50 protein-coding genes are annotated in these 57,671 nt (G+C 51.2%); 25 read left to right on the top strand and 25 right to left on the bottom strand.

The annotated features are described in order from the left end of the window. Nucleotides 1–80 precede the first annotated feature (80 nt). The 5 genes from B3355_RS02915 to rfaD are packed head-to-tail and all read right to left on the bottom strand — an operon-like array spanning nt 81 to nt 5,675. Nucleotides 81–1,610 carry a hypothetical protein gene (locus B3355_RS02915; RefSeq protein WP_292780008.1) on the bottom strand — a complete coding sequence of 510 codons (1,530 nt, stop codon included), beginning with the start codon at nt 1,608–1,610 and terminating at the stop codon, nt 81–83. Further along, the gene (gene waaF, locus B3355_RS02920; protein WP_292780010.1) at nt 1,607–2,632 is read right to left on the bottom strand and encodes a lipopolysaccharide heptosyltransferase II; all 1,026 of its coding nucleotides are present in this window, start codon (nt 2,630–2,632) and stop codon (nt 1,607–1,609) included. The genes B3355_RS02915 and waaF overlap by 4 nt, the downstream gene beginning before the upstream one ends. Next, nucleotides 2,629–4,101 (bottom strand): D-glycero-beta-D-manno-heptose-7-phosphate kinase, encoded by a 1,473-nt coding sequence (gene rfaE1 / locus B3355_RS02925; protein ID WP_292780012.1) that lies wholly within the window; start codon nt 4,099–4,101, stop codon nt 2,629–2,631. The genes waaF and rfaE1 overlap by 4 nt, the downstream gene beginning before the upstream one ends. Beyond that, nucleotides 4,101–4,661: a D-sedoheptulose-7-phosphate isomerase gene (locus B3355_RS02930; protein WP_019882790.1), complete on the bottom strand. Its 561-nt coding sequence runs from the start codon at nt 4,659–4,661 to the stop codon at nt 4,101–4,103. Before B3355_RS02930 ends, rfaE1 begins: the two co-directional genes overlap by 1 nt. A 24-nt stretch (nt 4,662–4,685) precedes the next feature. Further along, entirely contained in the window at nt 4,686–5,675 is a 990-nt protein-coding gene (gene rfaD / locus B3355_RS02935) for an ADP-glyceromanno-heptose 6-epimerase (RefSeq protein WP_024929149.1), read from the bottom strand. 283 nt (nt 5,676–5,958) lie between these two features. Here rfaD and B3355_RS02940 point away from each other — a divergent pair, with 283 nt between their 5' ends. Continuing rightward, complete coding sequence (locus tag B3355_RS02940) at nt 5,959–6,516, top strand: PEP-CTERM sorting domain-containing protein (protein WP_292780017.1); 558 nt, start codon at nt 5,959–5,961, stop codon at nt 6,514–6,516. A 76-nt stretch (nt 6,517–6,592) separates the two neighbouring features. Here B3355_RS02940 and hemH read toward each other — a convergent pair whose 3' ends face one another. The 3 genes from hemH to hrcA all read right to left on the bottom strand — a co-directional run bounded on the left by hemH (nt 6,593) and on the right by hrcA (nt 9,170). Beyond that, entirely contained in the window at nt 6,593–7,699 is a 1,107-nt protein-coding gene (hemH, locus tag B3355_RS02945) for a ferrochelatase (protein WP_292780019.1), read from the bottom strand. 102 nt (nt 7,700–7,801) lie between these two features. After that, the gene (locus tag B3355_RS02950; RefSeq protein ID WP_292780021.1) at nt 7,802–8,035 is read right to left on the bottom strand and encodes a glycine zipper 2TM domain-containing protein; all 234 of its coding nucleotides are present in this window, start codon (nt 8,033–8,035) and stop codon (nt 7,802–7,804) included. A 118-nt stretch (nt 8,036–8,153) separates the two neighbouring features. Then, nucleotides 8,154–9,170 carry a heat-inducible transcriptional repressor HrcA gene (hrcA, locus tag B3355_RS02955; protein ID WP_019882784.1) on the bottom strand — a complete coding sequence of 339 codons (1,017 nt, stop codon included), beginning with the start codon at nt 9,168–9,170 and terminating at the stop codon, nt 8,154–8,156. A gap of 103 nt (nt 9,171–9,273) precedes the next feature. Between hrcA and B3355_RS02960 the strand changes: the two genes are divergently transcribed. The 3 genes from B3355_RS02960 to B3355_RS02970 all read left to right on the top strand — a co-directional run bounded on the left by B3355_RS02960 (nt 9,274) and on the right by B3355_RS02970 (nt 12,241). After that, a complete protein-coding gene (locus B3355_RS02960; RefSeq protein ID WP_292780023.1) occupies nt 9,274–10,143 on the top strand; it encodes an NAD(+) kinase in 870 nt (289 codons plus the stop codon). A 21-nt stretch (nt 10,144–10,164) separates the two neighbouring features. Continuing rightward, complete coding sequence (recN, locus tag B3355_RS02965) at nt 10,165–11,826, top strand: DNA repair protein RecN (protein WP_292780025.1); 1,662 nt, start codon at nt 10,165–10,167, stop codon at nt 11,824–11,826. A 235-nt stretch (nt 11,827–12,061) separates the two neighbouring features. Beyond that, nucleotides 12,062–12,241 (top strand): hypothetical protein, encoded by a 180-nt coding sequence (locus B3355_RS02970; RefSeq protein ID WP_019882781.1) that lies wholly within the window; start codon nt 12,062–12,064, stop codon nt 12,239–12,241. 51 nt (nt 12,242–12,292) lie between these two features. On the opposite strand, the gene B3355_RS02975 is transcribed toward B3355_RS02970, so the two are convergent. Together B3355_RS02975 and fur are read right to left on the bottom strand one after the other, a co-directional pair. After that, a complete protein-coding gene (locus B3355_RS02975; protein ID WP_292780027.1) occupies nt 12,293–12,820 on the bottom strand; it encodes a DNA-deoxyinosine glycosylase in 528 nt (175 codons plus the stop codon). A 56-nt stretch (nt 12,821–12,876) separates the two neighbouring features. Continuing rightward, nucleotides 12,877–13,296, bottom strand: a complete 420-nt coding sequence (gene fur / locus B3355_RS02980; protein ID WP_019882779.1) for a ferric iron uptake transcriptional regulator — start codon at nt 13,294–13,296, stop codon at nt 12,877–12,879. A gap of 130 nt (nt 13,297–13,426) precedes the next feature. Here fur and B3355_RS02985 point away from each other — a divergent pair, with 130 nt between their 5' ends. The 6 genes from B3355_RS02985 (at nt 13,427) to B3355_RS03010 (ending at nt 22,097) form a co-directional block, all read left to right on the top strand. Next, on the top strand, nt 13,427–15,613 hold the full coding sequence (locus B3355_RS02985; RefSeq protein WP_292780028.1) for a L,D-transpeptidase Cds6 family protein: 2,187 nt from the start codon (nt 13,427–13,429) through the stop codon (nt 15,611–15,613). A gap of 32 nt (nt 15,614–15,645) precedes the next feature. Beyond that, on the top strand, nt 15,646–16,452 hold the full coding sequence (dapB, locus tag B3355_RS02990; RefSeq protein WP_292780030.1) for a 4-hydroxy-tetrahydrodipicolinate reductase: 807 nt from the start codon (nt 15,646–15,648) through the stop codon (nt 16,450–16,452). A gap of 232 nt (nt 16,453–16,684) precedes the next feature. Beyond that, nucleotides 16,685–17,824 (top strand): glutamine-hydrolyzing carbamoyl-phosphate synthase small subunit, encoded by a 1,140-nt coding sequence (carA, locus tag B3355_RS02995; RefSeq protein WP_024929139.1) that lies wholly within the window; start codon nt 16,685–16,687, stop codon nt 17,822–17,824. Further along, entirely contained in the window at nt 17,824–21,039 is a 3,216-nt protein-coding gene (gene carB, locus B3355_RS03000; protein ID WP_047517332.1) for a carbamoyl-phosphate synthase large subunit, read from the top strand. Before carA ends, carB begins: the two co-directional genes overlap by 1 nt. A 107-nt stretch (nt 21,040–21,146) precedes the next feature. Beyond that, complete coding sequence (gene greA, locus B3355_RS03005) at nt 21,147–21,629, top strand: transcription elongation factor GreA (RefSeq protein WP_019882774.1); 483 nt, start codon at nt 21,147–21,149, stop codon at nt 21,627–21,629. 12 nt (nt 21,630–21,641) lie between these two features. After that, nucleotides 21,642–22,097 carry a DUF4149 domain-containing protein gene (locus B3355_RS03010; protein WP_024929137.1) on the top strand — a complete coding sequence of 152 codons (456 nt, stop codon included), beginning with the start codon at nt 21,642–21,644 and terminating at the stop codon, nt 22,095–22,097. Nucleotides 22,098–22,176: 79 nt separating this feature from the next. On the opposite strand, the gene yhbY is transcribed toward B3355_RS03010, so the two are convergent. After that, nucleotides 22,177–22,485, bottom strand: coding sequence for a ribosome assembly RNA-binding protein YhbY (yhbY, locus tag B3355_RS03015; protein ID WP_292780038.1), 309 nt, complete (start codon nt 22,483–22,485; stop codon nt 22,177–22,179). Between the two features lie 55 nt (nt 22,486–22,540). Between yhbY and rlmE the strand changes: the two genes are divergently transcribed. The 5 genes from rlmE (at nt 22,541) to B3355_RS03040 (ending at nt 28,044) form a co-directional block, all read left to right on the top strand. Beyond that, complete coding sequence (rlmE, locus tag B3355_RS03020) at nt 22,541–23,161, top strand: 23S rRNA (uridine(2552)-2'-O)-methyltransferase RlmE (protein ID WP_292780040.1); 621 nt, start codon at nt 22,541–22,543, stop codon at nt 23,159–23,161. 147 nt (nt 23,162–23,308) lie between these two features. Beyond that, entirely contained in the window at nt 23,309–25,219 is a 1,911-nt protein-coding gene (gene ftsH, locus B3355_RS03025) for an ATP-dependent zinc metalloprotease FtsH (RefSeq protein WP_019882768.1), read from the top strand. A gap of 93 nt (nt 25,220–25,312) precedes the next feature. Continuing rightward, a complete protein-coding gene (gene folP / locus B3355_RS03030; protein ID WP_292780043.1) occupies nt 25,313–26,137 on the top strand; it encodes a dihydropteroate synthase in 825 nt (274 codons plus the stop codon). Nucleotides 26,138–26,177: 40 nt separating this feature from the next. Beyond that, entirely contained in the window at nt 26,178–27,530 is a 1,353-nt protein-coding gene (gene glmM / locus B3355_RS03035) for a phosphoglucosamine mutase (protein WP_292780045.1), read from the top strand. A gap of 16 nt (nt 27,531–27,546) precedes the next feature. Then, complete coding sequence (locus tag B3355_RS03040) at nt 27,547–28,044, top strand: hypothetical protein (RefSeq protein ID WP_292780047.1); 498 nt, start codon at nt 27,547–27,549, stop codon at nt 28,042–28,044. Between the two features lie 44 nt (nt 28,045–28,088). Here B3355_RS03040 and B3355_RS03045 read toward each other — a convergent pair whose 3' ends face one another. The 5 genes from B3355_RS03045 to B3355_RS03065 all read right to left on the bottom strand — a co-directional run bounded on the left by B3355_RS03045 (nt 28,089) and on the right by B3355_RS03065 (nt 35,767). Further along, entirely contained in the window at nt 28,089–28,964 is an 876-nt protein-coding gene (locus B3355_RS03045; RefSeq protein WP_292780049.1) for a mechanosensitive ion channel family protein, read from the bottom strand. A gap of 26 nt (nt 28,965–28,990) precedes the next feature. After that, nucleotides 28,991–30,940: an alpha-amylase family protein gene (locus B3355_RS03050; protein ID WP_292780051.1), complete on the bottom strand. Its 1,950-nt coding sequence runs from the start codon at nt 30,938–30,940 to the stop codon at nt 28,991–28,993. Nucleotides 30,941–30,942: 2 nt separating this feature from the next. Beyond that, nucleotides 30,943–33,150, bottom strand: coding sequence for an HAD-IIB family hydrolase (locus B3355_RS03055; RefSeq protein ID WP_292780053.1), 2,208 nt, complete (start codon nt 33,148–33,150; stop codon nt 30,943–30,945). 272 nt (nt 33,151–33,422) lie between these two features. Further along, the gene (locus B3355_RS03060) at nt 33,423–33,977 is read right to left on the bottom strand and encodes a flavin reductase family protein (RefSeq protein ID WP_292780056.1); all 555 of its coding nucleotides are present in this window, start codon (nt 33,975–33,977) and stop codon (nt 33,423–33,425) included. A gap of 8 nt (nt 33,978–33,985) precedes the next feature. Then, nucleotides 33,986–35,767, bottom strand: coding sequence for a glutamine--tRNA ligase/YqeY domain fusion protein (locus tag B3355_RS03065; RefSeq protein WP_292780057.1), 1,782 nt, complete (start codon nt 35,765–35,767; stop codon nt 33,986–33,988). 167 nt (nt 35,768–35,934) lie between these two features. Between B3355_RS03065 and B3355_RS03070 the strand changes: the two genes are divergently transcribed. The 3 genes from B3355_RS03070 to B3355_RS03080 are packed head-to-tail and all read left to right on the top strand — an operon-like array spanning nt 35,935 to nt 38,598. Next, entirely contained in the window at nt 35,935–36,924 is a 990-nt protein-coding gene (locus B3355_RS03070; protein WP_292780058.1) for a biotin--[acetyl-CoA-carboxylase] ligase, read from the top strand. Next, a complete protein-coding gene (locus B3355_RS03075) occupies nt 36,921–37,715 on the top strand; it encodes a type III pantothenate kinase (RefSeq protein ID WP_292780061.1) in 795 nt (264 codons plus the stop codon). The genes B3355_RS03070 and B3355_RS03075 overlap by 4 nt, the downstream gene beginning before the upstream one ends. A gap of 13 nt (nt 37,716–37,728) precedes the next feature. Continuing rightward, nucleotides 37,729–38,598, top strand: coding sequence for an SPOR domain-containing protein (locus B3355_RS03080; protein ID WP_292780063.1), 870 nt, complete (start codon nt 37,729–37,731; stop codon nt 38,596–38,598). A gap of 70 nt (nt 38,599–38,668) precedes the next feature. On the opposite strand, the gene B3355_RS03085 is transcribed toward B3355_RS03080, so the two are convergent. The 3 genes from B3355_RS03085 to B3355_RS03095 form a co-directional block, all read right to left on the bottom strand. Beyond that, the gene (locus B3355_RS03085; RefSeq protein ID WP_292780065.1) at nt 38,669–39,217 is read right to left on the bottom strand and encodes a hypothetical protein; all 549 of its coding nucleotides are present in this window, start codon (nt 39,215–39,217) and stop codon (nt 38,669–38,671) included. Between the two features lie 101 nt (nt 39,218–39,318). Then, nucleotides 39,319–41,085, bottom strand: a complete 1,767-nt coding sequence (gene lpdA, locus B3355_RS03090) for a dihydrolipoyl dehydrogenase (protein ID WP_292780067.1) — start codon at nt 41,083–41,085, stop codon at nt 39,319–39,321. Nucleotides 41,086–41,161: 76 nt separating this feature from the next. Then, nucleotides 41,162–41,635 (bottom strand): hypothetical protein, encoded by a 474-nt coding sequence (locus B3355_RS03095; protein WP_019882749.1) that lies wholly within the window; start codon nt 41,633–41,635, stop codon nt 41,162–41,164. Nucleotides 41,636–41,850: 215 nt separating this feature from the next. Here B3355_RS03095 and B3355_RS03100 point away from each other — a divergent pair, with 215 nt between their 5' ends. Genes B3355_RS03100 through B3355_RS03115 form a run of 4 tightly spaced genes read left to right on the top strand, consistent with a single transcriptional unit; the run spans nt 41,851 to nt 47,566 of the window. Next, the gene (locus B3355_RS03100) at nt 41,851–43,419 is read left to right on the top strand and encodes a hypothetical protein (RefSeq protein ID WP_292780070.1); all 1,569 of its coding nucleotides are present in this window, start codon (nt 41,851–41,853) and stop codon (nt 43,417–43,419) included. Nucleotides 43,420–43,461: 42 nt separating this feature from the next. Continuing rightward, entirely contained in the window at nt 43,462–46,023 is a 2,562-nt protein-coding gene (locus B3355_RS03105; protein WP_292780072.1) for a glycosyltransferase, read from the top strand. After that, the gene (locus B3355_RS03110; protein WP_292780171.1) at nt 46,002–47,135 is read left to right on the top strand and encodes a PA0069 family radical SAM protein; all 1,134 of its coding nucleotides are present in this window, start codon (nt 46,002–46,004) and stop codon (nt 47,133–47,135) included. Before B3355_RS03105 ends, B3355_RS03110 begins: the two co-directional genes overlap by 22 nt. A gap of 5 nt (nt 47,136–47,140) precedes the next feature. Beyond that, nucleotides 47,141–47,566, top strand: coding sequence for a gamma-glutamylcyclotransferase family protein (locus tag B3355_RS03115; protein WP_292780074.1), 426 nt, complete (start codon nt 47,141–47,143; stop codon nt 47,564–47,566). 43 nt (nt 47,567–47,609) lie between these two features. Here B3355_RS03115 and aceF read toward each other — a convergent pair whose 3' ends face one another. Both aceF and aceE read right to left on the bottom strand, forming a co-directional pair. Continuing rightward, on the bottom strand, nt 47,610–48,953 hold the full coding sequence (gene aceF, locus B3355_RS03120; protein ID WP_019882742.1) for a dihydrolipoyllysine-residue acetyltransferase: 1,344 nt from the start codon (nt 48,951–48,953) through the stop codon (nt 47,610–47,612). Nucleotides 48,954–48,980: 27 nt separating this feature from the next. After that, on the bottom strand, nt 48,981–51,650 hold the full coding sequence (gene aceE, locus B3355_RS03125) for a pyruvate dehydrogenase (acetyl-transferring), homodimeric type (protein ID WP_047517372.1): 2,670 nt from the start codon (nt 51,648–51,650) through the stop codon (nt 48,981–48,983). 300 nt (nt 51,651–51,950) lie between these two features. On the opposite strand from aceE, the gene B3355_RS03130 reads away from it, so the two are divergent. Continuing rightward, nucleotides 51,951–53,408 (top strand): M17 family metallopeptidase, encoded by a 1,458-nt coding sequence (locus B3355_RS03130; protein ID WP_292780077.1) that lies wholly within the window; start codon nt 51,951–51,953, stop codon nt 53,406–53,408. A 4-nt stretch (nt 53,409–53,412) separates the two neighbouring features. Here the strand turns inward: B3355_RS03130 and B3355_RS03135 are convergent, their stop codons facing one another. Genes B3355_RS03135 through B3355_RS03145 form a run of 3 tightly spaced genes read right to left on the bottom strand, consistent with a single transcriptional unit; the run spans nt 53,413 to nt 55,475 of the window. Continuing rightward, nucleotides 53,413–54,639, bottom strand: coding sequence for an NAD(P)/FAD-dependent oxidoreductase (locus tag B3355_RS03135; RefSeq protein WP_292780079.1), 1,227 nt, complete (start codon nt 54,637–54,639; stop codon nt 53,413–53,415). A 47-nt stretch (nt 54,640–54,686) separates the two neighbouring features. Next, the gene (locus tag B3355_RS03140; RefSeq protein WP_292780081.1) at nt 54,687–55,118 is read right to left on the bottom strand and encodes a TIGR01244 family sulfur transferase; all 432 of its coding nucleotides are present in this window, start codon (nt 55,116–55,118) and stop codon (nt 54,687–54,689) included. Nucleotides 55,119–55,127: 9 nt separating this feature from the next. Beyond that, nucleotides 55,128–55,475 (bottom strand): ArsR/SmtB family transcription factor, encoded by a 348-nt coding sequence (locus B3355_RS03145; protein WP_019882737.1) that lies wholly within the window; start codon nt 55,473–55,475, stop codon nt 55,128–55,130. Between the two features lie 218 nt (nt 55,476–55,693). On the opposite strand from B3355_RS03145, the gene B3355_RS03150 reads away from it, so the two are divergent. Together B3355_RS03150 and B3355_RS03155 are read left to right on the top strand one after the other, a co-directional pair. Next, nucleotides 55,694–56,359, top strand: coding sequence for a Crp/Fnr family transcriptional regulator (locus B3355_RS03150; RefSeq protein WP_029146667.1), 666 nt, complete (start codon nt 55,694–55,696; stop codon nt 56,357–56,359). Between the two features lie 125 nt (nt 56,360–56,484). Continuing rightward, nucleotides 56,485–57,078 carry a glycine zipper 2TM domain-containing protein gene (locus tag B3355_RS03155; protein ID WP_292780085.1) on the top strand — a complete coding sequence of 198 codons (594 nt, stop codon included), beginning with the start codon at nt 56,485–56,487 and terminating at the stop codon, nt 57,076–57,078. 47 nt (nt 57,079–57,125) lie between these two features. Here the strand turns inward: B3355_RS03155 and B3355_RS03160 are convergent, their stop codons facing one another. After that, on the bottom strand, nt 57,126–57,671 hold the full coding sequence (locus B3355_RS03160; RefSeq protein WP_292780087.1) for a Smr/MutS family protein: 546 nt from the start codon (nt 57,669–57,671) through the stop codon (nt 57,126–57,128).

Consider the following 57,671-nt stretch of genomic DNA (forward strand, 5'->3'; position numbering starts at 1 on the left):
ATCATATGCGATGAGAAGAATTATTGTTTTAATTATGAGATAAATGTTTTATTACGAATTTTAACTTATTTGTGATGGTTTTAATCAGCGTCCCTGCTGAAAATTAACACTTTTGATTTTTTTCGCCAGCCATATAGCGTTTTTACCAGGCTGAAATGATGCTGCGTTAAAATTTGCTGTGCCTGTTGTTCATAGGCTATATCAGCCTCGTGTTTGCTAATCGTGATCATATAGTAGTCATACTTTTCAATTTCTTGATCAGAGACCAGTTGCGGGAATAAGCTGTAACCCAGCAACCTGTTAAGGTAAGGTTGCTTTGCATAAAACCTGGCATTTTCCGTATCGTAGAACACCGGTTTATGCTGTGTATTAACGCTTTGAATGTAATTGACTGCCTGCCTATCGAGGTCGATTGCATTACGATCGTACAGTGAATATATGAGCAAGCAGGCCAGCAGCCAAGCGAGCACCATGCTTACCCATTTTGGCCAGCGGTTTTGTAATTCAGTGATGGCAAAAGCAGCGAGGGTTAGGACAATAATGCCGGAGGCGATGACATAGCGGCTGGAGAGTACAAACACATTGAGAATGATCACCAGGCTGACCGTGAAGCTGATCAATAATGTTGCAACCACCAGGTGCCTGGTGTGTTCTGACAGTTTGAACCACCAGGTAGGTTTAGGCCAAAGGACAAGAAGCAATGCCGGTAAACCAGCTACTTTCAAGGTTTTAAAGGATGCGATAAGAATCAGGCTGGCCCACAAACTGAACACACTATAATCATCGAGGTCGTCGCCTAGTACCTGTTTGCCGATAATGTCTGCTTTCTGATTAATGAAAGAAATACGCTCACTGAATAAATTGGCCAGTTGCGTAATAATTTCTTGCAGACGCCCAAGTTGCTGTATATGTAAGACACCCGCAAGAATAGCAATGCCAAGAATGGTTGCCGTTATTAAAGCGATGGTGTTAGCTTGTAACCATAGTTTGACACGTTGAGGCCAGGCAATGGCCTGATGCAGTAGCAAGAACAGGGGTAAAGCCAGCAAGTAGGCGGAGGCTTCTATCCGGAATAAAACTGCGATAGCCATTGTGCATTGGAACATCAAGATGTCATGCCAGCGTCGGTGCTTGAGTGTGCGCAGCCAATATACCAATCCCCAGGTATAAGCCGCCCAAAAACCTTCATCTCTGAGTAGCATGCCTAATACATCGCCGATGATGTATTGCGTTGAGAACAGTAACAAAAGTCCCCAATGCAAGGTGCGCATTTTTGCCCCTGCTTCTAGCAACAGGCGTTGAAAGCCTGCCACAAACAGCACAAAACATGCGATGTTCAAACCAATGGCGGCAGCGTGGATATCGATACCGCTCAGTGTGTGTATCAGCGCCAGCAGGCCTGGATAAAAAATCCAGGTAAACAGGCTAAAGGCTTGTTGAAATTCACCAGCGGCGATGAGTCTGGCTTGCTCAAAGTAAAGTAGCGAGTCATTGTTCACCCAGCCGTGCTGGTTATACATGATCTTGCAGGCAATGAGGAATGCAGCCAGCAGATAAAAGCCTAGCCACTGCCTGGGCGTGATTTTTCCTAAAGAAAGCCTGAGGTTCACTTTATCATCTCCAAATATGTGCGCGTCAGCTTGGCTTGGATGGTATCAGGTTGGATCTGCCGCAGGCAGTTGAGATGCCCCAGCGGGCACACGCGTTCAAAACATGGACTGCATGACAGCCCTAAATATTCCACCACCGCTTGCGGATGCATGGGCGGGGTGTGTTTGGGGTCAGACGAGCCATAAATGGCGATCAGCTTTTTATCCAGCGCTGCTGCGACATGCATAAGGCCTGAGTCGTTGCTGATCATGGTATGGCACAGTGACATTAAATCAATGGCTTCACCAAGTTTGGTGCTGCCAGCCAGATCCACGCAGCGTTGTTGGGTGAGTTGCTGGATGTTGGCTGTGACCGGTTTATCTTTTTCTGAGCCAAACAGCCATACTTGCCAGCCTTGGTTCAGGGCATGGTTTGCCACTTCTGCGTAATACTCTGCGGGCCAACGTTTTGCCTCGCCATACTCTGCCCCCGGGCATAGCCCGAGCACAGGTTTGTCAGTGTTCCCAATATTGAATGTTTTTAATAATGTGCTGGCATGTGCCGGGTCAGACCGTAATGCTGGTTGCGGTAATTGTGCGGGCAGGGCGACATTTTTTGGCAAGCTAAGTGCGACAAAGCGCTCCACGGTTTTTTTAAGCACTGTTTTATCCAGCGGACGCATATCATTCACCAGGCCATAGCGCATTTCGCCTTTAAAGCCTGTGCGAACCGGAATCTTGGCTGCCCAGGGCAGAATTGCTGATTTAAGACTATTGGTGAGCAAAATCGCTTGCGTAAACCCTTGTCCTGCCAATGAACGGCCGAATTGAAAGCGTTCGCGCAACGCCAGGTCGCCATGTTTAAACGGTAGGGCAATGGCTTGTGACACTTCTGGCATTCTGTCCAGCAATGGCATGGTCCAAGCTGGTGCTGCGACGGTGATCTGGCAATCAGGCTGCTCGATTTTGAGCTGTTTGAACAGGCTTTGCGCCAACACCATGTCGCCCACCCATGACGGGCCCATCACCAGTATCTTGTTCATGCGTGCAGTTTTTTAATCAGGTTGGTGGTGCTGCGGCCTTCTACCAGATCGATTAGGGCAATTTCGCCTCCCCACGACAGCACTTCTTTGCCGCCTACCACTTGCTCAGCAGTATAGTCACTACCTTTGGCAATCACGGCTGGTTGGATGGCATTGATCAGCGCGAGCGGGGTATCTTCGTCAAACAGGATGACAGCATCAATAGACTCTAGCGCTGCCAGGACACGGGCACGATCCTGTTCGTTAACCACTGGCCGCGTCGGGCCCTTTAACGCAGAGACTGAGCGATCGGTATTCAAGCCCAGGATCAGTTTGTCTCCGCGTTTTTTGGCGCCTTCAAGGTAGGTGACATGCCCGGCGTGCAATAAGTCAAAGCAGCCGTTGGTAAAGACGATTTTTTGTCCTTGTTGTTTCCATGCTGCGACTTTTTGCAGCAGGCCTGGCAATTCGCATACTTTATGTGCTTGTTCGCTGCCTTGTGCGGTGGCAATGGCGTCTACCAGGTCAGCCTTGGTAATCGGCACCGTGCCTACTTTGCCGACGACGACACCGGCAGCAATATTGGCGAGTGACAAACTATCCAGCGCACTCAAGCCATGCATAAGCCCGGCTGCCAGTGTGGCAATGACGGTATCGCCAGCGCCAGATACATCAAATACTTGTTTGGCCGTGGCGCTTAAATGATCGGTACGGTCAGCAATCAGGGTAATGCCTTCTTCACCACGTGTGACGGCCAGGAAATCCAGCGCCAAACGGGACTTGAGTGCAGTGGCCTTCTCTATGAGTGCTGCGTCATGGACTTGCGTATCGCAGGCCTCAGCCGTTTCTTTTTTGTTGGGCGTGAGCGCCGTTGCACCACGATATTTGTCATAGTTGCGCCCTTTAGGGTCCACCAAGACCGGGATGTTATGTTGGCGGCAATGTTGAATCACATGCTGGCATAGTGGTTCGGTCAGCAAGCCCTTGGCGTAGTCTGACAAAATCACCAGCGCCGGTTGTTGCGCCAGGGCTGCGTTAATGGTTTCGGTCGCGGTTTGTGCTTCTGCCGCTGAGAGTTCAGTGGTGATTTCCTGATCCAGACGCATCATTTGCTGATGCCCGCCCAGAATACGTGTTTTGGCAATAGTGGGGCGCGTGGCTGTGTTGATCATGGCCGACGTATCTATGCCACAGCCTTGCATGGCTGCCAGTAACAGCTGGCCTTCATTATCGGCTCCCACCAGGCCTACCATGCGGGTGTTGATACCCAACAGCGCCAGGTTGGCTGCGACATTGGCTGCACCACCTGCGCGTTGTTGCTCTGATTTGATCAGCACCACCGGCACCGGTGCTTCAGGTGAAATGCGGTTGACCTCACCCATCAGGTAACGGTCCAGCATCACATCGCCAATGACCAGCGCATGCTGTTTTTGTTCGCCAAAATGGGCAACCAGCGTTGCCGTGTTGTTATTCAATACCGTTGCAGTCATCAGGATTCCAGAATTTCACACAGGCAGTGACCAATGAAAATATGCGCTTCCTGAATGCGGGCGGTGACGCTGGAGGGGACGACGATATTGTGTGTACACAGCACATTCAATTTGCCGCCGCTACCGCCAGTCAGGCCTATGGTTGTTGCGCCAATGTCATTAGCAGCTTCAATCGCACGCACCACATTGGCACTGTTACCACTGGTGGTCAAGCCAATGAGGATATCTTCGGGGCGACATAAAGCTTCGACCTGGCGCGCAAAAATGTAGTCATAACCATAATCATTGCCAACGGAGGTGAGAATAGAAGTATCCGTCGTCAGCGCGATAGAAGGCAGGCCTTTGCGCTCTTTTTTAAAGCGGCCAACGATCTCGGCTGCAATATGCTGGCTATCTGCCGCGCTGCCGCCGTTACCGCACAGCAACACCTTGCCGCCACGCTGAATACAGTCGCGCAGCAAATTGCCAACATCGCTAATCAGCGGGAATAGCGGTTCCAATGCCTGAAACATCGCTACATGTGCCGCGTGCTCACCTTTAAGATATTCAATATGATTCATATCGCTCACAATTTCTGAAGGAGGTTATGCGTAAGGGTCATCCTGCCGCAAATAGTTCTGCACGTAGTCCTTCACGCCTTCTTCCAGTGTGGTAAATGGCTTTTTATAACCCGCATCGCGCAGCTTTTTCATCTCGGCCTGCGTAAAGTACTGATATTTGCCCTGAAGATCTTGCGGCATATCAATATAAGTAATATTGGGTTCGCGATCCATGCTGGTCATCACATTGGTCGCCAGGTCTTTAAAGCTGCGTGCTTGCCCAGTGCCGATATTGTAAATCGCATTCGCCGCTGGTTTGTTTTTCAACGCAGCCTCAAGGAAAAATCCCATCACATCTGCGACGTCTTTCACATAGACAAAGTCACGCAGTTGCATGCCGTCTTCCACGTCCGCCTTGGTACCTTTAAACAAACGCATGGTGCCGGTTTCTTTAAACTGGTTAAAGGTGTGGTAAGCCACGCTGGCCATGCGTTCTTTATGGTATTCGTTCGGTCCATAGACATTGAAAAACTTGAATCCTGCCCATGCGGGAGGTGTGATCTGTTTTTGCGCGACTTGCTGCAACACCCACTGGTCAAAAAAGTGTTTCGAATAGCCATAGCCATTCAAGGGGCGCAGGTTTTCAATGCTGGCATCATCGTAGCCTTGCTCACCGCCGCCATAGGTCGCGGCAGAGCTGGCGTAAAAGAAGGGGACTTCATATTCCGCACACCAAGACCACAAGTCCTGCGAATAATGCATATTATCCGCCACCAGCTTGTTAAAGTCGCGCTCGGTGGTCGCGCTGATGGCACCCATATGAATCACGGCTGTGATGTCGTCGTTATCTTCCAGAAAGTCGAACAACTGGTCCTTGTCCAGGTATTCGGCATAGTGCCTGTGCACCAGGTTTTGCCACTGGTTTTCATGTGTGATGCGGTCAACAATTACCAGGTCTTGCCGACCCAGTTTGTTGTTCAAATGCCAGGCCATGATAGAGCCAATCATGCCTGCACCACCGGTGATAATGATCATAGGGGAACGATAAAAACGTTAAAACGCGATTATAACGCGTAATCGGCGAGGGCTGGCATAGGAATCAGTAGGCGTTGAATGTATAAATACTTTCATGGATGTCGATCAATAGTGGTCACCATTAGCTGATGCTGGAAACTTTTACGCGGGCAATGACACTGTATAAACCCGGGTCAATTCAGCCTTAATTACCTTGCCCCCAAGGGCTATAGACATGTTCCTATCATAAGCTTACAATCGTTGGGCAATTCTTATTATTAATATAATTTATGGGGAGGGTGTTATGAAGTTCTTGAAACAACGCAGTATCGCTCTATCAATCTTTGTTGCTTTATTTTCAACCAATACGCTTGCTGATACATTAGATTTCACAACGTTAGCACACGGCGCTCAAGGCTCCACTGTTCTGGTATTCCCGCAGGCTACCATCACATCTTTCGGGTCAGATATTTACGTTGGTGCGTCAGGCATAGACAGCGAAATCTGCGCTCTGACGGCAGGTTTTAACTGCCAGGCAGACTTGCAAGTTGACTTTACAGCAGCAGTGAATAATCTCTCGTTTGTGCTTGCCGGTTACGATAGTGGTGACCATCTCGATATTAACATTTTCAGTGGCACCTCTTTACTCGGCACTATTGCACGTGAGTCAAACGGTTTGGTTGATTTAAGCGCCTATTCAAACATCACAAAACTGTATTTTGATGACTCCTCGACAGGCGCTGGCTTCAGCTACGATAAGTTCCAGTTTACTGTTGCAAATGTGCCTGAGCCAGAAACCTATGGCATGCTGTTAGCCGGACTGGGATTGTTAGGCTTTGTCACTCGCCGCAAACAAGCCTGATCATTAAACTATCTGTCGGTAGTAAAAAAAGCGTAATTTAATTACGCTTTTTTTATGTCTGCTGTATGTCCGAGAGCTATTTTTCAGCACCCATCGCCAAAGCACGTTGCTTACTTGCTTGCGCCTCAGCTTCTGCTTGCACCTGATTGAAGTCATCACTCACCCAACCCTGCAAATGCTCCAGTGCAATATCGCGCATGGCTTCAATCCACACAGGTTCATTATTCAGTGCCGGAATATAGTGGTACTCGCCACCGCCCACAGACTGGAATAAATGTTTGCCTTCCATGGCAATTTCTTCCAGGGTTTCCAGGCAGTCACTGCTAAACCCGGGGCAGACGACGTCTATGCGTTTGAGTTGCTGTTTGCCCAAGGTGTCCAGTGTGTTGGCGAGGTAGGGTTGCAGCCATTCCTGGCGGCCGAAGCGGGATTGGAAGCCGACTTCATATTGCGCTTTGCTTAAGCCTAAAGCCTCTGCCAGTAAGCGAGCGGTTTTATGGCATTCGCAGTGGTAGGGGTCGCCTTTAAGCAGGTGAAATTTAGGCACGCCGTGAAAGCTCATGACCAGTTTTTCGGGTTTGCCGTGTTGTTTCCAGTAGGTTTGGATATGGCTGGCCAGGGCTTGAATGTAGCGCGGGTGGTCGTGGTAGTGTTTGATGGTGCGGATGGCGGGCACGTTGCGCATTTTAAGTAGCACGCGCCACACCGCATCCAGCGCGGCCGCCGTGCTGCTGGCGGCGTATTGCGGGTAGAGCGGGAACACGAGGATGCGGTCGCAACCTTGTGCTTTGAGTGACTCAAGCGCGCTTTGCATGCTGGGATTGCCGTAGGTCATGCCTAATTCGACGGCAAATGGCGAGTTGATTTTTTGTGACAGGTACCCTTGCAGCAGTTTTTTTTGTTGCACGGCATAGACCATTAATGGTGAACCGTCTTTGCGCCAGATGCTGGCGTATTTTTCGGCAGATTTTTTGGGCCTGACGATTAAAATAATACCGTGTAGGATGCACCACCAGATCAGGCGCGGGATTTCGACCACGCGTCTGTCCATCAGGAACTGTTGCAGGTAGGGACGTAATGCCTTGGCGGTTGGCGCTTCTGGTGTGCCGAGGTTGGCTAACAAGATCCCCACTTTTGGTTGGCTGCCGTGGGTGTAGGCAGGCTCTGGCTGGTAATAGGTCATAAAGGCATTTTAAGCGAATAAAAGCCTATATGACGCTTGCCAGTGAAAAAAGTGCGGCAACCGCTAATACTCTGTCAGCGGTTGCTTGGGGCGCAGGGTGAGTTATTTTTTGTTGATCTGGTTACCGATCACGCCACCGATGGCGGCACCGCCAACCGTACCAATGGCGCTACCACCGGTTAATACAGCACCACCGACTGCACCAATCCCTGCGCCTAAGGCTGTACTTTTACCGCGCGTGCTCATGGAGCCACAGGCCGTAGTGCTCAGGCACAACGCTAACAGTACAGACCAGATAAGTGTTTTATGCAAAGATTTTTGATTTACGCTGTTCATTTTGATCTCTCCACAATAAGTAAATAGTGTGGTCAGTATATAAAAGTGGCCGTTTAGGTTGTAGCAGGTTAAAGCTGATAGTGATGTCAGAGTCTTCTGACAAATGTAAAGAAGCTGGCTACTGGTTCGATAATGCGTTCGATAGTAATTTGGCGGTCACATCAACAATCGGGATAATGCGCTCATAGGCCATGCGCGTCGGCCCAATCACGCCCAAGGTGCCCACAACTTGGCCATCTACTTCATACGGCGAGGTCACCAGACTGCATTCGTCCAGTGGTAAGTAGCCACTTTCACCACCAATAAAAATCTGCACGCCATCTGCGCGCTGGCTATGATCGAGCAATTGCATGAGTGCGGTGCGGCGCTCAAATATCTCAAATAGCTTGCGCAGGCTGCCGACGTTGGTGGATAACTCATCCACTTGCAGTAAATTGCGTTCCCCGGCAATGACCACGGTTTCTTGCTCTGAGGATTCAGGCTGGCTGGCGGCCTCGAGTGCGGCGGACATCAGGCGGTTAATATCCACCTGCATTTGCTGCAGTTCTTGTTTGAGCTTGGCTTGTACTTCTTCGAGCGAAAGCCCGCGGCAATAGCTGTTAAAGTAATTGCTGGCGGCGGTGAGCTCGCTGGCACTAAAGGCTTTGTCGGTGAGCAAAATACGGTTTTGTACCTGGCCATCTTCAGTCACCAGAATCACCAGGATTTTCTTATCGTTTAAGTGCAGAAATTCCAGGTGCTTCAACACGTTACGTGTGCGTTTCGGGATCATCACCAAGCCGGCAAACTGGGTCAGTTGCGACAGCATATCGGCGGCACTGTTGATCAGCGCTTGCTGGTTAGGCGAGGATAAGCCGCTTTTCAGTTGCGTCATGGCGCGCTGGTCCAGTGGTTGCACCGTCATCAGCGAATCGACAAACAGGCGGTAGCCTTTTTTAGTGGGCACCCTGCCAGCCGAAGTATGCGGACTGGTAATAAAGCCTAATTGTTCGAGGTCACTCATCACGTTGCGGATGGTCGCCGGACTGACGTCGAGGCCTGAATGTTGAAGCAGGGTACGGGAGCCGATAGGCTGCCCCTCACTGATGTAATGTTCCACCAGCGTTTTTAGCAAAATTTGCGCGCGTTTATCCACTTTTAACCACCTTGTTGCTGTGTTTCAAATTTTGCACCATTTACGCTCAGGATAACAGCCCCTTGCGCTTTTCAGTTGTGGGCTTCTATGCTTTAATGCGGCCATGCAATCTACATTCCGTTCCGTTGCCATTGTTGGAAAATACATGGATGCCATCGCCTTGCAGCACATGCAAAGTGATTTGACCCGTTTGGCGCATCACTTGCTGTCTCAGGGCTTGCATGTTTGTATTGAAGAGCGCACGGCACAATTTGTGGATGATGAAGGTTTTGAACTGGCTAGCCTGGATGATATAGGCAGCAAGGCTGACCTGGTGGTTGTGATGGGCGGCGATGGCACCATGCTGAGTGTGGGCCGTGCCTTGCGCGATACTGGTGTGCCACTCATCGGTATTAATCGTGGCCGCCTCGGTTTTTTGACCGACTTGCAAACCGATCACATGCTGGTCGAAATTGATAAAATCCTGCAAGGAGAGTGTCAGCTGGAGTCTCGCATGTTGCTGCAATCAGTGGTGACACGTGCCGGGCAGGCCATAGAACACACCGTTGCTTTGAATGATGTGGTGATTAAAAGCGCTTTCCGTCTGATTGAGCTGGAAGTACATGTGGATGGACAATTTGTCTCGCGTCAGCGGTCTGATGGCCTGATTCTCACCACCCCAACGGGCACCACGGCATATGGTTTGTCTGCGGGTGGCCCGATTATGCATCCGGATCTGGAAGCGATTTCGATTGTGCCTATCAGCCCGCATACGCTTAGTTACCGGCCAATTACAGTGCCAGCGTATAGCGTGATTGAGGTCATTGTAGTGAATGCCGCCGATGCCCAAATCAGTTACGATGGGCAGGGACAATATCCGCTGATGGTGGGAGATCATGTGCGCATTGAACGTGCGCCACAAGAAATTCAACTGGTACATCCCAAAGATTATTGTTATTTTGATATGTTGCGTAACAAATTAAACTGGGGCTAATCAGGCCCGTACAAAAAGCCCATGCTACAAGCCCTTTCTATCCGAGATTTTGTGATTGTTGATACGCTGGAACTAGAGTTCTCAGCGGGATATACCGCGCTCACCGGCGAGACCGGGGCAGGGAAATCAATTCTGATTGATGCTTTGTCTTTGAGCTTGGGCGCACGTAATGAAGGCGATGTGACGCGCAAAGGCTGCGAAAAGGCCGAAATTTCCACCACCTTCGATATCCGCAATAATCTGCCAGCGCGCGAGTGGCTGCAAGCGCAAGAAATCGATGTCGACGATGAGCTGATTTTACGCCGTGTCATTTATGCCGATGGCCGTAGCCGTGCGTTTATCAATGGTGCGTCGGCCACCGTTGGCCAATTGCGTGACATTGGCGAAACCCTGATTGATATCTATAGCCAGAATGCGCACCACTCCTTACTGAAAGTCGCTACCCAGCGCGAGATTCTGGATGCTTATGCGCAAGCCGCGCCATTAGCCAAGCAAGTTGGCACACTGTATAAAGAGTGGTCGCAGCTGCATCAGCAACAATTGGCGTATGAAAAAAATGCCGGCCAGTTTGCCGATGAACTGGCTGTGTTGCGCGATAGCACGCGTGAACTCAAACAGTTGGGGTTTGCCATTGAAGAATGGGCAACGTTGCAGCAAGAGCATGCCCGGCTGAGCAATGGTGCCAGCCTGCTCAGTGGCATGGAAGCCAGTTTGCAGATGATGAGCGAAGGCGATGAAGTGAATGCGCTGGATTTACTGTCGCAAGCGCAAGCCAGACTGGCGGAGCTGCAGGCGATTGATATCGGTTTGCAGCCTATGCTAGAAACGCTCGATTCTGCCGTGGTGCAGTTGGAAGAAGCCAGCCGTGCCTTGAATCGTTACTTGCAGAAAAGTGAACTGGATCCGGCGCGCCTGGCCGAAGTGGAGTCGCGCATACAGGCGATTCATGGTGCTGCGCGTAAATTCCGCGTTAAACCAGATGAGTTGCCAGATTTATTGGCCGCGCAACTGGGCCGCATGGCTGAGCTGGAAAGCTTTGCGGATGATGGTGCCTTGGCAAAGCAGGTGCAAGCCGCCTGGCAAAGCTATCAAACGCAGGCTGCGCAGCTGTCATCTATCAGGCAGCAAGCGGCGAACAAGCTGGCAAAAACCATTAGCGAACAAATGCAGGCCTTATCATTAAAAGGTGGCCAGTTTGCTGTTGCTTTAACCCCAGGAGAACCTGCGGCACATGGTCTGGAGCAGGTTGAATTTCTGGTCGCCGGTCATGCCGGGGTGGAGCCGCGTCCACTCAATAAGGTCGCTTCCGGTGGTGAGTTGTCGCGTATCAGCCTGGCCTTGCAGGTGACCACGGCCTCATTGGGCACTGTGCCATGCATGATTTTTGATGAGGTCGATGTCGGTATCGGCGGCGGCGTGGCTGAGGTGGTTGGCAAGCTGCTGAGTCAGTTGGGTCAGCACAGGCAGGTACTGGTGATTACCCATTTGGCGCAAGTGGCTGCGCAGGCGCAACAGCATTGGCAAGTCAGCAAGTCAGAGCAGCAGGGCACGACCTTGAGCAGGATTCGCACGCTGGATGCACATGAGCGTGTAGAAGAGGTTGCCCGCATGCTGGGCGGCTTGCAGATCACCGAAACCACGCGCGATCATGCGCGGGAAATGTTACAGGCTAATCTGGCCTGATCGCTTCAATGCATGGTCGCACATGGTGTGTGGCTATAGCGCTTGCAGATGTATTTGCAAGTCGCCGGTTTATTTCTCCTGATGTTTATTTTCCCTCTCCTATGGCTTGGCGTTGATTGCTGTCTGGAATCGTGCTTTAATCTCTTCACCTATTGTTAAATTATATTAATTATTGTTTTCAATACCGTCACTGCGATTCGCTGCTTTGTTCACATTAAATGCTGAGGAGATTCATATGTATAGATGGGTAGGATTAGTAGCTTGGGCCTGGGTGATTGTTATTGGTGGGTTGATGATTACACCGGGCGGGGTGCACTGCATCGTCTGTGGTGACAAGGGCAATCTGTTCATGGGCGTGATTTCGATTGTGCTTGGGGCAGTCGCCATAGTCACCAATAAAGTGTTCGCCAGATAAATAGCGATTGTTAACAGCGCGGCCTGACATGTCAGGTCGTTTTTTTTTGATCTATTGCGCTTCTTGGTGTTGTTTCAGCACCTGCCATTGCGCCAGTTTTTCCTCAAACCGTAATCTCGCATTGGCAGGGCTGGTTGAGGGCAGCAGTACAGTATTGATTGCGCGTGCAAGACGAATGTGTTTTTTGAACAATTGTGCAGCAGCTTGGCCATTACAGGCAATCAGCGCGATGTGTGGACAGGTCTTTAATAGTCCGTTGATGTCGTTGGCAATAATGCTGTGCCCCTGAATGTTACTGTCCAGGCTGCCTGTGCGTTGTGCTGCATGGCAAACGTCCCAAATCGCTAGTCCATGATCTTGTGCAGATTGGCAGCGCATGTGGTAAGGCGCATCTGCCGGGATATCGAATAGTCGTTCCAATATGCGCCAGAAAGCATTTTGCGGATGTGCGTAATATTGTTGCTGTTTGAGTGACGCGATGCCAGGCAGGGTGCCCAGAATCAGAATACGCGCATCGGGGCTAGCGACAGGCGCAAATCCGGTAGCGTAATGTGCTGGTGTAGGGGTGAGTTCAGGCAAGCAGAGGTGCGATGGGCCAATGCTCGCCGAAGAGCATCAACCCATGATAGTGGTGATTATTCAGTGCAAGGTTGTTTTTTGCACAGGCCATAAATGGTCAGTGAGTGGTCTTGCATGCTGAAGCCATACTGTTCTGCTGCTGCTTTTTGTCTTTTTTCGATTTCTTCGTCGTAAAACTCTTCAACGCGGCCACATTTCACGCAAACAATATGGTCGTGATGGCTGCCTTCATTCATTTCAAACACGGCTTTGCCACTTTCAAAGTGGTGGCGTACCAGCAGCCCCGCTTGCTCAAACTGGGTCAAAACGCGGTAAACCGTTGCCAGACCCACGTCTTCACCATTGGTAATCATGATTTTGTAAATGTCCTCGGCAGACAGGTGGCGCTGCTCGCTATTTTCAAACAGCTCCAGAATTTTCAGACGCGGTAGCGTCGCTTTGAGGCCTGCATTTTTAAGTTCTTTGGGATCATGCATAGGTTTTGTCCATTGGTGTTGTCTGTCGTTAAGTTTTGTCACGCCTTAAGTCGCCTGCCATACTTGATTGGCGAAACTACGTGGTATATTAATGATTATTCTCAATAATACCGATTATAAAGTGAATCCAATGCGTAATTCTATCTTATTTGTGTTGGCTGTCGCATCTCTGGAGAGTGGGTGCGGTGCCAAACTTCCTTCAGTCAAGCCATTCAAGATGGAAGTGCAGCAAGGTAATGTTGTCACTTCCAAAATGCTATTGCAACTGCGTCCAGGCATGACACGTTCGCAAGTGCGCTACATTATGGGGACTCCGCTGATTGTAGATAGTTTCCGTGATAACCGCTGGGATTATTTTTATGAGCTGCGTAAACAGGGCGCCGTCGTTGAGAAACGCAGAGTGATTCTCGACTTTGACAAGGATAGCCTGGTTTCTGTGCGTGGTGACGTGATTCCGTCGGCAGAGAATCCTGATATTAAAACTATTGCAGAAGCACCACAGAAAAAAGTCGAGGCTGAAAAAGAGCAGGCCTGGACGGATAAGCTGAAATTCTGGAAAGCAGAAGAGGTCGCTGCTGATAAAACCACAGAAGCTGCGGCCGCTACCGCTACCGCTACCGCTGCAGTTGCTGCGACAGAGGCTAAGGCCAACAAAGCGCAAGCTGACACGGCAAGTAGCAAAGTAGTTGCTGCGGAAGAGGAAGTCGTTCCCTACATTCCTGAAGGTGAATATGCGGCAGCCAATCAGGTGACTGAGGCCAAGGCGCATCCTGTTAATGAAAAAGAAATGGCTGCGCAGATTGCAGATACTGTAGAGCCGCCGCCAGTGTTTAAGCAAGAAGCAGTGACTGCAGAGCCTGAGGCTGTCTTGCCACCAGCAGTCAAAGCCGCGCCAGCAGCCAGCAGGAGTATTACTGCGCCTGTGGTGGCTGCGGCGACCGTTGCTGCCGCGGCTGTGAAGCCTGCGGAGACTAAAAAAGCTGCCGCAACGGCTGTCAAACCAGCGCAGCAGGCTGTACCAGCTGCCAAAACTGCTGCCGTGGCAGCCGTTGAAGATGATGAAGTGATTCCCTATATTCCTGAGGGTGAGTATGTGGCGCCAGTGGTGCCGACCGAGCAGGAAATGGTCAAAGGCAATATGGCTGAAGCCAATGCGCCCGCAACAGATGCTGAAGCGCATCAGGTGACCGAAAAAGGGGTTGCACCTAAAGCAGATCGTGCTGCCGAGGCGTCACCCACGTTTGTGGCGGAGCAGTTGCCAGAGCCTGAACCAGAGCCGGAATTGCCACCGCCGCCTGTGAGCAAGCCGATTGTAAAACCGGTCGCGCAAGCTGCGGCCACGGCGGCCACATTGGCTGCTGCGGAAGAGAAGCCGGCGCAGGCTAAGTCTGCCGCCGCTAAAGTGGTTGAACCAGCGCCAGTAGCAACGCAAGAGGCGCCAGCTGGGGATGCTGATATTAATCAGGCCGTGGCTGCTTGGGCGCAAGCCTGGCGGACCAAGGATGTTAAAAACTATCTGGCGGCCTATGCGCCTGATTTCGTCCCGGAAGGTTTGCCATCCAAAAAAGCCTGGGAAGCACAGCGCAAGCAGCGTTTGTCTGCGGCAGGTAACATTACACTGGTGCTGAATAATACGCAGGTGCAACGTGATGGTTCGACAGCCACCGTACAATTTGAGCAAAAATATGCTGCCAGAGCTTATAAGGATGAATTAAACAAAACGCTGGAGTTGCGCTATGCGCCTGCACAAAAGCGCTGGTTAATTACGCGTGAGCGCACAGAGGCTGCTGCCGGTGCTGTGATTGCGGCGACGGAGTCAGCAAAAACCAGTGCATCCGTTGCTACTGATGCGGGTGCCGTATCCAGTAGTGCGGCTACGGTTGAAACCAGTGTGGATGCTGCTATTCAATCGTGGGCGCAGGCCTGGCGTAGCAAGAATGCCAGCGCCTACTTTGCGGCTTATTCACCGGCTTTTGTGCCAGAGGGTTTGCCTAGCCGTGCTGCCTGGGAAGCGCAACGTAAAAAGCGCTTGTCGCCACAGCAAGGCAAAATCAGCCTGGAACTCGCAGATGTGAATGTGAGTCGTGATGGGGATACTGCTATTGCGACCTTCACGCAGAAATATGCTTCGAAGTCGTTTAGCGACGAGATGGTCAAGCGTCTGGAGTTGAAGCTGGATACCACTAACAACCGCTGGTTGATTGTGCGTGAAAGCGCTGCCAGCGGTGCAGATGTGCCTGCCGCCAAACAGCAGGTGACTGCGCCTGAAGGTAGTTCAGAGCACTTGGATGGCGTGCTGGAACAAATCGGGTTTTAATCCTAAATTATTAAAGAATGATTGAGCGAGTGATGTTGAACGTTGTGATTGCTGGTGTGTCCGGCCGTATGGGGCATGCCTTACTGGAAGGTGTTTTTTCGGATAGTGGTTTGCAGTTGCATGCTGCGTTGGATCGTGCCGAGAGCCCGATGATTGGGCGCGATGCCGGTGAACAATTTGGTAAGCAAACAGGCGTCAAAATCAGTGCTGATATCGCTGCTGCATTGCAGGGTGCGGATGTGTTGGTAGATTTCACGCGTCCGGAAGCCAGCATGCAGTATCTGCAAGCTTGCCAGCAGGCAAATGTGAAATTAGTCATTGGCACCACCGGCTTTAATGAAGCTGAAAAAGCCAGTATTGAGGCAGCTGCCAAAAACGTTGGCGTAGTGTTTGCGCCTAATATGAGTGTCGGTGTGACCTTGTTGATTAACCTGGTTGAGCAAGCGGCACGCGTGCTCAATGAAGGCTACGATATTGAAGTGGTGGAAATGCATCACCGCCACAAGGTGGATGCGCCTTCTGGTACTGCGCTGCGTCTGGGTGAAGCTGCAGCCAAAGGCATTGATAAAGCCTTAAAGGATTGCGCAGTATATGCACGTGAAGGCGTGACCGGTGAGCGCGAGGCAGGCACGATAGGCTTTGCGACCTTGCGCGGTGGCGATGTGGTCGGTGATCACACTGTGGTGTTGGCAGGCGTGGGTGAGCGTGTCGAGTTAACACACAAAGCATCTAGCCGTGCTACCTTTGCCCAGGGTGCATTACGTGCGGCCAAGTTTCTGGCCGATAAACCACAGGGTTTGTTTGATATGCGCGATGTGCTGGGGTTTGATAAAAGCTGATTTTTAGCAGGCAGCTAAGGCCTGCCTGGTTTGAGTCACCAAAGCAGTATTGCCTGCGAGTTGCCCTTGAGTGGGCAGTCGATTTGCGCTATAATGCTTTAATTCTGAACGGGAAGAGTCCAACAAGCTTTTCCCGTTTTGCACATCTATTCACCGCAGCTTGAACCCGGTTTCTGGCGATGCGATGAACCCTCTAAACGATGTGTTTCGTATCAAACTTAAGGAGCTAAAGGTGTCAAAAACAATTCCAGCGATTTTAGTCTTAGCAGATGGAACTGTTTTTAAGGGCATTAGCATTGGCGCTTCCGGTCATACGGTCGGTGAGGTGGTGTTTAACACTTCCATCACCGGTTATCAGGAAATTCTTACCGATCCTTCCTATACCGAACAAATTGTGACACTGACTTATCCGCACATTGGTAACTACGGTACCAATAGTGAAGATGTCGAGTCAGGCAAAGTCTATGCTGCGGGTCTGATTATTCGTGACTTGCCCTTATTGGAAAGCAATTTCCGCAGTGAACAAAATCTCTCTGATTATCTCAAGGCCAACAATGTGGTGGCACTTGCTGATATCGATACCCGCAAACTGACCCGTATTCTGCGTGAAAAAGGCGCTCAGGCTGGCTGTATTATGGCTGGTGAGTCTGTCGATGAAGCGCAGGCACTGGCCTTGGCGAATGGCTTCCCTGGCCTGGCTGGCATGGACCTGGCCAAAGTGGTGAGCTGTACCCAGCCTTACGAGTTTACTGAGGCCGAGTGGCAATTAGGCGCAGGCTTCAGCAAAAAGGCTGAGTCACAATTCCACGTGGTCGCGTTTGACTACGGTGTGAAACGCAACATTCTGCGCATGCTGGTCTCGCGTGGCTGTAAGGTCACGGTGTTGCCAGCACAGGCGACAGCAGAGCAAGCCTTGGCTTATCAGCCTGATGGTATTTTCCTGTCTAACGGCCCCGGCGACCCAGAGCCATGTGATTACGCGATTAGCGCGATTAAAACACTGGTTGATACTGGTATCCCAACGTTTGGTATTTGCCTGGGTCACCAGTTGCTGGCTTTGGCTAGCGGCGCTAAAACCCTGAAGATGAAATTTGGTCACCACGGCGCTAACCATCCAGTGCAGGATGTGGACAGCAAGCGTGTGTATATCACCAGCCAGAACCATGGTTTTGCCGCCGACCCTGCGACCTTGCCAGCCAATGTCAAAGTGACACATGTGTCTTTGTTTGATGGCAGTCTGCAAGGCATTGCGCGTACGGACAAACCAGCATTCAGCTTCCAGGGTCACCCTGAAGCCAGCCCGGGTCCGCAAGAAATGAGCGTGTTGTTTGACCGCTTTATCCAGTTAATGCAAGAAAGAAAGTCCATCTAATGGCAAAAAGAACTGACATTAAAAGTATTCTGATTATCGGTGCCGGTCCCATTGTCATTGGGCAGGCCTGTGAGTTCGACTATTCAGGTGCGCAAGCCTGTAAGGCTTTGCGTGAAGAAGGTTACCGCGTTATTTTGGTGAACTCTAACCCGGCGACCATCATGACCGACCCGGAAATGGCGGATGCGACCTACATCGAGCCAATTACCTGGCAGATGGTGGAAAAGATCATTGAAAAAGAACGTCCGGATGCATTGCTGCCTACCATGGGCGGCCAGACTGCGCTGAACTGTGCGCTGGATCTGGACAAGCATGGCGTATTGCAGAAATTCAATGTCGAGCTGATTGGCGCATCTAAAGAAGCGATTGATAAAGCCGAAGATCGCCAGAAATTTAAAGAAGCCATGACCAAAATCGGTCTGGGTTCTGCACGCTCTGCGATTGCGCATAGCCTGGAAGAGGCACTGCAAGTGCAGGCAACGATTGGTTATCCTGCGATTATCCGCCCTTCATTCACCATGGGTGGCAGCGGCGGCGGTATTGCTTATAACCGCGAAGAGTTTATCGCCATTTGCGAACGCGGCCTGGATGCGTCACCTACCAACGAATTGCTGATTGAAGAGTCACTGCTGGGTTGGAAAGAATACGAGATGGAAGTAGTGCGCGACAAAGCGGACAACTGCATCATCATCTGTTCGATTGAAAACCTGGACCCGATGGGTGTGCATACTGGCGACAGTATCACGGTGGCGCCAGCACAAACGCTGAGCGACAAAGAATACCAGATCATGCGTAACGCCTCATTGGCGGTGCTGCGTGAAATTGGCGTTGATACCGGCGGTTCTAACGTGCAGTTCGCTATCAACCCTGATGATGGCCGCATGATCGTGATTGAGATGAACCCGCGTGTGTCGCGTTCATCTGCGCTGGCATCTAAAGCCACTGGTTTCCCAATTGCCAAAGTGGCAGCCAAGCTGGCCGTAGGTTTTACCCTGGACGAATTGCGCAACGAAATTACGGGTGGTCAAACACCAGCTTCGTTTGAGCCGTCGATTGACTATGTGGTGACCAAAGTGCCACGTTTCGCGTTCGAGAAATTCCCGCAGGCCGATAGTCGCCTGACCACACAGATGAAGTCTGTAGGTGAAGTCATGGCCATGGGCCGTAGCTTCCAGGAATCTTTCCAGAAAGCCCTGCGTGGCCTGGAAGTGGGCGTCGACGGCCTGGATTCTGTCACCGATGACAAAGACCGTATCGTGAAGGAAATGGGTGAGCCTGGCCCTGAGCGTATCTGGTATGTGGCAGATGCTTTCCGCCTGGGCATGAGTGTTGCCGAGATTTTCGATATCACAAAAATCGACCGCTGGTTCCTGGTACAGATTGAAGAAATCATCAAGCTGGAACTGTCGCTGTCGGTGAAGTCATTGGCAGATTTGAACAAGGAAACGCTGTTTAGCCTGAAGCGTAAAGGCTTCTCTGACCGCCGCTTGGCTAAATTGCTGAACACGGATCAGCACGCGGTGCGTGCGTTCCGTCAGGCACTGAATGTGCGCCCAGTGTACAAACGCGTGGATACCTGTGCGGCAGAGTTTGCGACCAACACTGCGTATATGTATTCCACTTATGAAGAAGAGTGCGAATCACAGCCAACCAATAACAAAAAGATCATGGTATTGGGTGGTGGTCCTAACCGGATTGGCCAGGGTATTGAGTTTGATTATTGCTGCGTACATGCGGCCTTCGCCATGCGCGAAGATGGTTATGAAACCATTATGGTGAACTGTAACCCGGAGACAGTTTCTACTGATTACGATACGTCTGACCGCTTGTACTTCGAGCCAGTGACCCTGGAAGATGTACTCGAGATCGTCAATATTGAAAAACCGGTCGGTGTGATTGTGCAATACGGTGGCCAAACGCCATTGAAATTGGCACGTGACCTGGAAAAAGCCGGTGTGCCTATCATCGGTACCACGCCAGACGCGATTGACCGTGCGGAAGACCGTGAGCGTTTCCAGCAAATGTTGCATAAACTCAACCTGAAGCAGCCACCTAACCGTACTGCGCGTGCGCCAGAAGAGGCGATTCGCCTGGCGACGGAGATTGGTTACCCATTGGTGGTGCGTCCTTCTTACGTATTGGGCGGTCGCGCCATGGAAATCGTGCATGAGCAAAGCCAGCTCGAGCGCTATATGCGTGAGGCGGTAAAAGTCTCTAACGAATCTCCGGTCTTGCTGGATCGTTTCCTCAATGACGCGATTGAAGTCGACGTTGATGCGTTGAGCGACGGCGAAGACGTGTTGATCGGCGGTATCATGCAGCACGTGGAACAAGCCGGTGTGCACTCTGGTGACTCCGCCTGTTCATTGCCACCTTATAGCCTGAGCGACAGCCTGCAGGATGAGCTGCGCAAACAAACCGTACAAATGGCCAAAGCCTTGGGCGTTAAAGGCCTGATGAACGTGCAGTTTGCGGTGCAAAATACCGAACAAGGTGAAGTGGTCTACGTGCTGGAAGTCAACCCGCGTGCATCGCGCACAGTGCCGTTCGTATCCAAAGCCTGTGGCTTGCAACTGGCGAAGATTGCCGCGCGTTGCATGGCAGGTCAATCACTGAAATCACAAGGTGTCACCAAAGAAGTGGTGCCACCTTATTACTCAGTGAAAGAAGCCGTGTTCCCCTTCATCAAGTTCCCGGGTGTAGATACTATTCTGGGGCCGGAAATGAAGTCGACTGGCGAAGTCATGGGCGTAGGCACGACGTTTGCTGAAGCATTTGTGAAGTCGCAACTGGGTGCTTCTGTGAAAATGCCTACTGGCGGCAAGGCGTTCATCAGTGTGCGCAACGAAGACCACGCAAAAGTGATCGACATTGCCAAAGATCTGGTCAAACTTGGCTTTACGCTGGTGGCGACTAAAGGCACCGCACGTGCCTTGTCACAGCAAGGTCTGGACGTGTCTCCTGTGAACAAAGTGGCCGAAGGTCGCCCGCATATTGTCGACATGATCAAGAACGATGAGATCAGTTTGATTGTCAATGTGACTGAGGATAAGAAAGCCATTACGGATTCTTACGAGATTCGTCGCAGCGCGCTGCAAAACAAGGTCACGTATTACACGACCCTGGCTGGTGCACGTGCCGCTTGTATCGGCATGGCGCAAAGCAAGGACATGAATGTCTACTCAGTGCAGGACTTGCACAAACGCCTGGCTTAACTTACACTTAAGTTCAATTGCATAGACGTAATTGATATTTGAAATAAGCCACGCTCTTTCGGGTGTGGTTTATTTTTTTTATACTTATTTTTTGAAGGTATTTCAACATGGCAGTACATCAAATTCCTGTGACCGTGCTTGGTGCAGAATTGCTCAAAGAAGAATTACAACGTTTGCGTGCGGTAGATCGCCCTAATATCATTCAGGCGATTGCTGAAGCGCGTGCACAGGGTGACTTGTCTGAGAATGCTGAATACGAATCTGCCAAAGAGCGTCAAAGCTTTATCGAAGGCCGTATCTCCGAGCTGGAAGCCAAGTTATCTAACTTGCAAGTGATTGATCCAACCATGTTGAACGCGGAAGGCCGCGTGGTGTTTGGTGCCACTGTGCGTTTTGAAGACCTGGATTCTGGTGATGCCAAAACCTACCAGATCGTTGGTGAGGACGAAGCGGATATTAAAAACGGCAAGATTTCTGTCAGCTCACCGATTGCGCGTGGCCTGATTGGCAAGTCTGAAGGCGAAGTGGTTGAAGTACAATCACCAGGCGGCGTCAAAGAGTACGAAATTATTGAAGTACTCTATATCTAGGAGTGCACGGCCATGGCCAAACAAGCAGGACTCACAGGTTGGATGAATCCGCTGTTATTGACAGCGTGGGTGGGCGCATTATGGATGACGGCCATCACCGCCAGTGTCTTGTTCCAAACCATTCCAGATCGCCAATTGGCAGGCCTGGTGGCTGGAAAACTGTTTAGCATTGTCAGCTATATTGGCTTGGCGAGTGGCTTATGGTTGCTGATACAGCGCCTGGCGAATGATGGCTTCTCTGCGTTCAAACAAGGCTTGTTCTGGGTGGTGTTCCTGATGTGGGTACTGGTGCTGATCGGTGAATTTGGCATTCAGCCGCTGCTGGCACAATTGAAAGCAAGCGCTTTGCCGAATGATGTGATGCAAAGCGTGTTTGCCAGCCGTTTTAAAACCTGGCACGGCATTGCCAGCATTGCTTACTTGGTGGAATGTTTGCTAGGTGTCTGGCTGGTGATTAAATCCAGCTAGAAGCAAATAAAAAACGCGCTTTCATTAGCGCGTTTTTTATTTGATGACTTTTTAGAGCCGTGATTTTACATCTGTCATTCTACAGCTTTGGAATCACGATCTTGGCCGAGGCTTTCACCGTTTCGCTGGCGCGGTAAAACACCAGCTGTTTGCCAATATGGTGCACGGCAATCGCATTGGTTTTATTCGCGATGTCGGTCAGTAATGATTTGCGTAATTCGCGATCATCACCGGCTACTTGCACTTTAATCAGTTCGTGGGCATTGAGGCTGACATCAATTTCTTTTAACACGGCATCAGTGAGGCCATTGTTGCCTAACATGACCACCGGGTTTAAATTGTGCGCCAAGCCACGTAAATAAGCGATTTGTTTGCTATTTAATTGCATGCAAAAATTTCCTTGAAAACAATCAGCATTTTAGCATGAAGCAGGAATTCCCCCTATGAAACCCTCTAAAACCAGTAAAGCCTGGATGCAGGAACACTTGAACGACGAGTTCGTGAAACGCGCGCAAAAAGACGGCTATCGTGCACGCGCTGCCTATAAATTGCTGGAAATCGACGACAAGGACAAATTGATCAAACCAGGTATGACGGTAGTGGACCTGGGTTCCACGCCAGGTAGCTGGTCACAGGTGGCGGTGCAGCGCATTAAAGGCCAGGGGCGCGTGATTGCGCTGGATATTCTGGACATGCATCCGATTCCTGGCGTGGAGTTTATTTGTGGCGATTTTCGTGAAGAAGAGGTACTGCAGCAGTTGGAAGCTTCACTCAATGGCAAACCTGTCGATTTGGTCATTGCTGATATGGCGCCGAATATGAGTGGTTTGAAAGATGTTGATCAGGCGGGCGCGACCTACCTGACTGAACTGGCGCTGGATTTTTGTCAACAATGGCTGAAACCAGGCGGCAATATTCTGGTCAAAGTATTTATTGGCAGCGGATTTGACGAAATTGTGAAACAAATGCGGGGTCAATTTGAAAAAGTAGTGACACGTAAACCCAAAGCCTCACGTGACCGCAGCAGTGAAGTTTATTTGCTGGGCTTGCAACGTAAAGCTTGAATTGCAATGCTTTTTAGCGTTTAGTTTTCGTCGCATAAGCAAAAAATTGGGTATACAATGCCATTAAAGGCTTGAAAAGTTTGGTTTTGCCTCCATTGTTCCAGATAGGGACCTCCCTGCCTTTCGATTTTAAATTAAGGAACCACCTTGAATAATCTATTGAAAAATATCGCGATTTGGGTAGCGATCGCCTTGTTGCTGATGACGGTATTTAATCAATTTACCGGCACCGGCAGAAGTAGTGGTCAAGTGGTTTACTCACAATTTATGCAAGAGGTCAGAGATGGCCGTGTTGCAAAAGTCCAAATTGATGGTCGCTCATTGCATGTGACGACCAATGAAGGTAAAAACTACGATACCTTCACGCCTTCAGACCCATGGCTGGTGTCCGATCTGCTGAAAAATAACGTGATTGTTGAAGCCAAGCCGGAAGAGCATGAGTCTATGCTCATGAGTATTTTTGTCTCCTGGTTCCCGATGGTGCTACTGATTGGCGTCTGGATTTTCTTTATGCGCCAGATGCAAGGTGGTGGCAAAGGTGGTGGTCCATTCTCGTTTGGCAAAAGCAAAGCACGTCAATTGGACGAGTCTAACAATAGCACTACCTTTGCCGATGTGGCTGGTTGCGATGAAGCCAAAGAAGAAGTTGCTGAACTGGTTGAGTTCCTCAAAGACCCTAGCAAGTTCCAGAAGCTGGGCGGCCGTATTCCACGTGGTGTATTGATGGTTGGCCCGCCAGGGACTGGTAAAACCTTGCTGGCACGCGCGATTGCCGGTGAAGCCAAAGTGCCTTTCTTCAGTATCTCCGGTTCTGACTTTGTAGAAATGTTTGTCGGCGTGGGTGCTGCGCGTGTGCGTGACATGTTTGAAACCGCCAAGAAAAACTCACCTTGTATCGTGTTTATTGACGAGATCGATGCGGTAGGTCGCCATCGTGGTGCGGGTACTGGTGGTGGTAACGATGAACGTGAACAAACCCTGAACCAGATGCTGGTTGAGATGGATGGCTTTGAGGCAAATTCCGGCGTGATTGTGATTGCCGCGACTAACCGTGCTGATGTGCTGGATAAAGCGCTATTACGTCCAGGTCGTTTTGACCGCCAGGTGATGGTTGGCCTGCCTGACATCAAGGGTCGCGAACAGATCTTAAACGTCCATATGCGCAAAGTGCCGAGTGATCCAGATGTCAGAGCGGATATTCTGGCCCGTGGTACGCCAGGCTTTAGTGGTGCTGACCTGGCTAACCTGGTGAATGAAGCTGCCCTATTTGCCGCGCGTCGCAACAAGCGCACGGTAGATATGCAGGACTTTGAAGATGCCAAAGACAAAATCTTCATGGGCCCTGAGCGCAAGTCTATGGTGATGCGTGAAGAAGAGCGTTTGAACACGGCTTATCATGAATCCGGCCATGCTGTCGTGGCCAAGTTGTTGCCAAAAGCAGATCCTGTACATAAAGTGACGATTATGCCGCGTGGCTGGGCTTTGGGCCTGACCTGGCAGTTGCCTGAGCACGACCGCATCAGCAACTACAAAGACAAAATGCTGGAAGATATTTCGATTCTGTTTGGTGGCCGTATTGCCGAAGAAATTTTCATGCATCAAATGTCTACAGGCGCGTCAAACGACTTTGAACGTGCCACTAAAATGGCGCGTGATATGGTGACCAAGTTTGGTATGTCTGATAGTTTGGGCACCATGGTGTATGCCGGTAGCGAGCAGGATTCATGGATGGGCAATATGTCTTCCCGTACTGTGTCTGAAGCGACGCAGCAAAAGGTCGATGCTGAAATCCGTCGCATTCTGGATGAGCAATATGGCATTGCACGCAAATTGCTGGAAGATAACCGCGACAAGGTTGAAGCCATGACTAAAGCCCTGATGGAGTTTGAAACCATTGATGCAGATCAGGTAAATGACATTATGGCTGGTTTGCCAGTGCGTGCGCCTAAGCCTAAAAATGGCCCAACCATCAGTTCCGGTGGCAGTGGCACAGGTCCAATGGTGAACCCGACACCACAACCAACGGCTAAAGGCGATGACACTGAAAGTAATACCTAACATTGATTAACCGGGTATTTTGCAACCGGGCTTTCAGTTAAAATAACAAGGCTGGCATTTGCCAGCCTTTATTTTTTGGGAAATCAATCACACATGCAATTTCACTGTGGCCGCTTTCGCCTCGATTTGGATACGCCCAAGGTCATGGGGATTATCAATGTCACGCCAGACTCTTTTTCAGATGGCGGCCAGTTTAACCAGATTGATTTCGCCGTTGCTCATGCCCTGGACTTGATAGAGCAGGGCGCTGCAGTACTTGATATTGGCGGCGAATCGACGCGGCCGAATGCGACGCCAGTACCGCTGGCAGAAGAACTGCAACGTGTGATCCCGGTGATTGAAGCATTGGTTGCGCGTGATATCCCTGTCCCTATTTCGATAGATACCTATAAACCGGAGGTCATGCGTGCCGCGATTGCCGCTGGTGCCAGCATTGTGAATGACATCCGTGGATTACAGGAAAAAGGGGCCTTGGAAGCGGTGGCTAATAGCCATGCCGGTGTCTGTATTATGCATATGCAGGGTATGCCGCAAACCATGCAGCTAGAGCCACACTATGATGATGTGGTCGCTGAAGTAAAACAGTTTTTACGCGAGCAGCGAGATGCATGCCTGACGGCGGGCATTGCGCAGGATCGCATTATGCTAGACCCCGGCTTTGGTTTTGGTAAAACTCGGGCGCACAATATTGCATTGGCTAAAGCCTTGCCACAGTTGCTGGATCTACATTGCCCCTTACTGGTTGGATTGTCACGTAAGTCAGTCTTGGGACAAATGACTGGTAATGATGTGGATGCGCGCCTGCATGCCAGTGTGGCAGCGGCGGTGATCAGTGCCATGCAAGGTGCGCATTTATTACGCGTGCATGATGTCAAAGCGACCGTTGAAGCACTCAAGGTCGTGGCAGCGTTGCAGTAAACAAACAGACAAAAGAACAAGCAAGAGAAGGATAAGAGCGATGAGTAAACAGTATTTTGGCACCGATGGTATTCGTGGTCGCGTGGGCGAATCCGTGATCACCCCGGAATTTGTGATGAAGCTGGGCTATGCCGCTGGGCGTGTACTGGCGAGCCACGAGCACTTGCCCGCGGGTAAACGCCCGACGGTGCTGATTGGTAAAGACACGCGTATTTCTGGCTATATGCTGGAGGCTTCACTGGAAGCCGGCTTGTCTGCCGCGGGTGTGGATGTGTTGCTTACCGGCCCCATGCCAACGCCTGCCGTGGCTTACCTGACGCGTGCCTTGCGTGCACAGGCCGGCATCGTGATTTCAGCTTCGCATAACCCGTATTACGACAACGGCATCAAGTTTTTCTCTGCGCAAGGCACCAAGTTGCCAGATGATATTGAGCATGCGATTGAAGCCGAATTAGCTAAACCCATGCAAGTCATGGAGTCGGCGCAATTAGGCAAGGCCAAGCGCGTCGATGATGCCGCTGGCCGCTATGTAGAGTTCTGTAAAAGTACCTTCCCTAACCATCTCGACTTGCGCGGCCTCAAAATCGTGTTAGATTGCGCGCATGGCGCGACTTACCACGTGGCACCGCCGGTATTCCATGAGCTAGGCGCCGATGTGATTTCTATTGGCAACCAGCCGGATGGCCTCAATATTAATGAAGGCGTGGGTTCCACGCATCCGCAGGCGTTGCAAAAGGCCGTGGTTGAGCACCAGGCGGACCTTGGCATCGCCTTTGACGGTGATGGTGACCGTGTGATGATGGTAGATGGCGCCGGGAATCTGCTGGATGGCGACCAGTTGCTGTATATCATCGCCATGGGCCTGTATGCCAAAGGTAAACTCAAGGGCGGTGTGGCGGGCACGCTCATGACCAACCTGGCACTGGAGCATGCGCTGCAAAGACACCAGATTCCGTTTGGCCGCGCTAAAGTGGGCGATCGTTATGTGCTGGAGTTATTGCAAGATAAAAACTGGAAACTGGGTGGCGAAAATTCCGGCCATATTCTCACGCTGGATAAACATACCAGTGGCGATGCCATTATTGCGGCGTTGCAAGTGCTGCAATCGGTGCGCGAAAGCGGTAAAACGTTACAACAACTGGGCGCAGATTTGACCTTGTACCCGCAAGTACTGATTAATGTCACTACCAAACAAAAGCTGGATTTGAACCAGGCTGCGGTGCAAACCGCTGTTAAACAGGCGGAAACCACCCTTAATGGTGAAGGCCGCGTGTTACTACGTGCTTCTGGCACCGAACCCAAAATCCGCGTCATGGTTGAAGGCTTGAACCAGGGGCTGGTGCAATCACAGGCAGAACAGATTGCCGAGGTCATCCGCCAACTGGCTGCTTAATTTTTCGGAGATATGCATGGACACCTTTAGTCACGCTTTATGGGGGTATGGCCTGTTTGGCTTTCGCAAGAATGCTCGACCCACGTACCCCAAATTCGCTGCCCTGATGGGGGCCATGCCTGACCTGATTTCTTTCGGTGCCTTGTTGTTATTGCGGGTGATAGAAGGCAATTACAGCTTCGGCAAGCCTGCACTGGCTACATCGCCCGCCTGGATTTATCCTGCCTATACCGTTGGCCATAGTTTTGTGATTGCCTTTGCCGTGATTGGTCTGGTGGCAATATGGCGCAAAGATATTGCTTTCGCCATGCTGGCCTGGCCGTTTCATATTACGCTGGATTTTCCATTTCATAGCCTGCAATACTTTGCTACGCCAATGTTCTGGCCGATCTCTGACTTCAAAGTGGACGGTATTCCCTGGTCTCACTGGTATATCTGGTGGCCGAATGTGGCCGGTATCATCATTCTGCTGGCATATCGTTACAGGCAGAAGCGGCAAGGTCAGCGGCCATAAAAAAGCGGGCCCTGTAACGGTAGGCCAATCGTGCCCGCTTTTTATTAAGCAGCCAGCGGTTCAGTCGCTGGGCCCTGGTAGACAGTGAGGTGTGGAAACGGAATTTCAATCTGCTGCGCATCGAATGCATTTTTAATCCGTTTTAAATATTCACGCTTGATGGTCCATTGTTCCAAAGGCCGTACCTTCATGCGGCAGCGGATAATCACGGCAGATTCTGCCAGGTTATCGACCCCGGCAATATCCAGTTTATCCAGTACTTTATCTCGTAATTGCGCATCTTGCAGAATGCTGGCACCGACCTCGTGCATAATCTGCATCACCTTGGCGATATTTTCGTCATAGCCCACCCGGATATCCATCACCGCATAAGCAAAATCGCGTGAGCGGTTAGTCACCGTGGTAATCTGACCATTGGGCACATAATGCACGTTGCCTTCGTAATCACGCATCTTGATATAACGGAGTGTAATTTCTTCCACCAGGCCTGATTTATTGGCAATCTCGACCACATCATCTTTACGGATTTGGTTTTCCAGCAACAGAAAAAAGCCATTAAAGTAATCCTTGACCAGGCTTTGCGCACCAAAGCCGACCGCCAGGCCGACCACGCCCGCTGCCGCCAGCACGGGTGCGATGGAGATGCCTAATTCATGTAAGATTTCGACGATGGTAATGGCCAAAATGACGGTGGTGACGATGTAACGTAGCACCATGCTGAGTGTATTCAGGCGTTTAATCTCTTCAATATTGTCTGCGCTTCTTGCGTTCAATTTATCCCTGAGCTTCACAATCAGTTGTTTGCTCAGGCGATTGAGGAAATAGGCGACGCCGACAATGACAAAAATACGGAGCAGGGTTTTAACCAGAGCCAGCATTTCAGTCGGATTTTCGATTCCTAAATAAGTAAGCCAAGACATTGTGTTTCACATTCCTTTCAATTGATTTAAGTCGATAACCAGTAAGCGGTTAAGGGGGGGATTTCTATGCTGTCTTTATCAGTAGGCAGCGTTTGACCGCTATACAGCTCGGTCAATACCGGGGTTTTAAACAAGCCTTTTTGCCTGAATGCCTGCAAGGGAGCGCTTTGGGCGGCAGTATCAAAATTGGCAATGACCACGACTTTGGGGTGCATGCCGGTTTGCACATAGCGGTAAAAAGCGAATAAATGTGGATTATCAAGTGCGATCAGTTCGCGATTGTTTAAGTCGGCAAACGCCGAAATTTCCTTGCGGATAGCAATGAGTTGCTTGATTCGGCTGAACAGGCGCTGTTGCACGGTGCCTGCTTCATTCTTGAGCGCCAATACCTCCCAATCCAGCGTTGGCCTGTGTACCCAGCGGTTATCATGCATTTTGTTCTCATCTTGCAGGTAGCTGTCATTATTCAAGGTGCCGACCGCGTCGCCATAATAAAGTAGCGGGATACCACCAAACGACATGATCAGGTTGTGCAGCAAGACGATAGTGAGGACAGCGTTGTCTATCGCAGCTTGGTCCTGATTGGCGAGTGCGGATTCCAGCCCGGCCAGTGAAGCGAGGGCGCCTGAAATTCTGGCATCGCCGGTTTTTTTATTGACGCCAAAAGCAAAGCCACGGGCATTGGATTCCGGGTAATGGCCGGTGTAATAATCCACCAGGAAGCGGCGGTGCGAGACGGGCTCAAACCCGGCGGCAATAATGGCCCGGTCGCTAAAGCCCAGGCCGATATCATCGTGGCAGCGCACGTAATTGAGCCAGGTGGCGCGGTCCAGTTTCTCTGGCAAGTCTTCTACCCCTCTGGTGAGTAGCACGGTTTGTTTGGTGGCAACCGCATCCCACAACAGCGCCATAAAGGTGGCGTTATAGGCGATCTCACACTCTTTGGCATTAATGGCATCTTCGCCAAAATACTTGATGATTTCTATCGGCGCCACAATCGCTTCGGCAATAAAAATAACCCCCGGTGCGGTGACCTGGCAACAGTCCTTGAGCAATTGCAGAATCAGGTGTGCCTCGCGCTCATTCTGGCAGCTACTGCCTATTTTCTTCCACAGAAAAGCCACTGCATCTAGGCGCAGAATATCCACGCCCTTATTAGCCCAGAATAAAATGATGTCTACCATTTCGATCAGGACCGCCGGGTTGCTGTAATTGAGGTCCCATTGATATTGGTTGAACACCGTCATCACCCATTTACCGGTGTCAGGATTCAAGGTAAAACTGCCCGGCGCATTTTCAGGAAACACTTCGGGCATGGCGGCCTCGAACATATCTGGAATGGTACGGTCAGGGTACATATAGTAATAATCCTGATACTGCTGATCGCCTAGTTTGGCCTGTTTCGCCCAGGCATGCTCATCGGAGGTGTGGTTGACCACCACGTCCAGTGTTAGCAACATGTCGGATTGTTGCATCGCCGCGATTAGCTGTTCGAGGTCTGCCATGCTGCCGTTACGCGCGTCGATTTGCCTAAAATCACGCACCGCGTAGCCGCCATCATTCTGTTGCTCTGGGCAGTCACAAATCGGCAAAATATGCACCAGGTTAATGCCTAGCTCTTGCAGGTAAGGTAGTTTTTCGCGCATATTGGCCAGGTTGCCGGCAAAGCCCTGGCAATACATGGCCATGCCTACCCACTTTTGTTGCATAAACCAGTCATGGTTTTTTTCGCGCTCCAGATCTTTGGCTCTTAAATGCGCTGCCCGCTGCGCGTATTGCTGCGTTAGCACGGTTACCAGCCTGCCCAGTTGGGCTTTAAAGTCTTCGCGCTGGCCATATAAGTGTTGAAACAGCGAGTGAATCGCATAAAAGTTGGCGCCCAGCCGGGTATAAAAATGCTGCCAATCTTCACCTTTGGGTTGTTTACATTGTGTCAGGATGTCATTCAGCAAAGAGTGCGAGATTTGCTCATACATAATTAAGCATCCTCCATGGCGGTTTGTTCAGGCGTAGGTTTTGGGGTTTTATTAGCGGCGACGCCAAATTTGTAATGTTGCATGCCTTCTAAAATGCCATGCGCATATTGGGCCTGGGCGAAATAAATGCGCGGCACTCCTTTGAGGTGGGTGAGGTCTTCACTGTAATTGCCAACCACCACCGCCATGGTGTCGCCCATCAGCATTTCGATGTCATTGCCAGAGTCACCCGAGACCAGGAAACTGGCCAATGGCAGCCCCCATTTATATGACAGGTAGCGGATAGCGTGTCCTTTGGAGGCGCGTATTGGTAACAGGTCGAGAAACTCACCGTGGGAATAGATGATCTGCGCATGTAAGCCACGTCCATGTAAATGCTGGCTGATTTTTTCTACCTGGGGCATGGTTTGTGAATCCACCAGGTAAGAGATTTTGAATTCGCGCTGGTTGTCAGCAGTTTGCAAGCGTATGCCTGGAATCTCTTGCATGGCCTTGACCACATCGTCGCGCCGCCACAGGTGGCGGATATGATTCGCCCAGCCGATGTCCGGAATACGGCGTATACCATAGTGAATTTCGGAGCCGACCGAGGTGATCAGCACATCGGGAATCGGGATGCGATTTTTGCGCAATATATCAATAGCACTCTCTAGCGGGCGACCGGTGGCGATGCCAAAAATAGTATAGCCGACATTGTCGATTAACCATTCCACCAAGGCCTCCTGTCCGTCACGCTGACCAAGCAAAGTATTATCGATATCGGTGATAAACGCATGCTGCGCCAATGGAATCGCAGATTTGCCGCTGTGCAACGCGATCTGTTGTTTGCGCAGGTTTTTACGTTGTTTACGCAATAAAGCGCGGACTTCTTTAACGTACTTGTTGACGTGGCCGGCCCAGGTGTAATGGCGTTTGACATTGATCACGCCGCTTTTGGCCCATTTTCGCCAGCGTGGCTTGTCAGTCAGTGCCGATAACAACGCTTCGCCAATGGCATCGCTATCGAGTGTATCCACCAGTAAACCGTGATGGCAATTTGCCAGAATATCCCGCGGCCCGCCATCGTCAGGCGCAATTACCGGCAAGCCGCAGGCGGCGGCTTCCAGCAAGGTCAGTCCAAACGGTTCGGTAAACGCGGCATTAATGAACATACCTCGGCTCTTGGCGGCCAAACGGTAAAGTTCAGGCACTTCTTCCTGTGCATGACTTTTGGGGATTGCCACTTTGCCCCACAAATCATAAGTGTCAATATCCAGCAGCAATTCATTGAGTACTGCTGCCTGAGACTTTTCGAGATTTCGGATATTGTCACGACTACCAGCCACCAGTACCAGATTGGCGCGTTTTTGCAGGGCAGGGTGATTGCCATAAGCCGCAATCAAGCCCTGGATGTTTTTACGCATTTCGGGTCGGCAGATACATAGAATCATCGGCTTTTTAGGATGCTCTAAAAAGCGTGCGATGCTTTGCTCTACGTTGTCTGCAATCGGCCGCCTGCCGGGTGGTGAAAAGCGCGAAGTGTCGGTGCCTGGCGGGATAACTCTGAATTTTTTAGTGTCTGGTTGCGCATACAAGCCATATTGCAGTTCAACTTCTTGGCGCGTACTGGTCACGATCATGGAGGCGTGTTGTATCAGCGCTTCCTCTTCGGCAATGCGCCGTTCAAAGTTAAACTGTTTTTCAATATTGGTGGCTTTGCGGCCACTGGAGAGTAATTTCTCCTGTTTGGGTTTACCTAGCGAATGACCCGTGTGAATTTGCGGGATACCCAGCAACATGGAGAGCTGGCGGCCGACGTATCCGGCATCGGCATAATGCGAGTGAATCACGTCCGGCAAGCGACCTTGCTGGCGCAAATAATGCAGGCAGCGATCCACCATCTGGTCCAGGTGCGGCCACAAGGTCTCCTTGCGCATATAGCGCTTGGGGCCACATGGGAAACGAATAATGCGGGCATGATCACTCAGTTTTTCTTCAGCCTGCGCATAGCCTGGCGATACCTGTGGGTCTTCAATCAGGCGTGTCATCAAATCGACTTTGCCCACTTCAGGGTGTTCAGCCAGCGCTTTGGCTAAATCCAGCACATAAGTACACTGGCCGCCGGTATCGGCATCGACACCAAGTTCAAGTGCTTCGCCCCTGATCAGGCCGTGGACACTGATAAGGAGTACATATAACTGATCTGTTTTTTGTTCAAGTTTTGCGCGCATAGTTACCTGACTGCTTATGAAGGTAGGGTAGACAAGGACGCCACTGGCTTACTTGCCAAAGACAGTATGCGAAGGTGCGATAGTCAGATTGACAGCGGTGTTTGCTGCCTGAGCCGTGCTTATGTCACACGCTTACACATTAAAAAGCTCTGTTAAACCTGACACCTTCATGGCAGGTAAGTTTATTTTCTGCTTGTAGGAATTGTCTGAAAATGAAAAAGCCCTGCAAACAAGGCAGGGCTTTTTTAAGGTGGGGTGATGAGATTACAGCGCTAACATTGCTGGCCTGTGGCAAAAAATACGCCACCGGCAATATGGTGCACCGTGCGTAATGCATCATGGCCATCAAAGTGCCAGCGACCATCAGAAAACACGCGTTCGTCGGCATGCGCCGCCACGACTTCGGCGATAAATAAATCGTAAGTATTCTGATTGTGTGGCTCAGAGATGATTTTGCATTCCAGCCAGCCGACACAGCCTTGTACTAGCGGGGCGCTGATTTCCTTTGCAGCAAAAGTTGCTATGCCATATTCGGCAAACTTGTCCGTGCCAGGCAAATCGCGGCCACTGATCGCGCCGACTTTTTTGACCATTTCAATCTGTTGTACGCAAGGCAGGTTAATGGCAAAAGTACCTTCGGCTTCCATCAGTTCGCGCGTGTAGGTGTTGCGATCAATCACCACTGTGACTTTTGCCGGATTAAAGTCCAAGGCACACACCCAGGCTGCTGCCATAATGTTGGTTTGGCCAGCATGGGCTGAGGTAATCAGGGTGGTCGGGCCGTGATTTAACAGTCGAAATGCTTTTGATAAGTCTACTGATTGCATCACAACGCTTACTTCTGCCAGTTATCTTTTAGCGTTACTGTTCTGTTAAATACCGGTTTGCCAGCAATACTGTCTTTGCGGTCAGCGACAAAATAGCCGTGACGTTCAAACTGGTAAATATCCCCTGCACGCGCGTCTTGCGCACCCTGTTCCAATTGTGCAGTAATCGTTGTCACTGAGTTCGGGTTGATATCATCCAAAAAGTCTTTATCGCCGCTACCCGGATGCGCGTCTTTAAACAGGCGGTCATACAGGCGAATTTCAGCGGTATAAGCGTGCGCTGCACTTACCCAGTGGATGTTGCCTTTGACTTTGACGCTGTCTGAACCCGGTGTGCCAGATTTGGTGTCTGGCAGGTATTCGCAATGCACGGTAGTGACGTTGCCTGCGGCATCTTTTTCACAGCTGATGCATTTGACCACGTAGCCATAGCGCAGGCGCACCATGTTGCCCGGGAACAGACGGAAGTAGCCTTTGCTTGGCTCTTCCATAAAGTCTTCGCGTTCAATCCACAGCTCTTTGGAAAGTTTGACCACGCGTTTACCCAAATCCGGTTTCTGTGGATGGTTAGGTGCGTAGCAGTCTTCTTCCTGATTTTCGGGATAATTGTCGATGACCAGTTTGATTGGGTCGAGTACGCCGATTTTGCGTGGTGCAGATTCGTTGAGCACTTCGCGCATGCAGTCTTCAAGGATGCTGTAATCAATCCAGGAGTCAGCCTTGGAGACGCCGATACGATCAGTAAACAGCTTAAAGCCTTCTGGCGTGTAGCCGCGACGACGCGCACCGGCCAGGGTGGGCAGGCGTGGGTCATCCCAGCCTGATACATGTTTTTCTTCCACCAGTTGAATCAGTTTACGTTTGGAGAGCACCACATAAGTCAGGTTTAAACGCGCAAACTCATACTGGTAAGGCACCGGGTTGGCCAGCAGGTTTGCTTCGACCAGGCGTGCCATCAGCCAGTCGTAGAATGGGCGTTGGTCTTCAAATTCCAGCGTACAGATGGAGTGGGTGATTTGCTCCAGCGCATCTTCAATTGGGTGCGCGAAGGTGTACATTGGGTAGATGCACCATTGGTCGCCCGTATTGTGATGATGCGCACGGCGGATACGGTAAATGGCCGGGTCGCGCATATTGATGTTAGGCGAGGCCATATCAATTTTGGCGCGTAAAATCATGCTGCCATCGGCATGTTTGCCATCGCGCATTTCGCGGAAAATACGCAGGTTGTCTTCAACGCTACGGTTGCGGAACGGCGAATCTTTACCAGGCTCGGTCAGGGTGCCACGGTTAATACGCATATCCTCGGCGCTTTGTTCATCCACATAGGCGTGGCCATGCTGAATCAGCGCTTCAGCCGCTTGGTACATCACGTTGAAATAATCTGACGCAAAGTACAAATTCGTTTCTTTGTTGCCATTAGGCGTGGCATTGTCCCAGCCAAAGCCCAGCCATTGCACCATGTCAGAGATGCTGTCCACATACTCCTGGCTTTCTTTCTCAGGGTTGGTATCGTCAAAGCGCAAGTGGCAAACGCCGTTGTAATCACGTGCCAGGCCAAAGTTTAAAAAGATCGATTTGGCATGACCAATGTGCAGATAACCGTTAGGCTCGGGTGGAAAGCGGGTGCGGATTTTAGCGAAGTCTACCTGGCCACTGGCTTGGTGTGCGGCGTCACCTGGCGAGCCAGCCCATTTTTTGCTCGCGTATTTGTTTTCTGCGAGGTCTTTATCAATCACGGCACGGATAAAGTTGGAGGCGGCTGGAATCGGTTCTTTTTCTGTCGACATGGCGGTTCTTGAAGTTTCTAAAGTATGTCTATTTTACACGCTTCGTGCTGTGCCCCAAAACGCTTAATGCACTGTATTTCAAGCCTTAATCGACCAGCGGCACAAGGCGGATATGCTACACTGCGGGCTATGATTAAAGCCCTTGATGCACTTAAAACAGTCATTCGATGAACAAACTGGCATTCCCGATATTGGCCGTACTGGCCGATGGCAAGTTTCATTCTGGCGAGACGCTTGCGCAACGTTTTGGCGTGACGCGGGCGACTGTTTATAACGCGATTCAATCAGTAGAAGCATTGGGCATTACCGTATTCTCCGTGCGTGGGCGTGGCTATCGCCTGCCGAAGGCGGTGACTTTGCTGGATGTGGATGCCATCGTGCAGGCCTGCGGCGAATATGCGCCGTGGTTTCATGTGCAGGTGCTGGCACAGGTGGATTCAACCAATCGTTATTTAATGCAGGAAAGCGCACGGGGGATCGCGCACGCCACTTGCGTCGCTGCCCATATCCAGACCGCCGGGCGTGGGCGCCGTGGCCGTACCTGGTTATCACAGTTGGGTGGCAGTCTGACTTTTTCGCTGTTGTGGCGCTTTCAGTGTGGTGCCGCCGGCTTGTCTGGCCTTAGCCTGGTGGTTGGTCTGGCGCTGGTGCGCGCCTTGCACTCATTTGGCCTGACGGATGTGCAGCTAAAATGGCCGAATGATTTGCTGGTACAGCATCAGGGACAATGGCACAAGTTGGGCGGTATTCTGATTGAGCTGCAAGGCGATATGGAAGGCCCAAGCGCAGCAGTGATTGGTATTGGCCTGAACCTGGAGATCGCGCCTGAGATGAGGCTGAATATTGATCAGCCGGTGTTAGGTCTGAATGCGTTATCTGCACAGGCATTGGACCCGAATCTATTGCTGGGACGTTGTCTCAGCCAGCTTGCCATACACTTAAACCAGTTTGCTGAACAAGGGTTTGCCTATTTTCAACGCGAGTGGACAACATATCATGCGTTTCATCAGCAGCCGGTCAATTTGTTGCTGGCCAATGGCCAGACGATTCCTGGCCAAGTGCTGGGGGTAGCCGAAGAAGGCAGTTTGCTGGTAGAAACCGCGACTGGCCAACAACGTTTTAATGCCGGTGAAATCAGTGTGCGGAGTGCAGCGTGAAATTATTGAACGCGAAGTTATTGATTGACGCAGGCAATACGCGCACCAAATGGGCCTGGTGTCCGGAGGATGCATCGCATGCATCCACTGTATGGCAGGTGCATGCATTAGAGCATGAACAGTGGTTGCAGGCGGATGTGGAGGCCCAACGGTTGTTGCAGGCGATTGAGCAGGCCGAGCAGGTCTGGCTGAGTAATGTGGCTGGGTCAGATTGGTTGCAACGCTTACCTGCACTTGGTGATAAATTGCATCTGGTGCAATCACAGGCTTCTGCGCTGGGTGTGCAAAATGGGTATGAGCAGCCTTCGCAACTGGGTAGTGATCGCTGGTGCAGTATGCTCGCTGTTTGGCAGCAGTTTGGTCGGCCAACTCTGATCGTTACTGCGGGGACAGCGATGACAATCGATGCGCTAGTGGTGAATAAGGCTGGGGCCAGGTTTGCTGGTGGTACCATACAACCAGGTTTGCGTTTGATGTGGCAGAGTATGCAGCAAGGGGCGGCGCAGCTGGATTATGCTTATCCCCTTGAACATGATGCGCTGCCAGGCTTTGCACAAGAAAGCCTGCAGGCAATGTGGCTGGGTTGCGTGCAGGCACTGTCAGCTTCAGTCTCTGCACAGTTTGAGCGCATGTTAGCTTTGGTCGATTCAGTGCCTTTATTGGTACTCACTGGCGGCGATGCGCAGTTATTACATCAATATTTGCCGGGCACATTGTCAGCGCAGGTGATTATTGTGGATAATCTGGTTTTAAAGGGGTTGGCCTGCCTGGCTAAAAATACAGACGAATGAAAAGCGCACAATAATGAAAAGACTATTCTGGATATTGCTGTTAGCCAACGTGGCGGTGTTTGCTTATTTTAAGCACGACGCATCGCTGTCGGCAGTCAGCAGCCTTAAGCCTGAGATACATCCAGAACAGATAAAATTACTCAGTGCACAAGCATTGGCGTCTTATCCCAAGCGTACGGTGGCGGTGGCATCTACTCCTGAGCCTGTTTTACAGCCTGAGGTGGTTGCAGCAAACACCTCACCGGTCATGGCGTCTAATTTATCCAAAGCAGACATCAAAGCGCCAGAAGCCAAAGTCGCTGAGGCAAAACCTGTCGATACTAAGTCCTCTGAAGCCAGGCCTTCTGAAACCAAGCCTGCAGAGAAGCTGCCTGCCGACAAAATTCCTCCGGTCAAGCCAGCGGAAACACATGCTGCAGTCCAGACTGCGTGTTACGAGTGGAGCGGCTTTAATATGGCGCGCGTGACTGAAGCTGCCAGCTTGGCACAGCAGATTAATATTAAAACGCAAACCAATATGACCAGCAGCGGCCAGGAGAGCGTGCGCTACTGGATTTACAAGCCACCTTTGGCCACCGCAGAAGCTGCACAAACCAAAGCTGATGAATTGCGCAAACTGGGCGTTGAAGATTTCTTTATTGTGCAAGACGATCCTAAATGGCGTAACGCCATCTCATTTGGCGTATTCCGTGATGAAAAACTGGCAGACAAACTCATGGCCGACCTGAAAAATAAGGGCGTTAAACTATTGATTAAGGCGACGCGCAATGGCGGGCAGGCGGTCATCAAGCTACAGCAAGTGTCACCACAACAGTTCGCCAGTTTGCAGAAATCCCGCTCGCATTTTCCGGATAGTGTATTAAAAGAGATTCCTTGCCAGTAATCATGGAGTGACTCAAACAAAAAGCCCGCAATTGNNCAATTGCGGGCTTTTTGTTTTGATACGCATGCACTTATTGTTGCGCTGCTTTTTGCGCTTCAAGTGCTTTTTTTGCAGCTTCTTCTTCCTTGGTTTTATCTTCCTGAATTTTTTTCAGAACATCGCCACTGGCAGCTTGACCAGTCATGATCTTGTTCTCTTCATTGTTTTTGCGATCAAAGACCAAGCTATCACCCAGAATGACCTTGACCCAGTCAGGATAGCTATAAGCGGTGCCTTTGTTGTGATCGACAATCGCGCCTATGCCACCGCCGAATAAAATATTGCCCCACATGCCACCATTCGCCCTGGAAACCAAAACCGCGAAACCGGATTCTGCGTTGTCTTTTTGACATTTTACTTCCAGGTTCTGGCCCGAGCGATGCACAACCAGGCTGCCAGGCGTTTTGGTAGACCACTCGCCACGTTCATTTTTGGCAGTACATTTAACGTCTTCTACGATTTGGTCTTGCTTATTGTAGGTTTCAACACGAATCGGTTGATTGGAGTCTTTGGTAATTGAGGCGCAACCAGTGAACGTAAGGCTGCTGGCCATCACTAAAAGTGCGTGATGCAGTTTCATTGTCTTCCCTTTTGTTGTTATTGATTAGCGCCTGCAAGCAGGCGCTATCGGATTATAAGGGAAGAGTTATGAATGTTGTAAGGAATGTAATTTTTTATGAATTAACGCTTTTTCGGCGGCAACATATCGGTAATGGTGCCTTCTTTAAGCTCTGCGGCAAAGCAAACAGTTTCAGACAACGTAGGGTGGGCGTGAATGGTCAGGCCCAGGTCATGCGCGTCCGCGCCCATTTCAATCGCCAGTACAGCTTCAGCCAGCAATTCACCGGCGTTGATGCCGACAATGCCTGCGCCAATAACGCGATGTGTATCTTTATCAAAAATGAGCTTGGTGGCACCTTCGGTACGCGCAATCGATAACGCACGACCACTGGCTGCCCATGGGAAGCTGGCTTTTTCGATCTCAATGCCTTTGGCCTTGGCTTCTGTTTCGGTTAAGCCCACCCAGGCGATTTCAGGGTCGGTGTAAGCGACGGATGGAATCACGCTGGCAACAAATTCAACTTTATGGCCGGCGATCACTTCAGCAGCCACTTTGGCTTCATGCGTCGCTTTGTGCGCCAGCATGGGTTGGCCGACAATGTCGCCAATGGCAAAAATGTGAGGCACATTGGTGCGCATTTGTTTGTCGACGGCAATAAAGCCACGCTCATCTACAATCACACCGGCACTTTCTGCACCGATGTTCTTACCGTTTGGACGGCGGCCAATGGAAACCAGCACGCGGTCGTATTTCTGTGTTTCTTTTGGCGCATTGGCGCCTTCAAAATCGACATAAATGCCGTCTGCTTTGGCTTCCAGTTTAGACACTTTAGTCGAGACTAAAATGCTTTCGAAACGTTTTTCCATGCGCTTTTGCAATGGGCGCACCAGATCACGGTCTGCACCAGGAATCAGGCCGTCCATAAATTCGACCACACTGACCTTGCTGCCTAGTGCGTCATACACCGTGCCCATTTCCAGGCCGATAATGCCGCCGCCAATCACCAGCATGCGTTTTGGGATATCAGCCAATGCGAGTGCACCTGTCGAATCCATAATGCGTTCGTCTTCTGGCGCGCCAGGGAATTTAGTCGCTTGTGAACCGGCCGCGATAATCGCGTTTTCAAAGCCAACCACAGTGACTTTGCCGTCAGCCGCGGTCACCGCAATCTGGTGAGGGCTGGTGAATTGACCAACGCCACTGACGACGGTCACACCACGCATTTTAGCCATTTGTGCCAGGCCGCCAGTGAGCTTGCCGACCACGTCGTTGGCTTTCCAGTTACGCAGTTTGTCTAGGTCGATGTTCGGTTGGCCGAAACTCAGGCCGTGATGTTCGGTTTCTTCGGCTTCGGTAATCACTTTTGCAGTATGCAACAGGGCTTTGGATGGGATGCAGCCAACGTTCAGGCACACACCGCCCAGGGTTGGATAGCGCTCAACCAGCACGACTTTCAAGCCCAAGTCCGCCGCACGGAAAGCGGCGGTATAGCCGCCTGGGCCTGAACCGAGCACCATGACCTGACAGCTTACGTCATTGTTGCCTGTTGCTGCGGCTGGAGCGGGTGCAACAGGTGCGCTTGTTTGTGCTACTGGGGCGGCAGTTGCCTCCACGGCTGCAGGCTTCGATTCAGCTGTCGCGGCCTGGGCACTTTCTACCACTAAAATCAGGCTGCCTTTGGCGACCTTGTCACCGACTGCAACTTTGAGTTCTTTAACGACACCCGCGTGTGAAGAGGGGATGTCCATGGAAGCTTTATCAGATTCTACCGTGATCAGTGAATCCTCTTTGGCGATGGTGTCACCCACGGCCACCAGCACTTCGATGACATCGACGCTGTCAAAATTGCCGATATCCGGCACCAATATTTCAACCATTTGACTCATGAAAACCTTATATTCCGATTAGTTTTGCTATTTTATCACCAAAAGAACAAGATCACTTTCAGGCTGTCTACACATCCTAATGTCTGCTAGTTGCACCGCTCGCAGGGTGGGCGACTGGCGCCGGTTTCATGGTGCAGGTTTCATGGCCGTAGTTGCCGCCTGTGTCATCTGGTTCGTAATAATCGTTTTTGAAGGTCCAGCCATTTTTGCCAACTTTGGTGAATTGGCCCATGCCAGTGGAGAACTCGGCATATTTGGCATCAGACAGTTTAAACGTCATGGCTAGTTGTTTGCCACGTGTAATGGCTTGTCCGGTATAGCTTTGCTTGTTTTCGGTGTGGGTTGCCAGATCATATACGGACACTTGCGACGTGCTGTTGCGTCGATTCTTTTTCAAATAAATGGTTACTTCATAGTCACCGACGGTGACGTTGTTGCCTTTGCAGAGATATTCGCCGCTGTAGTCCAGGCTGGCAACAGGCGCCGCAAATGCTGGCACAGAAAAGGATGAGAGCAACACGAGTGTGGTCAAGCAGGATTTAACGTTCATATGACTTCTGAGATGATTATTTTGGCGTGAAATTCTTTAAAAGCCGATGTTTTTAACGCGACTTTTGAATACGTTTCATCATAAGTCCAATTGCCTAATTTACCAAGTCTCTTTTGGAATATTTCTGAGGTTTTATCAGGGTTTGTAGGACGCATCCCGGTACTATTTGTGAGAGAATGCAAGCTATTTTTTAAGGAATTCCGTTTCAGGGGATCATGTTGCAGCGTTTGTTATCTCGAATTTCACCGATTGTCTGGCTGACCCTGTTCCTGATCGGGTCGATCTTTTACCTCTGGCGCCTGCAACAGCCGCAAGCGCTGGTAGAGGTGGCCGCAGAGGCGTTGCCATTACAATGCGTTTCTTATGCGCCGTACTACAAACCGGGCATGAACCCGACGATTAAAGACAGCTTTGTTGATCCTCTGCAGATTGAGCAAGACTTGCAGGCATTGTCTAAAGTCACACGCTGTGTGCGTACTTATTCGGTTGGCCAGGGACTGGATTACGTGCCAAAAGCGGCGCAAAAATTGGGCATGAAGGTCATTCTTGGAGTTTGGATTGGCTGGGTGGATGCGCTGAATCAATCTGAATTGCAATTGGCAGTGCAACAGGCTAACCAATACCCTGATACCGTGCGTGGCCTGGTGGTTGGTAATGAAGTGTTGCTGCGCGGTGAACAAACCGAGCCGAAGATGCATGAGTATCTGCAATGGGCCAAAGCCAACACCAAGGCTCCTGTGACTTATGCGGACGTCTGGGAGTTTTGGCTCAAGCATCCCACGCTGGAGCAGGATGTCGACTTTGTGACCGTGCATATTTTGCCTTATTGGGAAGACAAGCCAGTGGCGATTGAACAGGCGGTTGCGCATACGGCGTCTGTCATGGGTCACTTGGGCACTGTGTTTAAAAAGCCGATTTTGATTGGCGAGACTGGCTGGCCATCACAAGGGCGTCAGCGCTTCTGGTCCAAGCCGAGTGCGATTAATCAGGCGCGCTATATGCGTGAGTTTTTACAAGCGGCGCACGTCAATCATTGGCAGTACAACGTGATTGAAGCGGTTGATCAGCCATGGAAGCGCGAGCTTGAAGGCACAGTTGGCGGTTATTGGGGCGTGCTGGATACGGATTTACAGCCTAAATTTAATCTGCAAGGCCCTGTAGCAGAGCGCGCCGATGGCTTTAAACCTTACCTGCTGGCGTTGGTACTTGCCGTAGCAGCCGTTGCCTGGGGACAATACAAGCGCGTGCCTGTAAACCAAATGCTGTTGCTGGCGTTTACTGGCGGTGTGGTTGGCTTGCATGCTTATTTGCAGGTGGGCTATGTGCAGCTGGCCGCACGCAATAGCGCCGAGTATGCCATGTTAGGTGGCCTGGTATTACTGGGCTGGACATTAGTGCTGATGCAATTGCGGCAATGGCTCGGTTTGGGGATCAAGCCTTGCATCGAGCAATCATTATTGCGTTTGCTGGCGCTGGCATTTTTGCTGACCAGTGCCGGTCTGGCGATCAATGGGCGTTATCTTGATTTTCCGCTGATTCTGGTCGGCTTGCCATTGGTGATGATCGCTATTTCTATCATCACAACGCCTTTGCGTGCTAGCGTGCAGGCACCTTTGCCTATAGTGGGCATTTGGCTGACAACGGTGATGGTGGTGATTGCGGCCAATATGGCGATTGCGGTGGCCATGACGGAACCTGGCAATGTGATTGCCTGGTGGTGGTGTGCCACATGTGGTCTGGCGCTGTTTTTGTTGCCGGCCAGAAGTGTGCAGCTCAGCCAATAAAAGTTTAAATAAATACATCAGACATGATGGAAAGAGTGAGAAGTGATCGTTTCTTGGTTTAAAAAACTGGTACCCGGGTTGGTGTTTGCCATCCTGTTTTCGGCGTTGCATTTCGGGCTGTGGGCCTTGGCCAACCGTGCATTGCCGCTGATCAATGTGAAACCAGCAGTCAATGGGTTTGCTTATTCAGGCTACCGTGGCAATCAAAGCCCGCTTGATGGGCAGCACCCAAGCACGGCCGAGTTGGCAGAAGATCTGGATTTGATGCACAAGCACACGCGTCATATCCGCATGTATTCGTCGTTGGATTTAAATGAGGTTGTGCCGCTGGCCGCCAGACGCAATATGAACGTGATTGCAGGTGCCTGGATTGATACCGATAACCAGAAAAACACCCGCGAGATCTCTGCCTTGCTGGAAAAGCTGGAGAACTACAGCAATATCGATCGCGTGATTGTGGGTAACGAAGCCTTGCTGCGTAATGATTTGCCAGTGCAGTCGCTGATGGGTTACCTGGATTTTGTCAGGGAGCACAGCAATGTGCCGGTTTCAACGGCTGAACCATGGCACGTTTGGCTCAAGCATCCTGAGTTGGTCAAGCATGTAGATTATATCGCCGTGCATTTGCTGCCATACCACGAAGGGGTGCCAGTAGAAAAAGCCGTGCAATACACCATCGAGCGTTACAACCAGCTCATGCAGGCTTACCCGCGTAAAAAAATTGTGATTACCGAAGTGGGCTGGCCTAGCCGCGGCCCGGCTATTGGCGCCTCTGTTGCCAGTGAAGTCAATCAGGCGCGTTTTATTCGCGAGTTTCTGGCGCGCAATTCAATTGAAGACCTTGATTTTTACCTGATGGAAGCGTTTGACCAACCCTGGAAAGTGGCACTGGAAGGTTGGGCTGGCGCGTATTGGGGCATGTATAACGCCGACCGTCACCAGAAGTATTCGCTGCAAGGTGCCGTACCGCCAAATACGCGCTGGATTGCGAAAGCGACCTGGTCTAGCTTGCTGGCCTTTATTCCACTCATGTTAATTGCCTGGCGTTTCAAACACTGGGGCATAGGCGGTGTGTTGTCGATGGCCGTGTTGTTCCAGGCATGTATTACCACCCTCACCATTGCCTGGAACTTGCCTGGCGATTATTACTACACCCTGCGTGATTTCGTGGTGCTGATTGGCCTGATCCTGGGCATTGCATTGACCTCTATGGTGCTGATGATTTATGCCGCCGAGTTCAGTGAGGTGATGTTTAAACCAGCCTGGCGTCGCCTGTTTAAGCGCGCGCAAGCCGTGCCTGCCGACCAGGAACTGTTTGTGTCTATCCACCTGGCCTGCTACAACGAACCACCGGAGATGGTGATTGCCACCATTGATAGCCTGCGTCACCTGAATTACACGCACTATGAAGTGATTGTGGTGGATAACAATACCAAAGATGAAGCCAAGTGGAAGCCGCTGGAAACATATATGGCGACCATGCCGGATAACTTCCATTTCTACCATCTGCCTTCCTGGCCTGGCTTTAAAGCCGGGGCATTGAATTTTGCCCTGGATAAAACGCACCCTGATGCAAAAGTGGTAGGCGTGGTGGATGCCGACTACGTAGTGACCCCGGACTGGCTGTCTGATCTGGTGCCACACTTCCAGGAATCACAAGTGGCTGTGGTACAAGCGCCACAAGCACACCGCGAATGGGAAAATCACTTTTTCCACCGCATGTGTAACTGGGAGTTTGAAGGTTTTTTCCGTATCGGCATGCACCATAGGCATGAACGTAATGCCTTGATTCAACACGGCACCATGACTTTGATTCGCCGTGAATCACTGCAAACACTGGGTGGCTGGTCAGAATGGTGTATTTGTGAGGATACTGAACTTGGTTTGCGCTTGCTCGAGAACAATATGGAGCTGCGCTACATTGATGAAACTTTTGGTCGTGGCCTGACACCAGCCAACTTCAAGGCGCTTAAATCACAACGTAACCGCTGGGCGTTTGGTGCCATGCAGATTCTTAAGCACCATATGCCTAAATTGCTGGGCAAGTCATTGCTGAATTTCAGTCAGCGTTATCACTTTCTCACCGGCTGGTTTGGCTGGTTTGGTGAGGCCTTGCAACTGGTATTCACCATTGGTTCTATCGGCTGGACCATTGCCATGCTGGCGTTTCCTAAATACTTTAGCCTGCCTGTGGTGGTCATGATTGTGCCTATCCTGTGTTTCCTGGCGATCAAGGCAATTCTGGGGCCTGTGCTGTATCGCAAAACCATGCATTGCAGCTGGATGGATATTTTTGGCGCTTCACTGGCTAGCCTGGGCTTGTCACACGCGATTGCCAGAGGCATTATCAACGGCCTGACGCACAAGGCTGGGGTGTTTGTGGTGACCAACAAAACCAAAGCCAAGCTCAGCAACTGGCAACTTATAGATCCGATTAAAGAAGAACTGTTGATTCTGGTATCTCTGATTATGGCGGGCGCAGCCATGTTGTATGCACGTGGCTTTAGCAATCTGGATGCGCAATTATGGGTGTCCATGCTGGCCCTGCAATCGCTGCCGTACTGGAGTGCGCTGGCATGTCAATGGATATCGGAACGGAAGTAAGTCCTGACGCTTTTCCACCTGATCAGGTGGAAAAGCCCTTGATCTATAAGGGGCGGGCGGCACACAGCAACCAGGTCAGCCGCTTTGACCCACACACGCGGCAAGCCATTGATGATGGCTGGGGTAGCTTGGATGAAGACGCCCCGGCCTTGCGTACCGAAGTTATGCTGGATGCGGCGAAAACAGTCATCAACTACATCCAGTCGCCTGATTTGCCTTTTGACCGCACCCTCAACCATTACCGCGGCTGTGAGCACGGCTGTATCTATTGCTACGCGCGTCCTACGCATGCCTATTTAGGCTTATCCCCCGGGCTGGACTTCGAATCGCGCTTACTGATGAAAGCGGATGCCGCCGAATTGCTCAAAAAAGAGCTGGCGCATGCCAAGTATCAATGTGCGCCCATCGCACTCGGCATGAATACGGATAGCTACCAGCCGATTGAGCGTGAATATCAGTTGACGCGAAAGATCATTCAAGTGCTGGCTGAGGCGAATCACCCGTTCAGTCTGGTGACTAAATCATCGCTGGTCGAGCGGGATATTGATTTAATCTCCCCCATGGCTGCCAAAGGTTTGGCCAGTATCTACTTGAGCATCACGACGTTAGATAGACAAATTGCGCGCCGACTGGAACCACGGGCGGCAGCGCCTGAACGCCGCTTTGAAACCCTGCGCCGTTTGAGCGAGGCAGGCATTCCGACGGGTGTCATGGTGGCACCAGTGATTCCGGCGTTGACCGATTGCGATATGGAACAAATTCTGCAGCAAGCACATCAAGCGGGTGCCAGAAAAGCAGGTTATGTATTTCTGCGCTTGCCGCATGAGTTAAGCGATTTGTTTGAGCAATGGTTGCAACAGTATTTTCCGCTCAAAGCCAGCCATGTCATGAGTCTTGTGAAGCAAAGCCGTGGCGGCAAAACCTACCAAAGCGGCTTTGGTCAGCGTATGCGTGGCGAAGGCGTGTTTGCCGATTTGCTGGCACATCGTTTCAAACTCAGTTGCCAGAAGCTGGGTATGTCAGGCGAAAGGTTGGGCTTCCGTACCGATTTGTTTAAGGTGCCGGATGCCTGGCGGCAGTCGTCAAACAGCCCGCAACTCACATTGTTTTAATCACCATGCTTGATTTGTTATTTGGCGATTTGTTATTTGTCTATGGCACCTTGCGCCAAGGTAACGCAAACGCAATGGCTGCTTATCTTTCTACGCATGCTGAATTCGTCACTGGAGGCTGGTTTCAAGGCCTGATGTACCAGATCAGCTATTACCCTGGTGTGATTGCCTCTGACTGTGCTGATGACCGCGTCTATGGGGAGGTTTACCGCTTGCATGATGCACAAAGCACACTGGCTGTGCTGGATAATTATGAGGAGTGTAGTGTCCGACATAGGCAGCCTGCGGAGTATCAACGGCTTCACACGCAGATACTGGCCGTAGATGGTCACGTATTGGAACAGGTGTGGATTTACCTGTATCAATGGCCTCTGCACAATAAGCGACTAATCGAATCCGGTGACTTTATGCAGCACGAACAGCTGATATGAAAAACAAAGGGCGCCATCAGCGCCCTTTGTTTGATATTGCAGCTTAGAGTAACAAACGTCTCACATCACTCAGCATCACTCGCAGGTGGCTGGTGAATCTTGCACCGTCTGCACCGTCGATCACGCGGTGATCGTATGACAGCGATAATGGCATGATCAGACGCGGGTCAAAGCCGCCGGTGTCTTTGTTGTAGACAGGCTGCATGGCCGCACGCGAGACGCCTAAAATCGCCACTTCAGGGCAATTGATGATAGGCGTGAACATGGTGCCGCCGATACCGCCCAGGCTGGAAATGGTAAAGCAGCCGCCTTGCATTTCTTCTACTTTCAGCTTGCGTTCGCGTGCTTTGGCAGACAGGTCAGCCAGGTCGCGTGCGATATCCATCACGTCTTTCTGGTTCACATCGCGCACCACTGGTACTACCAGGCCGTCCGGCGTATCGCAGGCGAAACCGATGTTGTAATACTGCTTGAGGATCAGGCTGTCGCCTTCTGGAGACAGTGAGGCATTGAAGTTAGGGTAGGTGCGCAGCGCATTGACGACGGCTTTCATCAGGAAAGCCAGCAAGGTCAGTTTTACGCCACGTTTTTCTGCTTCGGCCAGCATGGACTTGCGGAAGTCTTCCAGGTCTGTAATGTCAGCTTCATCGAACTGCGTCACATGCGGTGCAGTGACCCAGTTACGGTGCAGGTTGGCCCCAGACAGTTTCTTGATGCGTGACAGCGGCTTGTTTTCTATGCTACCAAACTGGCTGAAATCAATCACCGGCATTGGCAAGGTGCTCAAACCGCCACCCACGCCCATGTTTTCAGAGCGTGGCTTGGACAGCTCGCCTTTAACGTAGGCTTGTACATCCGCTTGTAGAATGCGGTTTTTCGGGCCGTTGGCTTTGACCAGTGACAAGTTAACGCCAAGCTCACGTGCAAACTTACGCACAGAAGGGCTGGCATGCGCCAGTTTGCCGCTGCTGGCTACACTGCTGGCCGCGACCGGGTTCGGGGTTGCTTGCGGTTGCACCACTTGTGGCACTTCGGCCACCGGGCGTGTTGGCTCAGGAATAGCCACTGTTTTTTCATCAACCTTGACCGTTGCCACGACTGGCGTGGCTGTTGGTTGCGGGGCGACTTTCTCAGCGGGTGCTGCTTCGGCAGTGGTATCCAGCGTTAGAATCAGAGCGCCTTGCTTGGTTTTGTCGCCAACGTTGATATGAATCTCTTTGACCACCCCAGCCAATGAAGAAGGGATGTCCATGGAGGCTTTGTCAGACTCTACGGTAATCAGCGAGTCTTCTTTGGCCACGGTGTCACCCACGCTGACCAGGACTTCAATTACGTCGACGCTGTCAAAGTTGCCGATATCCGGCACCAGTACTTCTTTGATAGACATATTCTATACTTTCCTTATGTCGTGACCTTAGATCGTGGCCGGGTTGGCACGAGTAATGTCGATATTATATTTTTTGATCGCTTCGGTCGCTTTGCTTGCTGGCAGCTTGCCGTCATCCGCCAACGCTTTCAGTGCGGCGAGTACCACGTAGTAGCGGTCAACTTCAAAGAAGCTGCGTAGTGCTTCGCGAGAATCTGAACGGCCATAACCATCGGTGCCCAGTGCGACAAAGCGATTAGGGACATAGTTGTGGATCTGGTCAGCAAACGAACGCATATAGTCAGTGGACGCAATCACTGGACCTTCAGCTTTTGCCAAGGCTTGAGCAACGTAGCTTAACTTAGGCTTGGCTTCCGGGTTCAGCAGGTTGTGACGCTCGGCATCAATACCATCGCGGCGCAACTCGGTAAAGCTGGTCACGCTCCACACGTCAGCAGACACGCCCCAGTCTTTTTCCAGTAATTCAGCGGCCGCAATCACTTCACGCAAAATCACGCCGGAACCCATTAACTGAACCTTAGGACCTTTGGCTTTGGACTTGCTGAAGCTATACATGCCTTTGAGGATGCCCTCGGCACTGCCTTCCGGCATGGCAGGGTGGGTATAGTTTTCGTTCATCAGGGTGATGTAGTAATACACATCTTCCTGATTTTGCACCATGCGGCGCATCCCTTCCTGAATGATCACGGCCAGTTCGTAAGCGAAGGTCGGGTCGTAAGACACGCAGTTAGGAATCGTCGCAGACATCAGGTGGCTATGGCCATCTTCGTGTTGCAAACCTTCACCGTTCAGCGTGGTACGGCCTGCGGTGGCACCCAGCAAGAAGCCGCGTGCGCGGCTGTCACCGGCGGCCCAGGCAAAGTCGCCGATGCGCTGGAAACCAAACATGGAGTAGTAGATATAGAACGGAATCATTTGCGTGCCGGTGACGCTATAAGACGTCGCGGCGGCCAGCCAGCTGGCAAAAGAGCCAGCCTCGTTAATGCCTTCTTCCAGAATCTGGCCACTTTGAGATTCTTTATAGAACATCACCTGGTCAGAATCTTGTGGCTCGTACAGTTGGCCGACAGAAGAGTAAATACCCAATTGACGGAACATGCCTTCCATACCGAAGGTACGCGCTTCGTCTGGCACGATAGGCACCACGTATTTGCCCACTTGCTTGTCACGTACCAGCGTAGACAGGATACGTACGAATGCCATGGTGGTTGAAATTTCACGCTCACCGGTCGCACCGAGCATGTTTTCAAATGCAGATAGTTCAGGCACGGTCAGCTCGTTACCTTTACGGCGACGGCTAGGCACAAAGCCACCCAAAGCAGAGCGGCGTTCCATCATGTATTTGATTTCCGGGCTGTCTTCGGTCGGACGGTAGTAAGACAGATTTTCTACTTGCTCGTCAGTCAATGGCAAGTCAAAGCGGTCACGGAACGCTTTCAGTGAAGCGATATCCATGCTTTTTTGCTGGTGCGTGGTGTTCTGGCCTTCACCAGCTTCACCCATGCCATAGCCTTTAACGGTTTTAGCCAAGATAACGGTAGGTTGACCCTTGTGGTTCACTGCAGACTGGTAAGCTGCAAATACTTTGTGTGGATCGTGGCCGCCACGGTTCAGGCGCCAGATATCAGCATCTGACATGGCCGCGACCATTTCACGCAGCTCAGGATATTTGCCAAAGAAGTGCTCACGTGTGTACGCGCCACCTTTTTGCTTGAAGTTCTGGTACTCGCCGTCCACGCATTCTTCCATACGTTTGCGCAGAATACCGTCTTTATCCATGGCCAGCAGTGGATCCCAGTAGGAGCCCCAGATGACCTTGATCGCGTTCCAGCCTGCACCGCGGAAGTTGGATTCGAGTTCTTGGATAATTTTGCCGTTGCCGCGCACTGGACCATCCAGGCGTTGCAAGTTACAGTTAATGACAAAAATCAGGTTATCCAGGCCTTCGCGTGCAGCCAGTGAAATCGCGCCTTGTGATTCTGGCTCGTCCATCTCGCCATCACCGCAGAATACCCATACCTTACGGTCAGCCGTATCGGCGATGCCGCGGTTATGCAGGTATTTGAGGAAACGTGCTTGGTAAATACCAGCCAATGGGCCCAGGCCCATAGATACGGTTGGGAACTGCCAGAAATCAGGCATCAACCAAGGGTGAGGGTAGCTGGACAGGCCATTGCCACCCGTTTCCTGGCGGAAGTTGTCCATTTGCTCTTCAGAGATACGGCCCTCAAGGAAAGCGCGCGCATACACACCCGGTGAGGAGTGGCCCTGGAAGTAAATACAGTCGCCGCCAAAACTTTCATTGGCAGCGCGGAAAAAGTGGTTAAAACCTACATCGTATAGCGTTGCTGCTGACTGGAAGCTGGCAATATGGCCGCCAATCCCTGGCGATTTCTCGTTGGCACGCAACACGGTCATGATCGCATTCCAGCGAATCAGGGCGCGTACACGGCGTTCCATCTCCGGGTCACCTTGCAGTTTGCCCTGCAAGTGGGTGGGGATGGTATTGACGTAAGAGGTGGTTGCCTTATAAGGCAAATGGCCGCCGGAACGGCGGGCCTGATCAATCATTGCTTCCAGCAGGAAGTGGGCGCGTTCTGGCCCTTCATTCTCAATGACGGCACTGAGGGCTTCTAGCCATTCTTGCGTTTCTTGTGCGTCGGTTTCATTGAGGTGTGCTTGCGAATGCGTTGCCATGCGTGAGGATTCTCCGAGTTTTTAGTCGCTATGCGTATAATCTAGCACCTAGTATCCCGCACCTGGCCATGCCTAGCGCTGAGGAAAGTGTTGATTACCAAGAAGGGATTCCGAAATTGGACACTGCTTTTATGGTAACACGTTGCTGAATTTAGGTGATGAGCCTCAGCAACCTAGCTATCAACTGTAAGTGTCTCTTTTTTGGCGCTTTTGGTCAAGTTTTGCATGAATGAATCATGCCTAACTACAGGTATTTGCTACGTTTATTTAATGTTTTATATAAGAGTGTTTTCTAAAGATATGCGCATCGAGTGGTCCCAAACTTCTGAAGTCAGTTCAACCTTATTATCAGCTTATGCCAAGCATATATTGGTCGTGTTTGAAGAAAAGTTTTTTTCGTCATTGCCATTTGCGGATGCGCTGGCGCTTAAATTGCAGCGTGCTGGCCTCACCGCAGCCGATTTAAAAGATAAACCCGTCACGCTGGAGTTGGTTGATGGCACACTGGTCAGCCTGTGCCAGGTGGAGGCTACGGCATCCGCATTCGGCGTGACTACATTGTTGCGTACGGCCATCAAACCTTTACTCAGCGAGCATCCGGCACGTATTGCCCTGGCAATACTTTCTAAGAAACATGCGGCCTCACTCGCCAGATTGGCAGCTTATGTCACCCTGGTGAATGCACAAGCCTTGCCCGTGCTGAAACAAAAATCTGCCAGCCAGAAACTGCGTGAAATCGGCGTGTTTGGTGTTGCCGATATTGCCTGGACTGATGAAGTTACGGCATTGGTGGCTGGCAATACCGTTTGCCGTGCACTGACCATGACGCCGCCCAATATGCTGACGCCAGCCTTGTACCGGCAATGTCTGCAGACCATGGCCAGCGAAAAAGGCTGGCAATATGCCGAGTGGGACACCGAGGTACTGCGCCAACTGGGCGCAGGTGCATTTGTCGCCGTGGCACAAGGCTCTGAGCCGCAAGATGCCGCCATCGTCAAACTATCTTACCGCCATCCGCAAGCTGAAAAAACGCTGGCACTGGTTGGGAAGGGCATTTGTTTTGATACTGGCGGCCATAATTTAAAGTCAGCCAAATATATGCAGGGCATGCACCAGGATATGAACGGCAGCGCAGTGGCGGTGGGTGTGTTGCAGGCCATCAGTGCGCAAGCGTTGCCCATCAATGTGGATTGCTGGCTGGCACTGGCACAAAACCATATTGGCCCTAACGCTTACAAGCAGAATGATGTGATCACCGCCCTGAATGGCATGAGCATCGAAATCGTACATACGGATGCCGAAGGTCGTATGGTGCTGGCTGATACCTTGACCTTGGCGAGTCGTGACAAACCAGATGTGATGGTAGATTACGCTACACTGACCGGCAGTATGCAAACGGCGCTGGGTTCTCGCATGAGCGGCATTGTGGCTAATCGCCAGGCCTTGGCAAACCAGATGATGGAAGCGGGTGCGGTGAGTGGTGAGCGCGTCGTGGCTTTCCCTTACGCTGAGGACTATGACAGCGAGCTCGATAGCGACATCGCTGATATCAAGCAGTGCACCATGGATAGCGATGCTGACCATATCCTGGCAGCTCGCTTTTTAGGTAAGTTTATCGAGGGTGACGTGGACTGGTGCCACGTCGATTTATCGTCTTATGCGCACAAAGAGGGCTTGGGCGCTGTGGCCAGCGAGGTGAACGGCTTTGGCGTGGCGCTCACCTTGCAATGGTTGCAGGCTTTTATGGCAGGCAAGTAGAAGCTTAACCACAAGCGCTGCAACGTGCCAGCCACTCACGGCCTTTGAGCATCAGGTGCCAGTACAGAGAAGGCAATATATATTTTTTTAGCCACCAGGCACTGCGGCGAGGCTTGGTCGAGTCCCAGGGAAAGGTCGGCACGATTTTGCCACCATAACCAAACTCGGCCAGGATGATTTTGCCTTTTTCTACGGTGAGCGGGCAGGAGCCATAACCATCATAACGTGAAGGCAGGGCGAGGCCTGCGCGGGCGGCCAGCAAGTTCTCGGCCGCAATCACCACTTGCTTGCGCGCAGCGGCAGCCGTTTTTGCATTCGGTGTATTGGTACAATCACCGACGCCGAAAATCTCCGGGTAACGCACATGCTGCAAGCTGTGTTGATCGACTTCCACCCAGCCATCGGCATTGGCTAACGGGCTTTGCTTGATAAAGTCTGGCGCAACTTGTGGCGGTACTACATGCAATAGGTCAAACGACTCGCTGACACGGTTGATATTGCCGTCGGCATCTTTCACATTAAACCAGGCTGTTTTACCGGGGCCATCCACTTCGACTAATGTGCTGTTCAAATGCAAATCTACCTGATAGCGGCGGATATATTGCATCAGCGGCTCCACGTACTCCTTGACGCCAAACAGCGCAGGCGTACTGCTGTAGAACGACGCTTTGATATTGCCCAGGCGTCCCTTGCCCAGCCACTCGGCACAGGAGAGATACAAGGCTTTTTGTGGTGCGCCCGCACATTTGATTGGCATGGGTGGCTGGGTAAACAAGGCTTTACCGGATTGCAATTGTTGCACTAACTGCCAGGTGTAAGGCGCCAGGTCGAAACGGTAGTTAGAGGTCACGCCATGCTGGCCCAGCGTTTCTGGCAAGCCTTTAATCCCTGCCCAGTTGAGTTTAAGGCCCGCAGCAACCACCAGTTGCTGATATTGAATGTTGCCCAGCTTGTCGGTGCTGACTTGCTGTTGTTCCGGCTGAAAGCTGGTGACTGCAGCCTGTAGCCAGGTGACACCGGACGGAATGCAAGACGCCATAGGACGTACCGTTTTCTGGGCGTCAAATTCACCGGCACCGACCAGGGTCCAGGCTGGCTGGTAATAGTGCTGCTCAGAAGGCTCTATGATGGCAATGCTTAGTGCCGGTGCGCGTTTTTTCAGGCTGGCTGCAATGGCGCAACCGGCTGAGCCGCCGCCTATAATCACAATGTCGAAATTGGTTTTTTGCATGAGATGAAAGTTTTTCTAATTTTCTAATAATGAAGACGTTGGTAAGGTTAAGGGCTTAGCCAGCTTTTAACTTTATGCAGTAAGCCTGTTTGTTCGGAAGACTGGCAGCAGGCAGGTTTGGCAGCCGTTTCTGCAGAAGCCGGGCCGTTATGTAATGCTTGTTGATACACCTGGCTGGCCCGGTTACCTGTCCTGCAAAACCCGAGTACAGGGCCTGGGTGCATATTCAGCAGGGCCTGCAATTGCTGCACATGCTCAGGCCTGATTTGGTTGGGTAACACCGGGATATCCGCGTAGGCGATGCCCAGTGAGGCTGCTTTTGCGGCAAGTGTCGCGCTGAGGGGCTGCGCATCGCCGCCTTCGCCATCTGGCCGAAAATTCACAACCAGCTTGATACCGTTGGCTGCCAGTGCATCCAGGTCTGTTGCCGTTAACTGGTCGCTCACACTGTAGCGTCGATCAATTGTTTTGATGTCCATCTTTCTTTCCTATGCGCTTTTGAGTTGCGCGGTTGCTGTCTTTTGGCAAAACTCGCGATGCAGTACCTGAATCACCGCCAGGGCCGCCGGGCTGCCTATGCTGTAAAACACATTTTTGCCTTCACGGCGGGTGCTCACCAGTTGCGCCTCGCGTAGTACGGTTAATTGTTGCGACAGGCTGGGTTGCCTTAAATTCAGGTTGTTTTCCAGCTCGCTGACCGATTTCTCGCCTTGTGATAACTGACATAACAGCAACAACCGATCAGTGTTTGCCATTGCTTTCATTAACTGGCTGGCCTGATCGGCCGATGCTCTTAACTGGTCAAAAAGATCCACCGCAATATCCGAAGTTTGCATAATACCCCTAGAATCATCATTTATTTTTTATACTATTTATACGTTGAAATTCAATCATAAACCTGTTGTCATAGATTGTGTACGCTTTAACACTTAAGTGCTTGACCGTGATCATTGTTTGAAATCAATCTGTGGTAAAGTTTGTCGCACAAATTAAAAGTGAGAGGCCGCTGCGGCAACCCTCACCATCACAATAAAAAACACTGGGGGTTATCGGGATGATGCAATCACTTTCATGGATCAGTTTGTTTCCTGAACTGGAAGCGCTGGAAGACACCGCTAAAAAGCTGCTGACGCAATATGCACGTATCGTAGAGGCGCCGATAGGCACCATAGGCTATCGTGAAGGCGACCATTGCGGTGGTTATGTGCTGCGGCTTAAAGGCCGCTCGCGTGTCTATAAAATGTCAGCCAGTGGCCGCGAGATTGTGTTGTACCGCGTCGGCGCCGGTGAAACCTGTGTCATCACCACGACCTGTTTGCTGGGCAATAGCCAGTATCCGGCTTCGACCATTGTCGAAGAGGAAATTCAGGATGTGATTGTGCCGGATACGACTTTCCATAAACTCATGATCGATTCACCGGTATTCAGGCAATACGTGATGCAAAATTATGGCGCCTTGATCAGCGACTTGATCGTGTTGCTGGATGAGGTCGCCTTTCAAACGCTGGATGCACGCCTGGCCAAATGGCTGCTGGACATGGGTAATAACACGATTCAACGCACGCATCAGCAAATTGCCGATGAATTGGGTACGGCGCGTGAGGTGATCAGCCGCCAGTTAAAGCGCCTGGAACAAAAAGGCTGGCTCACCATGGGGCGCGGCGTGATTGAAATCCAGCAGCGTGGCGAATTGCTCAAACTGGCTAACAGCAGCCAGTAATACTGTATCTGCCCAGATACAAAATTCTCCCGGCTTCGATACATCCCTGCGTCATCTCTCGTGATTGAATGCACGTTAACAACATAACTGCATTAAGCAGTGTGCTTCAAGAGAGGAAAACTAGGATGCGTAAATTAATCTTATCCAGCGTAGTTATGATGGCGGCGAGCCAGAGTGCGTTTGCCGATGCCGAATATATCGACCGGGCCAGAGTGTTGTCGGTCGCACCGCAAGTGCAACAAATCAATCAACCACGCCAGGAATGCCGTACCGAATATGTGCGTGAAAGTGTGTATGAATCTAATCGCTCTAACACGGGCGCGATTGTCGGTGGTGTCGCCGGTGGTTTGTTAGGCAGTACTATTGGCCGTGGTAATGGCCGTATTGCTGCCGCTGCAGTCGGCGCCGGTGTGGGTGCGATTGTGGGTGATCGTGTCGGTAACCAGAATGCCTATGGCAACGAGCGCATCGTGACACGCCCGGTGGAGCAGTGTGTGATGGTAGACCAGTGGCAAGCCGTGACCACCGGCTATATGGTGAATTATGAATACCAGGGTCGTCAATATTCAACCCTGATGGACAGAGACCCAGGCCCGGTATTGGATGTGGCCGTGTCAGTCAGACCGAATGTGGTGCAGATTCAACCTATGCCAGCGCCAGGATATCGTCCGGCGGCGATGCAAGGTCGTGGGCCGCACCAGCATCGTCAATATTGGTAATTAGGTGTGATGAATAAGCGCGATGCCAGTGAATGGCATTGCGCTTATTATGCTTTAAGCAGCACAATTACGGCACCGCTGCCGCCATCGTTGGCGCGCGCCTGGGCATAGGCAATGACTTCATCTTTTTGCATCAGCCAGTTGCGCAATTTGTGTTTAAGCACGGGCTCTTTGTTACGCGAGCCCAGGCCTTTGCCATGCACAATGCGCACGCAGCGCAAGCCGCGTTTTTTGCAATCGGCAATAAATTCAGACACGTATAGCCTGGCTTCGTCGCTGATCAGGCCATGCAAATCTATGTGTGCCTGCACCACCCAATGGCCACGGCGCAGTTTGCTCAGCACCATGGGCGATTGGCCATCGCGCAAATACAGTAACTCTTCGCCGCTTTCTAGTTCGTGGGCGGGAATATAATGATCGCTCAACGAATCCACCAGGGCCTGTTGTTCGTCTTTAATCAGTTGCCGCGGGATCGGTTTCGGTTTTTTGGGCGCATGCGAAATACGATTGGTTTTGACCGGGCGTGCGCCTTTGACTGCTTCGTGAAACAGTGTCAGATCATTTTCGTCTTTGTCCGGCAACTCTTGTGACAT

The organism is Methylophilus sp. UBA6697 (assembly GCF_002454655.1).
Lineage (GTDB): Bacteria > Pseudomonadota > Gammaproteobacteria > Burkholderiales > Methylophilaceae > Methylophilus.

Excerpts from the sequence above, each read along its gene's own strand:
- waaF (WP_292780010.1), bottom strand. The coding sequence starts at position 2,632 with ATGAACAAGATACTGGTGATGGGCCCGTCATGGGTGGGCGACATGGTG.
- rfaE1 (WP_292780012.1), bottom strand. The coding sequence starts at position 4,101 with ATGACTGCAACGGTATTGAATAACAACACGGCAACGCTGGTTGCCCAT.
- B3355_RS02930 (WP_019882790.1), bottom strand. The coding sequence starts at position 4,661 with ATGAATCATATTGAATATCTTAAAGGTGAGCACGCGGCACATGTAGCG.
- rfaD (WP_024929149.1), bottom strand. The coding sequence starts at position 5,675 with ATGATCATTATCACCGGTGGTGCAGGCATGATTGGCTCTATCATGGCC.
- B3355_RS02940 (WP_292780017.1), top strand. The coding sequence starts at position 5,959 with ATGAAGTTCTTGAAACAACGCAGTATCGCTCTATCAATCTTTGTTGCT.
- hemH (WP_292780019.1), bottom strand. The coding sequence starts at position 7,699 with ATGACCTATTACCAGCCAGAGCCTGCCTACACCCACGGCAGCCAACCA.
- B3355_RS02950 (WP_292780021.1), bottom strand. The coding sequence starts at position 8,035 with ATGAACAGCGTAAATCAAAAATCTTTGCATAAAACACTTATCTGGTCT.
- B3355_RS02960 (WP_292780023.1), top strand. The coding sequence starts at position 9,274 with ATGCAATCTACATTCCGTTCCGTTGCCATTGTTGGAAAATACATGGAT.
- recN (WP_292780025.1), top strand. The coding sequence starts at position 10,165 with ATGCTACAAGCCCTTTCTATCCGAGATTTTGTGATTGTTGATACGCTG.
- B3355_RS02970 (WP_019882781.1), top strand. The coding sequence starts at position 12,062 with ATGTATAGATGGGTAGGATTAGTAGCTTGGGCCTGGGTGATTGTTATT.
- fur (WP_019882779.1), bottom strand. The coding sequence starts at position 13,296 with ATGCATGATCCCAAAGAACTTAAAAATGCAGGCCTCAAAGCGACGCTA.
- B3355_RS02985 (WP_292780028.1), top strand. The coding sequence starts at position 13,427 with ATGCGTAATTCTATCTTATTTGTGTTGGCTGTCGCATCTCTGGAGAGT.
- dapB (WP_292780030.1), top strand. The coding sequence starts at position 15,646 with ATGTTGAACGTTGTGATTGCTGGTGTGTCCGGCCGTATGGGGCATGCC.
- carB (WP_047517332.1), top strand. The coding sequence starts at position 17,824 with ATGGCAAAAAGAACTGACATTAAAAGTATTCTGATTATCGGTGCCGGT.
- greA (WP_019882774.1), top strand. The coding sequence starts at position 21,147 with ATGGCAGTACATCAAATTCCTGTGACCGTGCTTGGTGCAGAATTGCTC.
- B3355_RS03010 (WP_024929137.1), top strand. The coding sequence starts at position 21,642 with ATGGCCAAACAAGCAGGACTCACAGGTTGGATGAATCCGCTGTTATTG.
- yhbY (WP_292780038.1), bottom strand. The coding sequence starts at position 22,485 with ATGCAATTAAATAGCAAACAAATCGCTTATTTACGTGGCTTGGCGCAC.
- rlmE (WP_292780040.1), top strand. The coding sequence starts at position 22,541 with ATGAAACCCTCTAAAACCAGTAAAGCCTGGATGCAGGAACACTTGAAC.
- folP (WP_292780043.1), top strand. The coding sequence starts at position 25,313 with ATGCAATTTCACTGTGGCCGCTTTCGCCTCGATTTGGATACGCCCAAG.
- glmM (WP_292780045.1), top strand. The coding sequence starts at position 26,178 with ATGAGTAAACAGTATTTTGGCACCGATGGTATTCGTGGTCGCGTGGGC.
- B3355_RS03040 (WP_292780047.1), top strand. The coding sequence starts at position 27,547 with ATGGACACCTTTAGTCACGCTTTATGGGGGTATGGCCTGTTTGGCTTT.
- B3355_RS03045 (WP_292780049.1), bottom strand. The coding sequence starts at position 28,964 with ATGTCTTGGCTTACTTATTTAGGAATCGAAAATCCGACTGAAATGCTG.
- B3355_RS03050 (WP_292780051.1), bottom strand. The coding sequence starts at position 30,940 with ATGTATGAGCAAATCTCGCACTCTTTGCTGAATGACATCCTGACACAA.
- B3355_RS03055 (WP_292780053.1), bottom strand. The coding sequence starts at position 33,150 with ATGCGCGCAAAACTTGAACAAAAAACAGATCAGTTATATGTACTCCTT.
- B3355_RS03060 (WP_292780056.1), bottom strand. The coding sequence starts at position 33,977 with ATGCAATCAGTAGACTTATCAAAAGCATTTCGACTGTTAAATCACGGC.
- B3355_RS03065 (WP_292780057.1), bottom strand. The coding sequence starts at position 35,767 with ATGTCGACAGAAAAAGAACCGATTCCAGCCGCCTCCAACTTTATCCGT.
- B3355_RS03070 (WP_292780058.1), top strand. The coding sequence starts at position 35,935 with ATGAACAAACTGGCATTCCCGATATTGGCCGTACTGGCCGATGGCAAG.
- B3355_RS03080 (WP_292780063.1), top strand. The coding sequence starts at position 37,729 with ATGAAAAGACTATTCTGGATATTGCTGTTAGCCAACGTGGCGGTGTTT.
- B3355_RS03085 (WP_292780065.1), bottom strand. The coding sequence starts at position 39,217 with ATGAAACTGCATCACGCACTTTTAGTGATGGCCAGCAGCCTTACGTTC.
- lpdA (WP_292780067.1), bottom strand. The coding sequence starts at position 41,085 with ATGAGTCAAATGGTTGAAATATTGGTGCCGGATATCGGCAATTTTGAC.
- B3355_RS03095 (WP_019882749.1), bottom strand. The coding sequence starts at position 41,635 with ATGAACGTTAAATCCTGCTTGACCACACTCGTGTTGCTCTCATCCTTT.
- B3355_RS03100 (WP_292780070.1), top strand. The coding sequence starts at position 41,851 with ATGTTGCAGCGTTTGTTATCTCGAATTTCACCGATTGTCTGGCTGACC.
- B3355_RS03110 (WP_292780171.1), top strand. The coding sequence starts at position 46,002 with ATGGATATCGGAACGGAAGTAAGTCCTGACGCTTTTCCACCTGATCAG.
- B3355_RS03115 (WP_292780074.1), top strand. The coding sequence starts at position 47,141 with ATGCTTGATTTGTTATTTGGCGATTTGTTATTTGTCTATGGCACCTTG.
- aceF (WP_019882742.1), bottom strand. The coding sequence starts at position 48,953 with ATGTCTATCAAAGAAGTACTGGTGCCGGATATCGGCAACTTTGACAGC.
- aceE (WP_047517372.1), bottom strand. The coding sequence starts at position 51,650 with ATGGCAACGCATTCGCAAGCACACCTCAATGAAACCGACGCACAAGAA.
- B3355_RS03130 (WP_292780077.1), top strand. The coding sequence starts at position 51,951 with ATGCGCATCGAGTGGTCCCAAACTTCTGAAGTCAGTTCAACCTTATTA.
- B3355_RS03135 (WP_292780079.1), bottom strand. The coding sequence starts at position 54,639 with ATGCAAAAAACCAATTTCGACATTGTGATTATAGGCGGCGGCTCAGCC.
- B3355_RS03140 (WP_292780081.1), bottom strand. The coding sequence starts at position 55,118 with ATGGACATCAAAACAATTGATCGACGCTACAGTGTGAGCGACCAGTTA.
- B3355_RS03145 (WP_019882737.1), bottom strand. The coding sequence starts at position 55,475 with ATGCAAACTTCGGATATTGCGGTGGATCTTTTTGACCAGTTAAGAGCA.
- B3355_RS03150 (WP_029146667.1), top strand. The coding sequence starts at position 55,694 with ATGATGCAATCACTTTCATGGATCAGTTTGTTTCCTGAACTGGAAGCG.
- B3355_RS03155 (WP_292780085.1), top strand. The coding sequence starts at position 56,485 with ATGCGTAAATTAATCTTATCCAGCGTAGTTATGATGGCGGCGAGCCAG.
- B3355_RS03160 (WP_292780087.1), bottom strand. The coding sequence starts at position 57,671 with ATGTCACAAGAGTTGCCGGACAAAGACGAAAATGATCTGACACTGTTT.